We start from the raw sequence: 57,414 nt of genomic DNA, 5'->3' as shown, positions 1-57,414 counted from the left end.
CCGGGGGCGGCGGTTGGCGGCCAGGTCCTCGGCCCAGCCGAAGAGCACGACCGCGACACCGGTCAGGACGAACGTGACCGCGAGCGTCACCGGCATCTCTGCGCGGCCCAGGTCGTCGAGGGCCAGGTAGGTGAGCACCGGCCAGAGCGCGGCGATGGCCAGGTTGTGCCACAGGTAGACGGTGACCGCGCGGGCGTTGAGCAGGGTGACCGCCCGGTCCAGCAGCCGGAACCGGGAAAGCCAGGCCATGTCCGGCTGGAAGCGGAGCACCACCAGCACGAACGCGAGCGACCAGAGCGCCTGCGACTCGGAGACGTCGTTCAGGTCCCAGGGATCCGCGCCCTGATGGCCGCGCTGCCAGTACAGCGCCAGCCCGCCGAGCGCGGCGGCGATGGCGAGCACGGCGCCGGGGCTGAGCCGGCCCAGCCTGCCGTCGCGGTGGGTGAACCCGGCGATCCAGCAAGCGCCGTACGTGACCAGGTCCCAGAGGACCACGTCGGCGGTCTCCGGCAGCTCGAAGCCGGTCTTGTCGAGCAGCACGATCGCCCCGATCGGCGCGATGACCAGCAGCCAGCCGGCCCCGGCCATCCGCCGGTACAGGAACCAGAGCACGGGGGAGAGCAGGACGAACCAGACGTACGCCCGGATGTACCAGAGCGGCTCCCAGGCGTCGATGCCCGTCTCGCTGCCCGGCGGATCGCTCAGCGGCAGGACCCAGAAGACCAGCTGCCACGGCGTGAACGGGTGCGTGCCGTCCTGTTCGCGGGCCCAGCCCAGGCCGATCATCGCGGGTACCGCGAGGACGCCGAGCAGCCAGAGCGGTGGCAGGACGCGGCGCAGCCGGGAGGTGACCACCTGACCCGCCGCGCGCCTGCTCAGCGATGCCGCCGTCAGCGAACCGGCGAGCGCGAACATGACACCCATGGCCGGGAACACGATCGACAGCCAGGGCCAGCCGAAGAGGTGATAGACGATCACCCGGACGATGGCGGCGGCACGAAGCAGGTCCAGGTATCGATTACGCACCGCGAAACCGTAGCGATGGGGAACATGCCGCGGGGACCGCCGCCAGGACCGCAGAGAGGGCCTGAGCGGGTTACCCCGGTCGGGGGAAGAAACGCGGTTCGCGGTGCGATTGTGCGACGCGTGTGTCTCGCTCCACGTCGAATCGGCGCAGCTCAGCGCGTACCCATGAAGGTTTTTCTGGAAAAGGGTGACCGAACGCGGCCCGGCGGCGAAGTGACCGGCCCGGATCCGCACCGTTGGTCAACTGACGAGAGCGCCGTGGAAGGGCCGCGGCGCGTGGATCGACGGGAAAGACCGGGTATGCGGAAACCTCTGGTTGTGCTCTGTGCGGCTGCCGCGGCGCTTGCCGCGGGTGGTGTCGCCGCCAACGCGCTCGCGCAGGAGACGCCGAGCTCTTCCGAAATAGTCGACTTCTCCTATTATGAGGGGGAAGAGGACCTCCTCGGCCCGTTCCCGGAGATTCCGGAGCCGGTTGCTCAACGGCCAAGGATCGTCAGGACCCCGTCGGAAGAGCCCACGACGCCGCCGCCCGTGGTCGTGGAGAAGCCCCGGCCGCGTGCGGAGCCACAACTGCGGGTCCGGCAGGCACCCGGCTTCGCGCGGCCCGCCGCCGTCGCTGCCCCGGCGGCCGACCCCCTCGCCGCCGCCCGCACCGCGGTCACCACGGCCTCGATCTCCGCCAGCCCCGCCGCGCCGGTGCAGCAGCAGGTCCTGGCCCTGGTCAACCGCAACCGCCGCGACCACGGCTGCGGCACGATCGCGGTGGACCGGCGGCTGATCGACGCGGCCAACCGGCACGCGGCGGACATGGCCCGGCGCGGCTACTTCGACCACGAGGACCCGCGCGGTGACCGGGCCGGCAGCCGGGTCGCGCGGGCCGGTTACGACTGGAAGCGCTACGGCGAGAACATCGCCCGTGGCCAGAACACCCCCTACGAGGTGGTGACCGACTGGATGAACAGCCCCGAGCACCGGGAGAACATCCTCGACTGCCGCCTCGACGAGATGGGTGTCGGGCTCGCCTTCGACGACGATGACACTCCGTACTGGGTTCAGGACTTCGCTACGCCGCGTTGATCATGAACTGACTCCCCGGAGCGGTTTTCGCCTCAAGCACACGACTGGGATGCCGATGGCATCCCAGTTTCATGTCAGCGTCCTTCCCGCCACGTCACAGGTGGGGCCGCTGTGCTTCGATGTGCGGACACCACTCCTGGGGAGGATGTGATTTGTCAGTGAGACGGGTTACCGCCCGGCTCACCGGCGCCGTGTTGTCGGTGTTGGTGGGCGGCGGTCTCGGGGCGTTCGCGCTGTCACCGGCCGGCGCCGGTGCCGCGGTGCGCAGTGCTCCGGTGACCGCCTCTGTGGCCACCACCGTGGTCACCAAGGCGGCTGCCGCGTCGTGCGCGACCGGCAAGTACCAGAAGCAGGTCGAGGGTTACCTCAAACAACTGGGCGGATACGGGACGGTTACGGTCGACGGCAAACAGTCCGCCGCCGACTGCGCCGCGATCGTGAAGTTCCAGAAGCGGTTCGGCATCTCGCCGGCCAAGGGCCTGGCGGGCCCGACGACCTACGACGTCGCCAAGCGTTTGGCGTCGACGAAGACGGCGGCCTGCAAGGCGAAGAAGAGCGGCGTCACCTTCTGCGTCAACCTGACGCTGCAGACCACCTGGGTGATGAAGAACGGCAAGGTGCTGGTCAAGCCGACGGTCACGCGGACCGGTTACAAGGGTTACCGGACCCCGGCGGGCACCTTCAAGATCAACAAGCGGACGAAGAAGGAGTGGTCCGACCCGTACGAGGTGTGGCTGCCGTACTGGCAGCGCTTCATCGGCGGGCGCGGTTTCCACCAGACCACCACCTACCTCCACGACAAGTGGCGGGGTTCGCACGGTTGCGTCAACCTGCTCGCGCAGGATGCGAAGAAGTACTACAGCATCGGCAAGATCGGCATGACGGTGAAGGTCATCGGGCGCCGGCCCGGAACCTGATGTGACAGGCCGCTCCCGCGACGCGGGGGCGGCCTGTTCGTTTCCGACCGGCATAGAGTGACCTCTGTGTCTCACCCCCGTTCCCGGACCGCGATCGTCGCCGCCGGTCTCGTGGTGCTGTTTCCCATGACGGCGGCCTCCTGCGACGACGAGGACTCCGGGGTCCGCCTCGGCACGGCGACGGTCGGCTCGGTCGACGAGATCGTGGAGGCGCCCGGCTCGGTGACCGCCCGGACCGCGGCGACGATGACAGCGCCCGCCTCCGGCACGCTCACCGACCTCCTCGTCGGTCCCGGTGACAGGGTCGCCAAGGGCGACGTGCTGGCGGTCATCCACTCTCCCGAGCTCGAGCGCCGCCGCGACTCGGCGCAGGAGGCCCTCGACCAGGCGCCCTCGGGCGGTGGCGGTGCGCCTCCCGGCGCGGAGGGTTTCACCCTGGTCCGGCAGCGCACCGACGATCAGGCGACCGAGGCGTTCGACGAGGCGCAGAAGGCGGTCGACCAGATCGCCGACCCCGCGGTCAAGGAGGCGCTGCGGCGTCAGCTGGACGCGGCCAGGGTGCAATATGCGGCGGCGTCCGCGGCTGCCGGAGCCGCGGTGCGATCGGTGCAACGCGGCGTGGCGTCACTCGGCCAGGCGGTCGGCGCACTCTCCGAGGCGCAAAGGCTTCAGGCACAGCAAGCGTACGAGCTTGCCGACGCGGCCGTCGACGCGCTGACCCTTCGAGCGCCGGTCGCCGGGGTTGTGCAGCTGGGTGGTTCCTCGGGCGCCACGTCCACCGGCTCGCTCTCCGATCTGCTCGGTGGCTCTGCTCCTTCCGGGCAAATACCGCAAGGCGGTGTCGACTCCGCAATTCCGGAGGGCGGTTACGTCGCTGCGGGCACCCCGGTCGTCACCGTTGTCGACACCAGTCATCTCGGGCTGGCCGCTGAAGTGGACGAGACTGACATTCTTCTTGTATCGACTGGCGTGAAGGCGACCGTGGAACTCGACGCCGCACCCGGCGCCAGCTATCCGGCCACCGTCCGCGCCGCCGACCTGCTGCCGACCACCTCGGCCCGGGGCGGCATCTCCTACAAGGTGCGGCTCGACCTGGGTGAGGGCACGTTTCCGGAGAGCGGTGAGGCGGCACCCCGGCCCCGGCCCGGGATGAGCGCGGTGATCCGGCTCAGCGTGCGGCAGGCCGCGGACGCGGTCACCGTCCCGGCGTCGGCCGTGGTCAGCAGGGGCGGCCAGGACACCGTCTGGGTGGTCCGGGACGGCCGCTACCAGGCCGCCGGCGTGACCCTGGGCGTACAGGGCGAGGACACCGTGCAGGTGGTCTCCGGTGTCGCCGCGGGGCAGCAGATCGTCGTCGGCGGCGCGGACCGGGTCGAGGCCGGCGCCGAGGCACGATGAGCGTCCCCGCGATCGTCGCGACCGGCGTGTCGAGGACGTACGACCTGGACGGGCTCACCGTGCCCGCGCTGCGCGGCGTCTCGCTCACCGTGGAGCCCGGCGACTACGTGGCGGTGGTCGGCACCTCGGGTTCCGGCAAGTCGACGCTCATGCACCTGCTCGGCGGGCTGGACCGCCCGACCGGCGGCACACTGCTGATCGGCGGCCGGGACGTGGCGCGGCTCAGCCCCAACGAACTCGCCGAACTCCGCAACACCACGATCGGATTCGTCTTCCAGTCCTTCCACCTGCTCGCCCGGACCACGGCACGGGACAACGTCGGGCTGCCGCTGGTGTACCGCGGGGCCGGCCGCCGCGAACGCCGCGAGCGGGCCACCGCGATGCTGGAACGGGTGGGGCTGTCGCATCGCATGGACCACCGGCCCAACCAGCTCTCCGGTGGCGAGCAGCAGCGGGTGGCGATCGCGCGTGCCCTGGTGACCGGGCCGTCGGTGCTGCTCGCCGACGAACCCACCGGGAACCTGGACTCGGCCACCGGGCAGGCTGTGCTCGCGCTGCTGGAGTCCCTGAACGCCGACGGTGTCGCGGTCGTCCTGGTCACCCATGACAAGGATGTGGCGGCGCGGGCGCGCCGTCAGATCGTCATGAAGGACGGTTTGATCGTGTCATGAGGCCTGCATCGTGAGATTCGCTGAAGCCTGGCGGGTCGCCCTCGACGCGCTGCGCGCCAACCGGCTGCGCAGCATCCTCACCATGCTCGGCGTGGTCATCGGGGTGGCCGCGGTGGTCGCCCTCGTCGCCATCGGCACCGGCACCAAGGAGCAGATCGAACGGCAGGTCGAGGGCCTCGGCTCCAACCTGCTGATCGTCGTTCCCGGCCGCCTGACCGCGGGCGCGGCGCCGACTTCGTCGCCGCTGACGCTGGACGACGTGGACGCGGTCACGCGGGTGGTCGGCGACCGGACGCGCGTCGCGGTCACGATCAGTTCGGGAGAGACGGTACGTGCCGGAGCACGCTCGGGTTTCGCCAGCATGCAGGGGGTGCTCGAGACGACACCGGACGTCTTCGTGCGGCGGCTGGACCGGGGCGCGTACCTGACCCGCACCGACGTGAGCACCGGCCGGCGCGTCGCGGTCCTCGGCGCGGGGCTGGCCGGCACGCTCTTCGGCGAACGGGACCCGATCGGCCGGCAGATCACCATCGGTGGTGTCCGGTTCCGGGTGATCGGGACGTTCGAGAAGCTCGGGCAGAGCCTCGGGGTGGACCGGGACGGGGAGGTGCACGTACCGGTCACCGCCGCGCAGCGCCTGCTCGGCACCGAGCGCATCGACGGGCTGGCCATCCGCGCGCCCGACCGCGACGAGATCGACCGTCTCGGCGCCGACGTGGTCGCGACCCTCACCGAGCGCCACCCGGACACCGACTTCAGCGCGGTCACCCAGGAGCAGATCCTCGGGGTGCTCGGCGACATCCTGGGCGTACTGACCGGGGTCCTGGCCGCCATCGCCGGGATCAGCCTGCTCGTCGGCGGCGTCGGCGTCTCCAACATCATGCTCGTCTCGGTACGCGAACGCACCAGGGAGATCGGCCTGCGCAAGGCGGTCGGAGCGCGACACCGCGACATAGGCCTGCAATTCCTGCTCGAAGCGGTTTTGCTGACCACCACCGGGGGAGTACTCGGCATGGTGCTCGGCGGAACAGCCGCGCTGCTGGTGGACCGGCTCAGCCCGGTGCCGGCCGCACTCACGTGGTGGTCGATGGCGCTCGCCTTCGGCGTGTCCGCGGCGGTCGGCATCATCTTCGGCGTGGTACCGGCGCAACGGGCCGGACGACTCGACCCGGTGGTCGCGCTGCGCACCGAGTAGTCCCAACCGCTCAGGTGTTCGCGCGCGGTACCGAAATAGGTGTGGCGAACCAGGAGGAGAAGAACGTTGCGGCTCCGGATACGCGACCCGCACGGCGCTGCCCGTGCCGTCGCCTACCTGATGCTCGTCGCCGCCGTGTACCTCCTCGTCACCGGCGTCCTGCTCAAGCTCGGCGATCCGGTCGTCGAACTGGCCGCCCTCGGCGTGGTCTCCGTCGCCTTCCTCCTGGTCGGCCTGATCTGCCTGCGCACACCGGAGAAACTGCCGCGGCTGTTCTGGCTGTCCGTGCCGTTCGTGTCCGCCGGCGTGGTGACCGGCCTGAACCTGGCCACCCGGGACACCAGCACCGGGGCCCAGCTCTTCTATCTGTGGCCGCTGCTCTACGCCGCCTCGTTCCTCAGCCGTGTGATGATCTCCGCCACGGTCGCCGCCATCTCCGCCGGCCACGCGCTGCTCGCCTTCTCGTTCATGGACGGCCTGCACGCCTTCAACGACTGGAGCGCCCTCACCGTGGCCATGTCGATGGTCGCGTTCGTGGTGGCCGCACTGGTCGAGCGCAACGACCGCCTCCGCGACGTCCTCGAGGTCCAGGCCACCCAGGACGCGCTGACCGGCGCCGCGAACCGCCGCGCCTTCGACGACCGCCTGGCCGGCACCGCCGACGAAGCCGCGCACGGCGGCCGCCCGCTGGCCCTCGTCATGATCGACGTCGACCACTTCAAGAGCATCAACGACACCTGGGGCCATGCCACCGGCGACCGTGCGCTGCGAACGGTCGCCGAAGCCCTCCGCGACTCCGCCTCCGGCAACGACCACCTGGTGGCCCGCCTCGGCGGCGACGAGTTCGCGGTGCTGCTGCGCGCCGGGCCGTACGAGGCCATCCGCTACGCCGAACAGGCCCGCACCCTCGTCGAGGCAGCGCGTGACCTGCCGTGCGGCCCGCCTCGCCTGAGCATCGGCGTGGCGGTCGTCCCGGACCACGCGACCGGCGCCGAGGATCTCCAGCGGGTTGCTGACGCCGCCCTCTACCGGGCCAAGGCGGGCGGCCGGGGCCGCAGCGTCCTGGCCGGCGACGCGGTCGCGCTCAACTGAGCCGCTGCCGGGGCTGCACCACAGGTTGTTCGGCGGTCGCCTCGTCGAGAGCGCCCGGCTCACCCTCGTCGGTGGCCCGCTCACTGAGCAGCCCCAGGATCTCCGCGGCCTTCCGCGGATACGGCCCCCACCCGTCGCGCAGCACGTGGATGTAGACCGACTCGAGACAGACCCCGATCCGCTCCGCCAGGTCGGTGTCCTCCGGCGAACCCAGCCGGATCGCCCGCGCGAAGTGGTCCAGCGCCTCCATGTGCCGCCCCTGGTCGAAGCAGCTGCGCCCGGCGTTCTCGTGCACCACGCTACGCACCGCGGGAGACACCTCCGCATCGACCGCCCGCTGGAAGAGCCGATCGGCCTCCAGGAAGTCCCCGCGGAGCCGCAGCACATGCGCCAGCTCCGCCTGCGCGATTACCATCGACTGCAGATCGTGCGCCGACTCCGCGTGAGCCAGCGCCAGCCGGCTCGCCGCCGCGGCCATCCCGAGCTCACCGAGCAGCCGGTAGACCTCCGCCCGCACACTCAGCAACCCGGCCCTGACGATGTTGTCGGCCTCATCCGCGAGCGGCCCGTCGAGCCGCTCCCCGAGAGCCCGCAACGCGTCCCGGTCATCCACGACCTCACGCAGCGTGGCCCCGTCCAGCCGCCACCGGATGGCGGACAGATCCGCCGCCGTCAGCGGCAGATGCGGCGCCAGCTCCGGCCCGGCCGGCGGCTCGTCCTCACCCTGCTCCGCCTGTTTTTGTTGCTCTTCGCCCTGTTCTGTACCACTTTGGTGGGCATCGTCCGGCTGCGCCGCATCCTGTTGGGCCGCGCCTTCCCGCATCTCAGCCGGCGCCGGTGCCGCGTGCGCAGGTTCGTCCTCGACCGGCCCGTCCTCGACCGGCCCGTCCGCAGCCTGCGTCGGCTCAGCGTCCTCCGGCTCCGGATTCTTGCTGGCGAACCAGCCCCGCCCCAGAGCCGTATCCGTGTACCGCCGAGGCTCCTGATCCGGCCCCGACAACGCCAGCTTCGCGATCGGCCGCAGGTTGTGCCAGGTTCCGTCCGCATCCATGTAGGGCGCGTCGTCCCGCTGCTCACTCCGAGCGGAGCTGTCCTCGGCCGGGGCACCGGGCCGGGGCGTCTCCCACGGACTGCGAACCGCCTCGGCCTGCTGGCTCTCACCATCCGCCTGCTGACCACCGCGATGCTGCCCAGGCTGCGACGGCGGCCGCTGCCCCGGCGTCAGAATCGACCGGGCACCCGCCCGGGCCCCCGCACCGCTGGTAGGAGCGACACTAGCCCCCGCGGCACTTGCCCCCTCCGCGGTCTTGACACTCTCGGAGCCCGCCGGCGCGTCCTGCCCGCTCCCGGCCCCTCCAACCGGCCCCATCGCACCGGGCGAAACCGTCGCACCGGGCGAAACGGGCGCGCTGGGCGGAACCATCCCGCCGGCCGGAACCATCCCTCGCTGATCCGGCACGCTCGGCGGAGTAGGCGCCGCCCAGGCGTGCTCCACACCCGCTCCAGGCTGCCCACCGGAAGTCTGCGGGGCACTCTGCCCCATCGCCGCCTGCTGCTCGTTCCAGACAGACTCGGCATGCCGAACACTCGAAGACCCACCCGAAACCGGCCGCACCACCACCGGCGGAGGCCCAGCCCAAGCACCTTGCGCCGAACCGGCCGCACCAGGCCCGCTCGGCCCTTGCGGCCCGGCAGTCCCCGGTCCCTGCGGCGCAACGGCCGCCGGTCCCTGCGGCCCGACCGCAACCGGGCCCTGCGGCCCAGCGGCTCCCGGGCCCTGCGGCCCAGCGGCTCCCGGGCCCTGCGGCCCAGCGGCTCCCGGGCCCTGCGGCCCAGCGGCTCCCGGACCCTGCGGCCCAGCGGCTCCCGGACCCTGTGGCCCGACCGCAACCGGGCCCTGCGGCGCGACAGCGGCCGCACCCTGCACTCCGCCCGGAACCGCACGCTGCGTCTCACCCGCGGCCGGCTGCTCCTCACGACGCGGAGCCGGCGGCCAAGCGCTCTCCGGCTGCGCCACCGGAACCGGCCGCCCCGCACCCTGCTCCGGCGTACCCGCGGGAGGCCAAGCCGCAGCCGGCGAGACCGGCCGCATCCCAGCAGGCGGCTGCGCGTTGTCATCCGGAACCATCGCCCACGGCCCGTCCCCCTCGGACAGGAACACGTGCGCAGTCCGAGGCGTCCGCCGCGAACGCTGCTGCGGAACGTCAGCCCCACTCCGCCCGGCCTCACCCGAATACGGAATCGCCCCGGATTCCGAAGGCGCCGGCATCGTGGGCCGCCCAGCAGCCCCGCCCGAATACGGAATCGTCCCCGACTCCGAAGGCGCCGGCATCGTAGGCCGCCCAGCACCCCCACCCGCATACCCGGCAGCCTGCGGGGGAGCCGCATACCCGGCAGGCGACTGCGGCCGCGCGTCAGCAACCGCCGGTCCCTGCCCCGCCGCATATCCCGCGGGCGACTGAGGCCGAATCTCCCGAGACCCCGTCCCAGGCTCGACCGGCCGCCCATCCCGCGCAGCCTCAGCCGGCACCTGTGCCGCAGCCGCAGCCGCCCCTGTCACCCGAGCAGGCGGCACCGGCGAAGGCGCCGCGACAACACGCGGCGTGACCGGTGGGTCAGCCTTGATCACGCGAGGTTGCGGCGGCGGAGCAGACCGGCTCACCACCTTCGGGGGTACGGGAGGATCAGCCCGCCGAACAACCCGTGGCCCCTCACCCGCCCCCGAAGCCGAACCACCACTACGCCCGTCCCCGGCCCCCTCAACCACCGGAGCCTCAACCCCAGCCACGGGCCGCCCATCAGCCCCGACAACGGGTCGTCCATCGGCCCCGACAACGGGTCGTCCGTCGGCCCCGACAACCGGCCGTCCGTCGGCCCCAACCGCGGGTCGTCCGTCGGCCCCGACAACAGGGCGTCCGTCCGTGCCAACTACGGGTCGTCCGTCGGCCGCGACAACCGGCCGTCCGTCCGCACCAATGACTGGCCGTCCGCCGGCCCCGACAACGGGTCGTCCGTCGGCTCCGACAGCCGGGCGTCCGTCCGCGCCGACGATCGGCCGTCCGTCTGCGCCAACCGCGGGTCGTCCTTCGGCACCGACGACTGGTCGTCCGTCCGCGCCGACAACCGGGCGTCCGTCCGCACCGACAACTGGGCGTCCGTCCGCACCGACAGCCGCGCGGCCCTCCACAACCGCCCGGCCCTCCGCGGCCACAGGCGCCCGCCCGGCGCGTTCCTCCGCAACCGGCCGTAGTTCCCGCTCCGTGGAGCCGTCCTCCGGCACCCGCCCGGCGCGCTCCTCCGAGCCCACCGGCGGCACCTGCGGCCGCTCCTCCACGCTCGCCCGGCCGGCGACACGCTTGTCCCGGACGTCACCCTGGTCGCGATCCCGGTCCACCGCACCGGAACGCCGCGCCAGATCCTGCTCGCCCTCCCGGCGAACCCGCTCGTCCTCCCAGGCGCGGGCGGCCACCTCCCGTCCCGCGCCGCGCTGGTCGCGTTCCGGGTCCGGGAATCCGCGGCCGTCCTCCCGATAGGGGTCGTAGAACTCGCCGGGCACCTGCGCACGCGCCGCCACCGAACGGTCGTCACGACGCGGCCGGCGTCCGCCCGGCGGCCGGATCGGGCCGAAGTCCTCGTCCTCCCGGGCCGGGCCACGGCCGCGGGCGGCACGGTCGTCGTCGTATCTCGCGTACGTCTCGCTCTGATCCTCGGCGAAGGCAGGTCCTCGGCGCGCGTCGCGGCCCCGGCGGCGGTCCTGGCTCGCGCCCCACCGCTCGCCCGGCTCCTCCCAGTATTCATCCGAACGCAGCTCGATGGTCCGCCCGCTCGGCGGCACGCGGCGGTCGTCATCGTCCCAGTCGTCCTGGCGCGCCGCAGCCGGTCGCCGCTCGTCCCGGCGCACGTCCTCGCGGCGCGGATCCTGGTCCCTGCGTGGGTCGGCGTCGCGGCGTGTGGACCGGCGGTCGTCCTCCCGGCGCTCCGCCGGGCGCCGGCCGCGCTGATCCTCGTCCCACCGGCCGTCGTGGAGATCCTCGCGCCGTGCCGCGTCGTCCCGGTAGCGCTGCGAGTCGTACCGGGAGGACCGCCCGTCACCGCGCCGTGACCCGGAGCTGCGCCGCAGGTCGGGGCGGGCCGCCGGGTCGACGATCGGGAAGTCGGGTTTGTCGAAGTCGACGCCGAGTTCGGGGCGGTTGAAGTCGATGTCGTCGAAGTCGTCGCCGGCCAGGTTCTCGACCGACGTGTCGATCGGCACGAAGTCGGGGTCGTCCAGCCAGCTGGGTCGCTGCGAGTCGAAGGCGGTGGCCTTGCGCCGGCGGACCGTATCGGACTCGGGCTCGCCGCCGCGGCGGCGCGTGGGTATCACGGGGTCCGGGGCGGTACGCCGCTCGAAGTGCTTCTCCTGCACCACGGCGTGCTGAGGCATGAACGAGTACTCGCTGTACTCGTCGTCCCAGTACTCGTCGTCCTCGAAGCTCATGAGGCGGCCCCGAACCGGCTGGGGGTGTACCCACTGCCCCGTCGCCGCATCCGTACCACCATCCTCACCCCTGCTTCCACCTCGAGCACCGGTGCCCGCCCCTCGCGCTCCCGATCGATCCCTGCCACCTGGTGGATGTGGAAGGTTAATCACGGATTTGCGCCCTGCGCCACCGCCCTGCGGAGCCCTGCCGTCGAGCTTGCGGGATGCCCGCCAGCCCCGACCCTCCCGGCGCCGCAGCCCGCCGACAGTGGTCGATCACCCCGGTATACGTCCGGCGGGTGTCCCCGGTTCAATGCCGTACGCAGTGACAATGCCGGGGATCCGACAGCACCGGGCAGGGTGCCGGGCGGGGCCGTGCGATCAACGAGAGTCGTTCGACCCAGGTGACGGGCCGGATGCCGACTTAAGAACGTTTTAAGCTTCTCTTCAGGAACCTGACAACTAGCGAGTGACCCTGAACGTGTGACGCCCGGGCGTGTCGAAGGCCACTGCGGGGAAAAACGGATCATGGGGTGAACGTCTGTCACGTTTGTTGTGCGCCCCGGTTCCACATACCGGGAACGCCCCGGATCCACGGACCCACGAACTCCCCGGCACGCGGCCGCCGCCCCCCAGTACCAGCGGCCGCACGCGCCCGAGACGATCCGCGGGGGACGACGCCCCCGATGATCCACCGCGGACGGCAGTTTGTGGCGCGGAGCCGGGACGAGGGACGGCGGCGGGATGCACCTCCCGCCGCCGTTCATCTCGCCCGGAACGCGGAGGCCGGAGAACGGCCGTGGACGAACGAACCATCACGCGCCGCCCGGTGCGGTGGCCGACGCCCACCCGGCTGCCTGCTTGGAGTGCGGTGCCTGCTTGGAGTGCGGTGCCTGCTTGGAGTGCGGTGCCTGCTTGGAGTGCGGTGCCCGCTTGGAGTGCGGTGCCCGCTTGGAGTGCGGTGCCAACACGCCTCGCGGAGGCCGGCGCATGGGTCAGAGGCGGCCGTCGAGCGTGAAGTGGCCGACTCGGCGGGGGAGGACCAGGCCCTGCTCCGCCACGGCCGTGAGAAGTGCCGACAGTTCGGTCCGGGTCAGTGACGCCGCCTGTGCCCGATCCGGATGCGGCACGCCGAGTGCGGCCGCCGCCTCGATCGCCCGTGATCCGATCGCCGCCTCCACGGCCCACACCCGATGGGCGCACATGGCCGAATGCGCGGACACCGTCAGCTCCCCGTGCAGGCGCAGCAGCCGCCGCAGGTCAGCCGCCAGCTTCTCGATGGGCGGCCCGAGCGGCTGAAGCTCCGCCCGCCGCCGGGCTCGCCGCTCCCGCGCGACCGCCACCCAGCGGGGCCCCAGCCCGGCCACGGCAACGACCGCCACCGGCAGGGCAGCGATGAGCAGGACACGAAAACTCACGGCGCGCTCCTCAGCACGGAGTGCGTGGTTACCTTCCCCGACCTTCCGCCCCGGCCCTACGAACCGTCAACACAGTTTGTGCGACCCGCGAAAGCCGCACCCGTCGTGGTCCCTCCACCGTGGCCATAGCAGCCACCCAGCTCAGCCGGCACAAGTTTTCGGCATTTTCGATCACCCGGCTGACGGCAGCGGCGGTTACCCGGCCGAGTGCGAGGGACACTGGACAGGCGGAGCGCGAGAGGGGCCGGACAGGGCCAAAGAGGGGGGCAGAGCCAGGCGCGGCAGCGCACGGAGGGGCAGCGCAGGGCGCGGCGGAGCACGGAGGGCAGAGCAAGGAGAGCAGCGCAGGGGGCGGGCGGCGCGCAGAGCGCTTTTCGGGTGGGGCTTGGGGAGGGCGAGCGCGTTCGGCGTACCCCTAGAAGGTTTTGCCCTGTCTGTCGCGGGCCCGGAGCCGGACTGAAGGCAGCTCGGGTGCGGGCAACGGGGGTGCTGAGCAACCGGCGACGGTGCCGAAGCGCGACCCGCCCAGCTCGGCCATCCAGTCTGATCGCGCCGCGACGATCTCCTCGTGGCTGCGGCCGACGAAGTTCCACCACATGACCAGGGGTTCGTCGAAGGGTTCGCCGCCGAGGAGGAACAGGCGTGCGGGGCCGGCTGTCTCGACCGTGACCGAGGTGCGGCCGCGGGCCAGATAGAGGAGGGAGCCGGGTTCGAGGGGACTGCCGGCCACGGTGGCGGAGCCGGACATGACGAGGAGGCCGTGTTCGAAGGTGGGTTCGAGGTCGAGGGAGTAGCGGGAGGGGGCGGCGGTCCGGAGCTCGGCGCCTACGAGGGGAGTGTGGACGGTTGCGGGGGAGCGGAGGTCGGCCAGGGACCCGGCGACCACGGTGATGGTCACGGTGCCGTCGGCGAGGGCGGGCAGGATCGGGTGGTGTTCGAAGGTGGCGGGGCCGTGGCGGGCCGCGTCGGGGAGGGCGAGCCAGAGCTGGAGGCCGTGCATGCCCGGTGGGTGGTCGGGCGGGGTGAACTCGGAGTGGGCGATGCCGTTGCCGGACGTCATCAGGTTGAGCTGACCGGGGGAGATCAGTTGGTGGCTGCCGAGGCTGTCGCGGTGTTCGATGACGCCCTCGGCCAGCCAGGTGACGGTCTGCAGGCCGGTGTGCGGGTGCGGCGGGATCTGCATGCCGGGGCGACTGCTGACGTCGTCGGGTCCGAAGTGGTCGACGAAGCACCAGGCGCCGACCATGCGGCGTTCCTTCTGGGGGAGTAGCCGGCGGACCGTGGTCCACCGTCCCAGCGGTACGTCGTGGCCGGGGAGCAGGACGCTGTCGGCGATCTGCGTCATGCCGGTGACTCTATGTCGGTGAGGAGTGCGGCGGAGCCCAGTACACGGGTGATCGAGACCTCGATGGCGACGCGGGACGGGTTGGGGCGGGGAGTGCGGTAGCGCTCGGCGTAACGGCGCACGGCCTCGGCGACCGGTTCCGGTTCGTCGCGGACCGTGGCGACGCCCTCGATCGTGCTCCAGCGGCGGCCGTCGACCTGGCAGATCGCCACCCGCCGGTGCCCGCGGATGTGCCGGACGTGTGCGGAGGAGACGGAGGAGATCACCCGGGCCAGGGCGGAACCCGGGTCGAGGGTGGCGCCGACCGCGACCACGTGCGGGGAGCCGTCGGCGCGCAGTGTGGTGAAGGTGCACAGGTGACGCTCGGTCCAGAACTCGAGCAGCGCCGGTGACGTGATCGGGATCGGGCCGCTCACGCTGCCTCCATTGAAAGGTCGCCGCGGCGCACGGCTGAGGTGAGCGGGATCGGGTTCATGCTGCCTCCGTTGAGAGGTCGCCGCGGTGGACGGCGCGTTGCAGGGCGGCGTGGTCGCTTTCGACCTGGTCGGCGTAGGCGCGGGCGAATCGGCACAGCGACTCGTCCAGTTTGTCGCCGCTGCCCACGTAGCCGGCGATCATCGACGCTCCGCTGGTGCGGGCGTGCGACTTGGCGAGCAGGTATCCGCAGATGCCGGCGTAGTCCGCGAGTGCGCCCGCGTTGATGTCCTCGACGAGGATCGCGCCCTTCATGTCGCGGAACTGGCGTACGTAGAACTGGTGCTCGCCGAGCGTCGTCCAGCCCAGGAGCGGGTCGCTCACCGTCTGCAGGGCCTGCTGGTACTCGACGACCCGCTGGCCCTGGTGGCGGTGCCAGGCGAGGTCGCCGTGCTGATGCCGGGCGATCACCGAGCGGCGCGCCTGCTTGAGCTGGAGGAACACGACGTCGTCGCTGCTGCTGCCCTCGCACAGGGCTACGTAGGCTCGCAGCCCGACCGACCCGACGCCGACCACCTTGTGGGCCACGTCGACGATCCGGTAGCCGCCGAGGATCCGCGACCAGTGCGGCTTGAGCGTGTTCAGGTAGCCGTCCAGTGCCGCGAACAGGCGCTCCCGCTCCTCGTGCGGCAGGCGGGTGATCAGCGGCGGTTCCTCGACGAGGCGGGCGGTTCCGTCGTGACGTTCGGTGAACCGGGGCAGGGCGCGGTCGCTCGTACGGCGCCGTGCCCGCCGGGCCGCCCGTTCGATCTCGTCGCGGAAGCTGGCCTTGCTCGCCGCCGACCGCATCGCCTCCACGTCGAGCTGGTCGAACGAGCGCGCGAGCAGCGGCTGCTCGGCCAGGAACGCGATCTGTTCCCGGTACTGCTCGACGCAGTGCTGCACCGCGTCCCAGCACGCGCTCTCCCGGAACCCGTTCTGCCGTCCCGCCACGTGCACGCTCACGACGAGGCGGCGCAGGTCCCACTCCCACGGCCCGGGGTGCGCCTCGTCGAAGTCGTTGAGGTCGAAGACCAGTTCCCGTTCCGGCGAGGCGTAGAAGCCGAAGTTGCCGAGGTGGGCGTCGCCGCAGATCACCGGTGTGATGCCGGTGTGCGGGAGCCCGGCGAAGTCGTCGGCCATGATGCCGGCCGAGCCGCGGAGGAACGCGTACGGCGAGGCGACCATCCGGCCGATCCGGACCGGAATGAGGTGTTCGAGGCGGCCGATGTGCGAGTCGACCACCTGGCTGACCGGATCGGCGCGATGAGCAGGGGGTTTCCAGTGGGCCATGTCGGAACGGGGGGACCGCTCGCGCAACGATCGACCGATCTCGTACCGTTGCGCCCGGGGGGCGGCGGCGCGGCGCAGCGAGGTGAACCCCTCGTCGTCTACGCTGCCGAAAACGGGGCGGTCGCCGGTTGTTGGTGACGCTTCCATCGGGCCTGAGCGTACGTGTTCGCCGGTACCGCCCGTACAGGGCTTCTGGAATGCACGCTGTTATCGATAACATTCCGGAAACGCTTCAGAATTTACGGACCGGACGAGGTGCGCACGTGGACAAGGTAACCCGTAGCCCGGCGATGACCGATGTCGCCAGGCTGGCCGGTGTTTCGCACCAGACGGTCTCGCGCGTCCTCAACGACCATCCTAACGTCAAGGAGCAGACCCGCATCCGGGTCCGTGCCGCGATCGCCGAGCTCAACTACCGGCCCAACCGCGCGGCCCGAGCACTCGTCACCGGGCGTTCCCAGCTGATCGGGGTCGTCGCGCGGAACAGCACGCTCTACGGCCCGGCGTCGATGCTGACCGAGTTCGAGCAGGCCGCGGCGGACGCCGGTTTCGCCGTGAGCGTCGGCAGCGTCCGCGAACTCGACCGTTCCTCGATCGGTTCGGTCGTGGACCGGCATCTGGATCAGCGGGTCGCCGGTCTGGTCGTCATCGCGAACACCGCCTCGGCCATGGAGGCCCTCGCCGAGATCCCGGGCGACATGCCGGTGGTCTTCATCGACGGGGACCCGGCGAGCGGCCGCCCGGTGGTGACCGTGGACCAGGTGGCCGGCGCCCGGGCGGCGACCCGGCATCTGCTGGACGCCGGGCACCGGACGGTCTGGCACGTCTCCGGCCCCACCGACTGGTTCGACTCGGCCGGCCGTATCCAGGGCTGGCGGCAGACCCTCGAGGAGGCGGGCGCCGAGGTGCCACCCCTGCTCTCCGCCGACTGGTCCGCGGCGGAGGGTTACCGGGCCGGTCAGATGCTCGCGCGGATGCCCGAGGTGACGGCGATCTTCACGGCCAACGACCACCTCGCGCTGGGCATTCTGCGTGCTCTGTACGAACGTGACCGCCGCGTGCCCCATGACGTGAGCGTGGTCGGATTCGACGACGTGCCCGAAGCGGCCTATTTCATCCCGCCGCTGACCACCGTCCGGCAGGCCTTCGGCGACGTGGCCCGGGCCGCGTTGTCCCTGCTCCTGGGCCAGATGCGCGAGGACTTCACCACCGCCGACCACATCGTCGTGCCGCCTCACCTGATCGAACGGGCGAGCGTCGGCCGTCCGGCCTGATCCGTCCCGCGACAGCACTCCGGGGGTTGCCCCCATGTGAATTTCCGTGGGGTTTAGTGTTCACTCGTGAGTGAACAGGTTGACCGGCGCGACCAGTGGCGAGTTAAAGAGCCGTTACCGCGTTGTTGCCGACGGCCGTTGACAGGGCATTTGTTAGCGATAACACTGAGCCGCACCCTGCCGGTGACCCCGACGGAGGTAACCCCCATGAGCGACGAGATCGTCCGGGCGATGTTCGAAAGCGACAGCCGCCCATCGGACGTAAGATCGTAAAAGGGAAGAAACGCCTGCTCACGGGCTGTTCACGAACAAAGGAAAACCCGATGAAACCGCAGATCTGGTTCCTGACCGGAAGCCAGCATCTCTACGGCCCGGAGACCCTGGACCAGGTCGCCGCGCAGTCCGCCGAGATCCAGCGGACCCTGGCCGGGGGTGGTTTGCACGCCGAGATCGTCGGCAAGCCGGTTCTGACCGACTCGGGCGCGATCAAGCGGCTCATGCTGGAGGCGAACGCCGACGACGCCTGCATCGGCGTCGTCGCCTGGATGCACACGTTCTCGCCGGCCAAGATGTGGATCGGTGGGCTGGACGCGCTGCGCAAGCCGCTGCTGCACCTGCACACCCAGCACAACCTGTCGCTGCCGTGGGAGTCCATCGACATGGACTTCATGAACCTGAACCAGGCGGCGCACGGCGACCGGGAGTTCGGCTTCATCCAGGCCCGTCTGGGTGTCCCGCGCAAGGTGGTCGCCGGGCACGCCTCGGACCCGCAGGTCGTCGCGCGGGTCGATGCCTGGGTGCGCGCCGCCGCGGGCCTGCAGCACATGCGCGGGCTCCGGCTGGCACGGTTCGGCGACAACATGCGGGACGTGGCCGTCACCGAGGGTGACAAGGTCGAGGCCGAGCTGCGGTTCGGGGTGTCGGTCAACACGTACGGTGTCAATGATCTTGTAAAGATCGTCGATGACGTCACCGAAGCTGAAATCGACAAGCTGATCAGCGAATACGCCGATATTTATGAAATATCGGACGAGCTGCGCGGCAGCACCGACTCCTTCCGCTACGCGGCGCGGATCGAGGCGGGACTGCGCACCTTCCTCGCGGAGGGCGACTTCGGCGCGTTCACCACGAACTTCGAGGACCTCGGCGGACTGCGCCAGCTCCCCGGACTGGCAGTGCAGCGCCTGATGGCCGACGGCTACGGCTTCGGCGGCGAGGGCGACTGGAAGACTTCGGTCCTTGTCGCCACAGTCAAGGCGATGGGTGCCGGAACGGGGCGAGGCACCTCATTCATGGAGGATTACACCTACCACTTCGGTCCGGGTGAGCCTAAGATCCTCGGCGCACACATGCTGGAGGTCTGCCCCTCCATCGCGTCGGCCCGCCCGCGGGCCGAGATCCACCCGCTGGGTATCGGCGGTCGTGAGGATCCGGTTCGCCTGGTCTTCGACGCCGCGCCCGGTCCCGCCGTGGTCATGGGGATGGCCGACATGGGTGACCGGTTCCGCCTGGTGGCCAACGAGATCGAGGTGATTCCGCCGGACCAGCCGCTTCCCAAACTGCCGGTGGCCCGCGCGGTCTGGAAGCCGGCCCCCTCGCTCTCCACGTCCGCGGAGTGCTGGATCACCGCCGGCGGGCCGCACCACACGGTCCTCACCCAGGCGGTCAACGCGGAAACTTTGCGCGATTTCGCCGAAATGGCGCAAACCGAGCTTCTAATGATCGATAGCCGCACGACCCCGGCCGACTTCGCCGACCGGGTGCGCTGGAACCAGGCGTACTACCGTCTGGCCCGGCCTCTGTAATACCGCTCTCAAAGAGGAGAAACCACGTGAAATACCCCCGCCTCGCAGCGGCATTGACCGCAGCATCGCTGGTCGCGACGATGGCCGCCTGCGGTTCGTCGGAGAAGACCACGGACCAGGAGGCCGCCAGCGGCGACAATGCCGGCGCGCTGGTCGGCATCACCATGCCGACCCGTTCGTCGGAGCGCTGGATCCACGACGGCGACAACCTCAAGTCGCAGCTCGAGGGCCTCGGCTACAAGGTGGACCTCCAGTACGCCGAGAACGACATCCCGACGCAGACCCAGCAGCTGGACAACCAGATCACCAAGGGTGCCAAGCTGCTGATCATCGCGTCGATCGACGGCACCGCGATCACCACCCAGCTGGAGAACGCCGCCGCGAACAAGATCCCGGTCATCGCGTACGACCGGCTGATCCGCAACAGCCCGAACGTGGACTACTACGCCACCTTCGACAACTTCAAGGTCGGCGTGCAGCAGGCCACCTCGCTGCTGACCGGCCTCAAGGTCGTCAACGCCGACGGCAGCGACGCCGGCGCCAAGGGCCCGCTGAACATCGAGCTGTTCGCCGGTTCGCCGGACGACAACAACGCGACCTTCTTCTTCAACGGCGCGATGAGCATCCTGCAGCCGTACATCGACAAGGGCACGATCGTCGTCAAGAGCGGTCAGAAGGACTTCAAGACGGTCGCCACCCTGCGCTGGGACCCGGCCACCGCGCAGAAGCGCATGGAGAACCTGCTGACCTCCACCTACAAGGGGAACGTCAAGGTCGACGGCGTGCTCTCGCCGTACGACGGCATCTCGATCGGTATCCTCTCCGCTCTCAAGTCGAGCGGTTACGGCACCGGCTCGAACCCGTACCCGACCGTGACCGGCCAGGACGCCGAGCTCGCCTCCGTCAAGTCGATCATCGCGGGTGAGCAGTACTCCACCATCTACAAGGACACCCGCCAGCTGGCGAAGACCACCGGTGAGATGGCGGACGCCGTGCTCAAGGGCAGCACCCCGACCACCAACAACACCAAGGACTACGACAACGGCAACAAGGTCGTCCCGTCCATGCTGCTGGAGTCGGTCATCGTCGACAAGAGCAACTACCAGAAGGAACTCGTCGACGGCGGTTACTACACCGCGGACCAGCTGAAGTAATCCGGGCTCCGCGTCCCGCCCGGCCCCAGCGGGCGGGGCGCGGCCTCCAACGGCCCATAGGAGGGTCTGCATGACCGACACGATCCTGCGGATGAGCGGCATCACCAAGACGTTCCCGGGCGTCAAGGCGCTGCAGGACGTCAACCTGGACGTGCGCCGAGGAGAGATCCACTCCATCTGCGGCGAGAACGGGGCCGGCAAGTCGACCCTGATGAAGGTGCTGTCCGGGGTGTACCCGCACGGCACCTACGACGGTGACATCGAGTTCGAGGGCGAAGCCTGCCAGTTCTCCGGTATCCGCGACAGTGAGCACCGCGGCATCGTCATCATCCACCAGGAGCTGGCGCTCGCGCACAATCTTTCCATCGCCGAGAACATCTTTCTCGGCAACGAGCAGGCCAAGCGTGGCTGGATCGACTGGAACAAGACCAACCACCTGGCCGACGAGCTCCTGCGCCGGGTCGGCCTGACGGAGAGCTCGGTGACCCCGGTCGTCGAGCTCGGTGTCGGTAAGCAGCAGCTGGTCGAGATCGCCAAGGCCCTCTCCAAGAAGGTCAAGCTGCTGATCCTCGACGAGCCCACCGCAGCCCTGAACGACGAGGACTCCGAGCACCTGCTCGGCCTGCTGCGCGGTCTGCGTGACGAGGGCATCACCTGCGTGATCATCTCGCACAAGCTGAACGAGGTCATGAGCATCTCGGACCGCGTGACGATCCTGCGCGACGGCAAGACTATCTGGACCGAGGAGACCGCCGACCTCAGCGAGGACAAGATCATCTCGGGCATGGTCGGCCGCGACCTGGAGCACCGGTACCCGGAGCACGAGCCGACCATCGGCGAGGAGGCGCTGCGGATCGAGGACTGGACCGTCTACAGCCCCTCGCAGCCCGACCGCGCCCTGGTCCGCAAGGCCAACATGGTCCTGCGCCGCGGCGAGATCGTGGGCCTGGCCGGCCTGATGGGCGCCGGCCGCACCGAGCTGGCGATGAGCGTCTTCGGCCGCTCGTACGGGGTGAACATCTCCGGCCGCCTGATCAAGGACGGCAAGCAGATCCAGGCACGGACCGTGCGGGAGGCCATCGATCACGGCATCGCGTACGCGACCGAGGACCGCAAGCGTTACGGCCTCAACCTGATCGAGGACATCAAGCGCAACGTGTCGGCCGCCGCGCTCGGCAAGCTCGCCAAGGGCGGCTGGGTCGACGGCAACGAGGAGCACAAGGTCGCCGACGAGTTCCGCGCCAGCATGAACATCAAGGCGCCGAGCGTCGAGGCGATCACCGGCAAGCTCTCCGGCGGCAACCAGCAGAAGGTCGTACTGTCGAAGTGGATCTTCACGGATCCGGACGTGCTGATCCTGGACGAGCCGACGCGGGGTATCGACGTCGGTGCCAAGTACGAGATCTACACGATCATCAACCGCCTCGCCGACGAGGGCAAGGCGATCCTGGTCATCTCCTCCGAGCTGCCCGAACTGCTCGGCATCTGCGACCGTATCTACACGCTCTCGGCCGGCCGGATCACCGGTGAGGTCCCGCGTGCGGAGGCGACGCAGGAGAGCCTGATGACCCTCATGACGAAGGAAGAACAGGAGGTAGCGCCGTGACGGTCGCACCCACCAACGCCGATCTGAGCGTGGGCGGCACGGGGCCGTCCGCGCCGAAGCCCGGCAAGGCCGGATTCACCATGGGCTTCAACCTGAAGCAGAGCGGCATCTACATCGCGTTCGCGCTGATCGTCCTGCTGTTCACGGTGCTGACGGGCGGCGACATGCTCCAGCCGCAGAACATCAGCAACATCATCGTCCAGAACTCGTACATCCTGGTTCTGGCGATCGGCATGATCCTGATCATCATCGCCGGCCACATCGACCTGTCGGTCGGCTCGGTGGTCGCCGCGTGTGGCGCGTTCTCCGCGGTCATGATGGTCAACTGGGACCTGCCCTGGCCGATCGCGGTCGTCGCCACGCTGCTGTTCGGTGCGCTGATCGGTGCCTGGCAGGGCTACTGGGTCGCGTACTTCGGCATTCCCGCCTTCATCGTGACCCTGGCCGGCATGCTGCTGTTCCGCGCGATCACCCTGATGATCCTGGGCAACCAGGGCATCGGCCCGTTCCCGGAGGAGATCCGCACCCTCGCGAACGGCTTCACCAACGGCTTCCTGGGCAACGTCGGTCTCGGCCCGCTGGGCGGCGCCGACCTGTTCAGCATCATCGTCGGCGTGCTCGTCGTGGTGGGCATGGCGTTCGTGCAGCTGCGCGCCCGCGCCGGCCGGATCCGCTACCACCAGGCCGTCGACCCGATGTGGCTGTTCGTCCTGAAGATCGCCGTACCGGCCGTCCTGGTCCTGTTCGTGATCGTGCAGCTGGCCCGCTTCCGTAACCTGCCCTGGGTGCTCGTGCTCCTGGCGCTGCTGGTGGTCGGCTACACCGTGGTCACCAACCGGGCCGTCTTCGGCCGCCAGATCTACGCCGTCGGCGGCAACCTGCAGGCCGCGACGCTCTCCGGCGTCAAGGTCAAGTCGGTCGTCTTCTGGCTGTTCGTCAACATGGGTGTGCTGGCCGCGCTCGCCGGCCTGATCTTCGCGGGCCGCCTCAACCAGGCGAACCCGACCGCCGGCAACTCGTTCGAACTCGACGCCATCGCCGCGGCGTTCATCGGCGGTGCCGCGGTGCAGGGCGGCGTCGGCAAGGTCGTCGGTGCCATCACCGGTGGTCTGATCATGGGTGTCATCAACAACGGCATGAGCCTCATCGGTGCGCAGAGCGAGGAGGTCATGCTCGTCAAGGGCGCCGTCCTGCTCGCCGCGGTCGCCTTCGACGTCTGGTCGAAGCGCCGCACGGCCGCCGCACGCTGATGTGACACGTCGCTGAGACGAGTCGTCCCGGTCCAGGGCCTTGGCGGGACGGCACTGAACGGGGCCGGCTGCGAGTGATCGCCGCCGGCCCCGTTTGTCATACCCGGGAGAGCGCGCGATCGCTGACCGCGCAGTGCATGCCGAACTGCCGGGCGCGCCGGACGGCGAAGTCGGTGAGGCCCGGGCTGTCGGCGTAGTCGAGCGCGTACAGGTCGACCTGGAGCTGGAGCAGCTGCTCGGCGATCTGCGCGTGGAACTCCAGCACGTCCGGCGGCCACGGCGCGTACCCGTCGTCGGTCCAGCGCGCCGAGAACGACTCGAAGAGCACCCCGTCGACCAGCTCCGCGAGCCGCGGCAGCATGCCGAAGCCGCGGTTGGCCAGCAGGTACGCGGGCTTCGCCTCGTTGCGGATCGCCGCGATGAGCGTGAGCAGGTGCGGTACGTCCTCCGGGAACGTCAGCTCGACATTGAGCTGGTCCAGGAACAGCCCGGCGAACCCGGCGTCGAGCGCGGCGCGTGCCTTGCCCACCACGTGCTCCACCCACTGCGGGTGTTCGACGTGCACGTACGCCCCGCCCCAGTCCGGGTTGCGCTCCCGGCGCTGCCACGGAGCGGGTGGTCCCTGGTCCTCGGAGAGGGAGAGGTATCCGAGGGTCTGCGCGCCGCGCCCGGCGAGGTAGCTGAGCTCGGCGGCGTTGTAGAACTCCGGTTGCAGCACCACCCGTGCGTACTCCGCGAGGTCGGCCAGCCGGCCCGCGCCGTAGTAGAACCAGATCGGCGGTCGTTCGGTCACGACGGCCGCCCGTGCTCGCGGTACCAGGCGAACGTCGACCGTACGCCCTCTTCGAGGGTGACGGCCGGCTCGTAACCGGTCAGCCCGCGCAGCCTGCTCAGGTCGGGGCAGCGCCGGTGCACCGAGCCCGGCGGCGCGGGCGAGGGCTCGATCGCGGGGCCGGCCTCGGCCACCCGCAGGACGAGCTTGGCCAGGTCACCGATGTTGGTCTCCTCCCGGTCGTTGCCGATGTGCACGATCTGACCGGCCGCCCCGGGCGCCGCCATCAGGCGCACCATGGCCTCCACGGCGTCGCCGACGTGACAGAACGCCCGGAACTGGTCGGCGCCCGGCACCCGGAACGGGTCCTCGCCGCTCACCGCGCGCAGGGCCATCTCCGGGATGACGTGGTCCGCGCCCATCCGTGGCCCGTACACGTTGTGGAACCGGCCGACCACCGCGTCGAAGCCGCGGGCCCGCGCGGTGTGCAGGAACGCGGCCTCACCGAGGAGCTTGCTCACCGCGTACGCGAACCGCGGCGCCGTGACGTCCGAGACCATCGCCGGGACGTCCTCGGCGGTGGGCACCGCCACCACTCCGGCGTCCACCCCGCCCGCGTAGACCTCGCTGGTGGAGGCGAAGAAGACCCGTTCGCCCGGCGCCACCCAGTCGAGCAGGTGCATCGCCACCAAGGTGTTGACGCGTACGACCCGGGCCGGGTCCTGCTCGACGTTGCGCACCCCGACCACCGCCGCGAGCAGGTATATCTGATCCCACCCGTGCGGCAGGCGGGCGTAGGTGGCCGCGTCGGTCAGGTCCGCGGAGAGCACGCGCACCGACGGGTGGGCGCGCAGCTCGTTCAGGTCGGCGTCCTCGCGGCCCCGGGAGAAGTCGTCGACGACCGTGATCTCGTACCCGTCGGCGACCAGCCGCCGGGCCAGGTGCAGGCCGATGAAGCCGGCGCCGCCCAGCAGCAGGGCCCTCACGCCGCCACCTCCGGCTGAGCGGGCAGATACCCCAGGCCGGCGTAACGGATGCCCGCCGCGCGGATTGCCCGGCCGTCGAGGATCCGCCACGAGTCGAAGATCAGCGCGGGCCGGGCGTCGCCGAGCGCCTCGGGCACGTCGATGACCCGGTAGTCCGGGTGGTCGGTGATCACCAGGATCGCGTCGCTGTCGGTGAACGCCTTGTCCAGGCTGACCGGCTCGCCGCCGTACTGCCGGATGACGTCGGCGCCGACCATCGGGTCGTGCCCGGTCACCGTGATCCCGGCGGCCGAGAAGATCGGCATCATCGCGGCGATCGGCGTGCCGCGCATGTCGTCGGTCGGCGGCCAGCCCTTGTACGCCCAGCCGAGCACCGCGAGCCGCGTCCCCCGGGTCTCGCCGCGGGCCTCACCCATCAGCCGGACGATCGTCTCCGCCACGTGCGCCGGCAGGAACTCGTTGAGCTCCCGCGCCCGGCCCACCAGGAACGGCCGGTAGTCGCCGGCGCTGTCGAGCATGATGTACGGGTCCTTGGACAGGCACCCGCCGCCGACGTACCCGGGCTTCGACAGGTCGGGCCGCGGGTAGTCCACGTTGGCCGCACGGAGGACCTCGAGCGGATCGAGGCCGTGCTGCTCGGCGATCAGCGCCACCTCGTTGCCGAACGAGTAGATCAGGTCGGTGTGGCAGTTGTTGGAGAGCTTGACCAGCTCGGCCGCCTCCAGGCTGGACACCTCGACGACGATCTGGGCCAGCTCCGCGAAGAACTCGACGGCCGCGCGCCGGGACGCCTCGTCCAGGCCGCCGATCACCTGCGGCAGTTCGACCAGTTCGCGCAGGGCCTGACCCTGGATGGTGCGCTCGGGCGCCATCACGAGCCTGACGTCGTCACCCCAGGCGGCCCGCAACTCCGGCAGGACGACCTTGCGGCTCGTCCCGACCGGCACGGTGCTGCGGACCACCACCAGCGTGCCGGGACGGCACGTCGCCGCGACGCTGCGGGCCGCCGCCGCGAGGTTGGCCAGGTTCGGCCGGTGAGTCGCCTCGTCGACCGGCGTGGACACGCTGATCACCGCGACGTCGACGGTGTCGTGGGGCAGTTCCGCGGCGACGTGGATCCGGCTGCCCACGCAGGCCTTGAAGATGTCCTCCACGCCGGGCTCGAAGATGTGCGACCGCCCCTGCGACAGGGTCTCGATGACACGCGGGGACACGTCGGCGCCGTGCACGGTGAATCCCTTGTCGGCGAGCGCGGCGGTGAGCGTGAGCCCGACGTAACCGAGGCCGACGACCCCGATCGTCATAGGCATGTGGTTCTCCTTCCGGACGGTGGTGCCGTGACGCTCACGCGCACGGCGGGGCGGTGCGGTCGAGGTCGACCACGGTGACGGTCCCGGTGAACCTCTCGGCCCGGTACCGCGCGCAGGCGGCGCGGACGGGAGCGGGCCGGGTGGCGTAGTCGACGGCGAGCACGAACTTGCCGGCGTCGCGCAGCGCCCTGGTCTCGGCGAGGTTCTCGGCGCAGTAGTCGGCGGTGCACCGCTCGTCGGTGGCCTCGAAGAACAGCTCCTCCATGCCGATGCCGTCGACCGCAGCCGTGTAGCCGCGCTGGTGGCGCAGCTCGGGGGAGTTCTGCGGGACGATCAGAAAGCCGGGACGGCGGTCCTTGGCATAGCCGCTTATCCGTACGATCAAATCTGTCATCGCCCGCGCGAGCCCGTCGCGGTCCCGGCCCTGCGCGGCGCTCAGGTCGAGCTGCTCGTAGGCGAGCGGTGTGTCGAGGTAGACGCCGTCGAACCCGGCTCGCAGCGCCTGGTCCAAACGGGGCCGCACGACGAGGTCCCACCAGCGCGGATCCCAGTAGCGCACGAAGTGCTCCTCGGGCCACTCCGGCCACCTGTTCGCGATCAGCTCGGTGGCGTCACGCCGGAGCATCGGGTACTCCGGCCGGAAGTCCTCGATGCTGCCGATCTCGAAATAGGCCAGGACCCGCTTGCCGGTGGCCTTGACCCGCGCGATCTCGGCGGCGGAGAACCAGCTTTCGTACGCGTCCCGCGCGAGATCGATCACGACGAGCTGGTACGGCCCGGCGGCGAGCTCGTCGAGCCGGCCGTCCGGGTAGTTCTGCAGCTGGTACGCCCAGGAGTCGATCGCGTCCGGTTCATCCGGTTCCTCGGGACGCGCGGGCAGGAGCGCCACCGCCAGCGCCAGCACCACGACTGCCGAGACGACCAGCGCGCCGATCCGGACCGGGCTCACCCCGGCGCCCCCGCGGCCCAGATGTCCTTGATCGAGGTGGCCAGGTCCACCGCCGGAACCCATCCCAGCTCGGCCTCGGCGCGGCCGATGTCGGCCTGGATCCAGTCCACGGCCGCCGAGCGCTGCGGCCCGGTGCCGTGCTCACGGACCTCGCCGTCGAATCCGGCCTGCTCGGCCAGCAGCTTCACCGCCGCGCGCACGGTCACCGCGTTACCGCTGCCGGCGTTGTAGACCGGGCTCGGCAGGCTCGGCGCCAGCACCACCGACCGGAGCAGGGCGGCCAGGTCCCGCACGTCGACGAAGTCCCGGTACGCGCCCAGCGGCCCGAGGACGATCTCCGACAACCTGAGCTGTACCGCCTCCCGCAGCCGAAGCTGTGCCCGGCCCAGCACGTTCTCGGCGGACTGGCCGGGACCGATCGGGTTGAACACCCGCACGGACACCGCGTCGACCCGGCCGCCGGCGGCGGCGAGCGCGTACAGGGACGTGCCGGCCAGGTGGCTGATCCCGTACGCGCTGATCGGCGCGGTCGGGCCGGTCTCGGTGACCGCGTGGCCGTGCGGGACCACGCCGTACTCGCCGGCCGATCCCAGCCGCACCAGCCGGGCGTCCGGTGCGGCCGCCTCGACCGCGTCCAGCAGTTTCGCCGCTACCAGGGTGTTCGCCCGGATCAGCTCCTCGTTGGTGCCGCCGAGCCGGCCGATGCAGCAGATCACCGCGTCCGGGGCGATCTCCCGCAGCAGCGCGATCAGGCTGTCCCGGTCGCCCTCGACCAGGTCGTACCGGTCCCGGCCGGGACTGATCAGCTCGCTCACCGCCGGATCCCGCTCCAGCGCGGCGCGCACGTGCGCCCCGATGAATCCGGACGAGCCGAACAGCAACACTCGAGACGTCATACGGGTTCCTCCTGCCGTTGACGGAACAGAACGGGCCTGAGCTCGGCCAGCCTGCGGTTGGCCTCGTCGTAGTCCTCGGGCCTGCCGATGTCGAGCCAGAACCCGGTGAACGGGTAGGTGTCCGGGTTCTCGCCGCGGGCCAGCAGGTCCAGCACCAGCTGGTCGAAGCCGAACGGCCGGCCCGGCTGGTAGGGCGCGAGGGTCCGCCGGGACATCCCGTAGACGCCCATGCTGACCTGGTAGCGCAGGGTGGGTTTCTCCCTGAAGCCGACGATTCGGGCCGACTCGACGTCGAGCACCCCGAAGTCGACCCGGTGGGTGCGTTCGGCGATTGCCACGGTCAGGCCGGAGCGGGCGAGCTCGTGCCGGTGCAGCAGGTCGCTGTAGTCCAGGTCGGTCAGCACGTCGCCGTTCATCACCAGGAAGTGCTCGGGCAACCGCTCGCGGATGGCGAACAGCGGGCCGACCGTGGACAGCGGCCGGTCCTCCTCGACGTAGTCGACGCGCAGCCCCCACCGCCGGCCGTCTCCGACGAACGCGCGGATCAGCGCGCCGAGGTGGTTGATGGCCAGCGTCACCGACCGGAAGCCGCAGCCGGCCAGCTGATCCAGGACGATCTCCAGGATCGCGTGGTTGTCGCCGATCGGCATGAGCGGCTTGGGCAGCGTGGTGGTGTACGGCCGCAGCCGCACCCCCTTACCGCCGGCGAGTATCACCGCGTGCATAGCAGATCTACCTCCCCAGGTCGGGACTACCGGTAGTGCCGTGCCTGGCTCACGATCGGGGCCAGGCCGAGCAGGAAGAGGGCCTGCAGCGCCACGACGCTGCCGAGATAGAGCGCTGTGTCGGCCGGGACAGAGTCCGGCGGGCCCAGGAGCGGGCTGACGCCGAGCAGGGCACCGGCGCCCACATGTATGGCGATCGCGGCCAGCAGCGACACGCACAACAGGCCGTACCGTTCGAAGCCCGCGAGCAGGAACGCCGCGAGATACGCACCGCCGAGCACGACGTGCGCCGCGGTCATCAGGACACCGCCCGCGGTGAGCCGCCCGGTCGCGGCGAACCAGGCGAGAAGCGCGGCCGCCGGCACCGCGGTCACCGCCAGGCAGGCCACCGTGTCGCGGGCGATCAGCCGCCACACCGCGGAGCGGAACTCCTCGGGGCGCCCGATGCTGCGGGTCAGCGCCATGACCAGGCCGCGGAACCGCTCCGCCCGCCACTCGACGAAACCCATCACCACGATCAGCGGCGCGGCCGCGACCACCACGTCGAAGTTGCTGAGCAGGTACGGAGCCTGCGCGTGCAGCAGCAGTGCCGCGGAGCACAGCCCGTAGAGGGCCACCCCGGCCAGACCGGACAGGTGGGCCCGCAGGATCGGGCCGCCGCCCGGTTCGCCCGGTTCACCGCGGCCCTGGGTCGCCCGCAGCGCCACGGCGAACGCCGCGAACACCCCGGCCACCGCGACGCCGGCCGCCGCCGGTTGCCACTGCTCGCCGAGAACCAGGTAGGCGCAGCCGGCCAGGACCGCGGGGAGCATGGTCGCGGCCAGCCGTCCCTCCTGGCGATAGAAGACCAGCACGGTGCCGGCCATCTGGTAGGCCAGCTGACCCGCGGTCAGCAGGATCAGCTCGGGGCCGCCGCCCGCCAGCCACACCACCGCGGCGCCGGCTGCCGCACCCGCGGGTGGTGCGAGCAGCGTGGCGCGGGCCAGCAGGACGGCGGTCGCCCGGGGCCGGTGCGCGCCGAGCAGCTTGTAGCCGGCGTAGGCGGCGGTGCCGGAATACATCCAGCCCAGGCCGCCGGCGAGGGCCAGCGCGAGTACGAGGGAACGCTGCCCGAGCATCGCCAGCACGGCCGGGAACACCGCGCTCGGCAGGGCGTAAAGCGGTCCGTGCAGCAGTACGCGTGCCCGCTCCCGCCGGCCGCGCCCGGGGCCGGCGGGTGGCGGCTCGTCGGGCACGTGCGGCCCGAGCCGCCGGAAGACCTCGTCGGACAGGGCGAAGACGTCGGTGAACCCGTACTCGACCCGGGCGATGCGGTCCGTGCAGCCGTCCGTCTCCAGCGCGGCGGCGACCTGCAGCCCGTCGACGGCCCGGCGCAGCCGCGGGCGCATCCGGTCGACGAGCTCGTCGAGCGGATCCGTGGAGATCTGTGGCAGCACCACCGGGTGGAGCGTCGGCGCGGGATGCTCGCCGGCCGCGAAGCGTGGCCCGGCCGGGTGCTGCCGCGGCACCTCGACCCGCACGGTCTCCTCGGTGTCCGCGCCCGGCCCGCCCGCGCTCATCGGAGGACCCCGTTGTTCCCGGAGCCGTCGCGCAGGTGCCGCGGGGGCGGCCCGGTGGTCAGCGGTGTCGCGAGTCCCTCGTAGACGTTGCGGTACATCTGCAGCGACTGGCGCAAGGTGAAGTGATCGAGCACCCGCTGCCGCGCCGCGACACCGAGCCGGCGCCGTCGTTCGTCGTCGCGGAGCAGGTCGAGGCAGGCCCGCGCCACGGCGGCGTGGTCGCGCGGCGCCACCACGATCCCGGTGTCGCCGACCGCCTCGGCCACGCCGCCGACGTTGGTGCAGACCGTGGGCCGGCCGCACGCCATGGCCTCCACCACGGTGTACGGGAAGCCCTCCGAGATGCTGGTCAGGGCGACCACGTTGCCGGCGTGGTAGGCGTCGACGGCGTTGCCGATCCGGCCCTCCAGCACCGCGGCGCCGGTCAGCCCGAGCTCGCCGATCAGCTGCGTGCACGACTCGTGATAGAACCGGTTGACCGCCGGGGTGCCCCCGAAGATCCGCAGCCGTGCCGCGGGCATCTCCGCCCGCACCAGGGCGAACGCGCGGATCAGTGTGTGCAGGTCCTTCAACGGGTCGATGCGGCCCATGAAGGCGATCGTCGGCGTCTCCGGCTCGCCCAGGGCCGGCGGGAAGTCGGACGGCTCGACCCCGTTGTACATGGTCCACATGCGCTCCGGTTCGGCGCCGTTCTGCAGCTGCCAGCGCCGGTTGTAGGCCGAGTGCGGCGCCAGCACGTCGGACATCAGGTAGGCGGCGCCGGCCAGCGACCGGAAGAAACTCAGCACGAGTACGCGCACCGCGTGCGACGCGTCCTCCTCGAGGTAGGACATGTAGCGCTCGCGCAGGTAGATGCCGTGCTCGCTCATCACCGCCGGGGTGCCGTGGCGCCACTTGGCGGTCATCGCGACCAGGGTGGAGAGCCCGTTCATCGAGCAGTGCACGATGTCGGCCTCGACCACCGGGGCGCTCAGGGGCCGCAGCATGTGCTCGATCAGCCACGTGGCCTGAAGCGCGTCGGCCAGCGCGGGTGCCGGCCCGGTCTCGTCGACGCGTAGCTCACGCCAGGCGTCGAGCATCATGCCGAGCGCCTGGTTGGACATCAGGGCGGCGCCGAGGTCACCACCGCCGGCCGCGTACTCGTGAAACCCGCGCAGCGCGAGCAGGAACAGACCACGATCCTCCGGGGCGGTGGTGCCCAGCGGCGTCACCAGCGCCCGGAGGAACACCTCGTACGACTCGACGAACGCGGTGCCCGGCCGGTGCCGGCCACCGCGGGGGCGGTAGTCCTCGGGACCACCGCCCCACAGCGGGATGGAGCGCACCCGGTGGAGGTTCGCCGGCACCGGGAAGACCGGCTCCTCGCTGCCGTCGACGGTCAGGGCGACGACCTCCCAGCGATAGTCCGGCATGCCGCGGATGAGCTGCTCACACCAGATGCTGACGCCCCCCATGGCGAACGGGTACGTCCCCTCCGACACCAGCGCGATGCGCACCTGCTGCTCGCCTTCGCCGGCTCGCCGCTCAGGCCCGCGGCGCCGCGGTCAGTGTCACCGGAGTGTTCGCCGTGAGCGTCACGGGCGCCGTGACGTCGGTGCCGTAGGTGGTCGCGCCCGCCGCCTGCACGCCGCCGACCTGGACGGTCCCGGCCAGCGACGACGTGACCGTGACCGTGCCGGCCGAGCGGTCGTACACCACGTCGGCCCCGGCGGAGAGCTGGGCGAAGTGGGCGGTGCGCGCGGCGGTGTACGCGCCGATCTCCGACCACGGCGAGTTGAGCAGCGGCACCGAGTAGTACGTCGTGTACTTGGCCGTGACGCGCTCCACCCAGTCGTGGACCAGCGACCGGCCGCCGCCGTAGTCGTGGACGTTGGCGATGTGGAACGTGTGCGAGTTGATCGCGCCCGCGGACACGTGCTGCAGGGCGATGTCCGCCTCGTAGTCGAGGATCTGCTCGTAGGTCCGGTTGCTCGGCCAGTACGGGAACTTGCCGTTCGGCCCGTAGAAGGAGTTGTAGAACGCGGTCTCCTCCTCCGGGGTGGTGACGAAGTACGCGATGTTCGTCGGCCAGTCCGGCACCACCGAGATACTGGGTTCGAGGGGATGCACCGTGCCGGTGTTCAGGTGCGCGGGCTTGTGGCTGGCGAACGACATGTTGCCGTGCAGGTACCGCACGCCCAGGTCCTCGGCGGCCTGGAGCAGGGCGGGGTTGGACCCGGCGAGACCGTGGTCGACCGGCACGCCGGTGTCGTCGTCCGGGTCGACCGTGTAGACGCCGAGCCCTGAGTACTCCGGGGTCTTGAGGACGTCGTCCGGCGCACCGAGGCCGATCGCGTTGCCCGCCGCCCGGTTCTGCAGGATCTCGGCGTGGCTGGTGGCGTAGTCGGTGTGGTTGAGCTCCGGATGGTTGAGCGTGTGATTGACCCACCGGAAGTTCCCGGCGAGGCACTTGCTGGTCGCGGTCAGCTCGTTCGGCCCGCCGTTCGGGCTGCACTGGTTGCCGGCGAACGGGTCGATGTCGGCGCCGTTGAACGCCAGGTTGTACGTGAAGCCGGCCGCCGCGGGGTACGCGGTACGCAGGGCGGCCTGCTGGTTGTCGAGGTTCACCATCTCGCGCGCGGAGACCCGGTACCCGGGGTCGTACTCGATGTGCCCGTCGGGGTAGTAGTGGTCGGCGCTGTTGAACCAGTCGTCGACGTCGACGTTGAGGTGGTGCCGCTGCTCGCCGAGGAACAGGCCCCTGCTCGCCCACCGGAACAGGCCGTAGACCAACAGGTCGGACTGGAGCAGGTACTGGTTCAGGGTGAACGTCAGGGCGATCCGCTCCCGGCCGTCGACCGAGGTGGTGAGCACGCCGAGCACGTCGCTGCCGCTGGTGACGATCGGTGCGGCGGCACAGCCCGGCGCGATCGTCGTGCGGTAGACGTAGGACTGGATCACCGGGACGGTGACGTCCGCCCGGAGGTAGTCGAAGACACCCGCGCCGGCCGGGGCGAGCCCGATGTTCAGCGGGGTGTCGCCGACCGGGGTCTCACCCACCGAGCGCAGGCAGTGGTCCTCCGGCCAGGTGCCGTAGCTGGTGTACAGCGCTGCCTGGCGGACACCGAAGTTGCGCTCGTACGCCCAGAGGATGTTCCACTCCGCGCTGTCCAGCCCGCTGAGCCACGCGCCGCCGGACGCGTACACCAGCATGCTGTTGGTCAGCAGGACGGCGTTGTACCGGCCGGTCCCGTCGGCCCGCACGAGCGTGTCGACCGTGACCGGGGTGTCGGCGGTGTAGAGCACGTCGTACGCGGCGCCGACGCGGTCGAGCGTGGCCTTCCAGGTGGGCACGCCGAAGTCCTCGGCGTCGGTGGCCACGACCAGCGCCCGCAGTGCCACCCGGTCGTTGGCGGCGGCTGCCACGGACGGGGCGGACCTGGACGTGCTCGCGACCTTGACGGGGACCCGGCCGGTCCGCCGTGGCAGCGCACCGGGGCGTTCCGCCCGGGGGCGGGCCACCTCGCCGTAGCCGGGCACCTGGGGCGCGGTGACACCTGGCCGCTCGGGCCGGGACGGCTGCGCTCCGGCCGGAGCCGGGGACGCCATGACCAGCAGGCCGGAACAGAACGCGGCGATCAACGTACGCGTGACGAGGGCAGGACTCATCGGGCGACCTCCACGACGAGGCAAACGAAGGGAGCGGCGCCGCGCGGAGACTGACGGCCGGTCTCAGTCGTTCGGAAGGGATGGGCCGTCGGCGAGTCTAAGCAAAATTTAAGGAATTTCCGCCCATCGATCCGCTGCATTTATTAGGAGATCGACAACCGTTGACGCCCGGGGCGGCCGGTGCTAACAAACCGGTTCAGAAACAATTTGATCGTGCGAGTGGGCGCGGTCGGGTGGCCCTGACATGCCATTTTTGTGCCACGTCGTTGACGCGCGCGTAACAAGCGTGACGTGGGCGTGGCGGCCCGGATTTCCTCCACTTTGGAGGCGAAGAGCGCGGAAGGGTCGATCTGCGAGGATTACCGATATGTGAACAAATCACCCTGAGTATGACCGGAAAGCGATCAAGCGATAACCAAGCGTATGAAGCAGGGGGGAGGTGGTGCTCCTCCGAATGGTCTGAGGAATCCCCCGTGGATGCGTGGGCCAAACCTCGTCCGAACGGCCAGACAATCTGGCATCATCGGACCGGTTGACATTTTTACACCATTGAAGTATCTAAATGCAGAATGGAAGATCAGCGAGCGACCGCGAGGCCGAATGACGACGGTTTCACGCCGGGGAAGACCTCGGTGAGAGAGCCGATTCCGCACCGTTTCTGCAGGACCTCGCCGATGACCGAGCGGTAGTCGGTGGTGACCGCCAGGTCGCCCGCGACCAGGTCCGCCGGAGCGAGACCCGGCCAGTCGCCGTAGACCTTGCCGCCCCGCACGCCGCCGCCCAGCAGCATCATGGCGTTGCCGTGGCCGTGATCGGCACCGCGCGAGCCGTTCTCCGCGACCCGGCGCCCGAACTCGCTGATCGTCAGCACGGTCACGCTCTTCATGGTGTCCGGCCCGAGATCGGTGACGAAGGCGTTCAGCGCCTGGGCTAATTCGGTCAGGTTGTCGTGCATCCGCTGGCCCTGGACTGCGGTACCGAGCCCCTCGTGCATGTCCCAGTCGCCGCAGTCGACCGCGGCGGTCACCAGCCCGGCCTTCGACTTGATCAGACGTGCCACGTCTCGCAGCGCGCCGGCCAGGTCGGTCTCCGGGTATACGGCGCCGTTGGCCACCGGCAGCGTCGCGGCCTTGACCTTCGAAGTGGCGGCCAGAGCCCGGTCGGCGGCCTGCGCCGGCGCGGACAGGTGGGCGGGCGCGTCGGCGTACATGGCACGCAGCGCGGCGGCCATCGGGCGCTTGCCGTCACCGGCCAGCGTCACGTCGTCGATCGCGTTCATCGAGACGTCCCCGGAGGGCCCGGAGAAGATCCGTGCGGGCATCGCCTTACCGAGCGACACCCCGGCCAGCGGGCCGCCGGCGCCGGTCAGGCCGAGCATGCGGTCCAGCCAGCCGGTGCGGATCGACGAGCCCGGCGCGGCGTTCTCCATCGCCTCCATCGCGGCGAAGTGCGAACGCGTCGGGTCGACCTGGCCCACCGCGTGCACGGCGGCCAGCCGGCCGGCCGTCCAGTGCGGCAGCAGCGGCGCGAGCGCGGGGTGCAGGCCGAACATGCCGTCCCCGGCGATCACCTGGTTCTTCGGCACGCCGATCGCCGGTCGTGCCTTGTAGTAGTGCGTGTCGCCGATCGGCGCGAACGCGGAGAGCCCGTCGAAGCCCCCGCGCAGCGAGACGACGACGAGGGTGTCACCGGTGTACGCGCCGGCGGCGTAGGCGAGCTTGGTGCTGAGGGTGGCGCCTGCGAGCCCGGCGCACGCGCCGGCGAGGACGGTCCTGCGGTCCATGATCACCTCAACTGGAACGAGGGCGAGTCGAGGACAAGGGCGATCAGGTACGGCGTGGCGCCGCTGAGCGACTTGTCCTTCGCGGTCAGAGGACTGGTCGGCAGCTTTTCCGCGACGCTGAGCACGGCGGCCGTGTGCGCGGCCGGCAGCTTGGCGCCGATCAGGCGGGTGGCGAGCGCGTCGATGAGCGCTCCGTACGTCGCCGGCAGCACCGGGACCAGGGACTTCAGCAGGTCGGCGGGGCGGGTGAGCTGCTTGGGGTACCACCCGGCGGCCAGGTTCAGGTGCAGGTTGCAGCGCATCAGGAACGCCGACGGCGAGGCCCAGACGGCGGCGACGTCCGGGAAACCGTTGGGCGGGCTCCAGCGGAACGGGGCGTTCCCGGCGTCGACGAGGTTGTTGTAGAGCGCGTCGAGCGACTTCACGCCGTCCGCGTCGGGTCCCAGCCCGAGCGCGCGGACGGTCGCGACCAGGTCCTCGAACGGGGTCCGGGTCTTCTGGCCGATCGAGGCGGCGAACTCGGGCGAGGTGAACAGCGCGCGCAGCACCGGCACGATCGCGGTGTCGTTGTCCAGGTAGACCTTGACCAGCTTGGTGACCAGCGACTGCGGCGCCTCGTCGGCGACGAACCGCAGGCACAGCTTGCGGGCGACGCGCTCGGCGGTGGCCCGGTGCCGGGCGAGGTGGTCGATGAAGGCCAGCGCGGCGGCCTCACCACCGGTGCTCGCGTTGGCGTGCTGGAAACCGAGGATGCTGACCGAGCCGGTGGCGTGCTTGGCCGCGTCGTACGCGTACCCCCCGGCCTTGTTCACCGTCATGCCGGTGAGCAGCCTCGCCGCGGCGAGCACGTCCGCCTCGCTGTAGATCATGCCGACGGTGTGCAGCTCCATCAGCTCGCGGGCGTAGTTCTCGTTGGGGTGCGCCTTGGTCGACGAGCGCTGATCAAGATAGGTCAGCATGGCCGGGTGCCGGGCGCTGTCCTTGAGCATGTCGGCGAACTTGCCGAACGCGTGCTTGCGGATGACCTTCACGTCGTAGTCGGCGCGGGTGTCCCAGACGCCGCTGGACGGCGCCGCGATGTGCAGGTGGTTGGCCCAGAAGGCGACCGACGACTCGAACAGCTGCCGGTTGCTCCACGCGGCCCGCGCGATCGCGGCGCGGCCCAGCTGGCCGAACGCCTCGTAGGAGTGCTTGGACAGCTTGGCGCGGACGGTCTCGCCGGACGCGCCGGCCAGCGGCAGGCGGGCCAGGACCCTGTCGCAGACGGCGTCGTCGATCTTCGCCGGGGCGAACTGGCGGTCGAGCCAGCCGTTCACGCCCAGCTTGCGGGCCTCGGCCAGGGACTCGGGGGTGGGTCCGAAGGTGGCACGGCGCAGGAGGTGCGCGATCGGGTCGTTGCCCAGCAGGTCGGTGGTGCGGGGGGCCGCGGCGGCCGGCTCGGCGAGCGCGAGCCCGGTGGCGGCGAGGGCGACGGTGGCAACGGATCCGGCGAGCAGAGTGCGTCGGGTCATGCACTCCGGTTCGGCCCGTCCGGCGGGAGCCCGCGCCGCTGCAACCGTGACTAACGATCCCGCAATCCGCTCGCACCCGTGTCCCCGGCGGGCACTCGGACGTACTCTCAAACCCGTGGATCAGGCAGAAACCGTACTCACTCCGGCGTCCTGGGTCGTGGTTGGACTCGACAACGGCGGCACCTGCAACAACGCCACCGTCCTCGACGCGACCGGGCAGTTCCTCGTCAACAACCTCGTGGAGAACCCGAGCAAGGTTCTGGACGGCCCGGAGTCGGCCGTCGAGTCCCTCGCCGCCGCGTTCCGCGACATCCTCGAGCTGACCAGGACACCGCTGTCGCTGGTTCGCGCGGTCGGCCTGGACACTCCCGGACCGGCCAGCGCGCACGGGGTGATCTCGTCGAAGGGTGCCACCAACTTCAACCAGGTCTCCTGGCACGGATTCGACATCCGCGGGGCCCTGGAGGCCCGGCTCGGCCTGCCCGTGGTCTACAACAACGACGCCAACGCCGCCGCGCTGTACGCGCACCACCGGCACTTCGGCGCCGCCGCCCTGGAGAAGTCGTCGGTCTCCGCGATCGTCGGCACCGGCCTCGGCGGCGGTGTGGTGGAGAAGGGCAAGGTGATCCGCGGCGCCGCCGGGATGGCCGGCGAACTGGGGCACGTCCAGATCCCGCTGCACGGCGTCCTCGAGGACGACCAGCCGGTGCCGGCGTGCAACTGCGGCTTCCTCGGCGACGTGGAGGCGATCGCCTCGCTCACCGGGATCAAGAACAACCTGCTGCCGTACTGGCTGACCCGCTTCCCGGACCACCCGCTCGCGTCCGAGCCGGTCGGCAAGGCCGCCAAGCTGCTGCGCGGGTACGGCGAGAAGGAGGACCCGCTCGCCCTCGCGGTCTTCGGCCAGCAGGCGAGGGCGATCGGCAAGCTGTTCACCATCGCCGCCAACTTCACCGACCCGGACGCCTACTTCCTGGGCGGGGGCGTGGTGGAGGCGGCGCCGCACTTCCGCCAGTGGTTCCTCAACACCGTCCGGGAGAGCACCCAGCTGCGCGACGAGCAGGCACGCGCGGCGACCTTCGCCCTGGTGCCCGACCTGGACATGGCCGGGGCCCGGGGAGCGGCGGTCGCCGCACTGGACGCGGTGACCGCTAGTCCTCTTTGAGTGCCGCGGTGACGTCGGGGAACATCGGCAGGTAATCGCTGAGCCCGAGGGTGTCGAACAGGCGCCGCAGGAAACCGGACGGAGCGGCCAGACGGACCCAGCCGCCTCGTTCGGTCGCCCGGCCGTGCGCGGTGACCAGCACGCCCACGCCCATCGAGTCGCAGAAGTCGAGGCCGGAGACGTCCACCACGACGCGCGGGGCGGGACGCTCGACGAGGCGGCCGAGATTGGCCTTGAGGGCGGGCGCGGTGTCGATGTCGAGGGATCCGCGCAGGACGAGGACGGCCGTGTTCGGTGGGTGGTGAGCGACCGATACCTGCATAGGCGTGTGTCTTTCCCTGGGAGCGGGGCGGGCTTGCAACCACCCTATGCGAGCCCGCCCAGCCACGCAGGAATCGTGAGGCTACGTCGCGTTCCGCCATTTCCGGCCGTGGCGGCCGATCAGGCGATCGGCGTCGGTCGGGCCCCAGGACGCGGCCTCGTACGTCGGGATCGGCGAGTTGTCCCGCTGCCAGTGCTCGATGATCGGGTCGACGATCCGCCAGCACTGCTCCACCTCGTCGCTGCGGATGAACAGCGACGCGTCCCCGATCAGCGCATCGAGCAGCAGCCGCTCGTACGCCTCCGGCGACTCCTCGGCGAACGTCTGGTCGTAGGAGAACTCCATGCTGGCCGTGCGCACCCGGAACGAATGGCCCGGCACCTTGGCACCGAAGCGCAGCGAGATGCCCTCGTTCGGCTGGATCCGCAGGATCAGCGCGTCCGCGTCGAGCTCGGTGAGCTGGTCGTCCGGGATCGGCAGGTGCGGCGGCCGCTGGAACTGCAGGGCCACCTCGGTGACCCGGGCCGGAAGCCGCTTACCGGTACGCACGTAGAACGGCACGCCCGCCCACCGCCAGTTGTCCACGTTCAGCCGCATCGCCGCGTACGTCTCGGTGCGCGACAGCGGGTCGACGCCGACCTCCTCGCGATACCCGGCCATCAGCTCCTCCCGGGTGCCGCCCCGGGTGTACTGCCCGCGCACCGCGGCGTCGGCGATGTCCCGGTCGGTGGGCAGCCGGATCGCCTGGAGCAGCTTCACCTTCTCGTTGCGCAGGCCCTCCGACCCGAACGAGGCGGGCGGCTCCATCAGCGCCAGGGCGAGCACCTGGAGCACGTGGTTCTGCACGATGTCGCGCATCGCGCCGGCGTTCTCGTAGAAGCCGCCGCGGGTGCCGACCCCCAGCGTCTCGGCGACCGTGATCTGCACGTGGTCGACCCACGAGCGGTCCCAGATGGGCTGGAAGATCGAGTTGGCGAACCGCAGGGCGAGCACGTTCTGGACGGTGTCCTTGCCCAGGTAGTGGTCGATGCGGAAGACCTGCGGCTCGTCGAACGCGCCGTGCACGACCGCGTCCAGCTCGCGCGCGGTGGCCAGGTCCCGCCCGTACGGCTTCTCGATGACCAGCCGGGAGAACGAGCCCTCCCGGGGCTGGTTGAGCCCGGCGCCGGCCAGGCCGTTGATCACCGGCTCGAAGGCGCCGGCCGGGGTGGAGAGGTAGAACAGCCGGTTTCCGGACGTGCCACGCTGCGCGTCCAGCTCGTCGAGGGTCTCGGCGAGCCGTTTGTAGGTTTCGGGGTCGTCGTAACCGCCGGCGACGTACCGCACCCCGCCCAGCAACTGTCGCTTGCTGGAGAGGCTGCGGCCGCCGAGGGCGCTTTCCGCGAACTGCTCGTCGCTCATGGGCGTCCGCGCGACGCCGACCAGGGCGAACTGATCCGGGAGCCGGTTGTGCCGGGCCAGGCTCTCGACCGCCGGCAGGAGTTTGCGCCGGGTCAGGTCACCGGAGGCGCCGAAGATCACCAGCGTGGCTGGTGGGGCGCTGCGCTCCTGGATGAGCTGAGGTGCGTGGTCCATCTTCTGCGTATCCTCCGACCCTTTCGATGCCGTCCATCCGAACCTTACGCAGCGGGCGCCCCGGAGGGTTCAGTACGTGGTGGCGAACACGGCCGGGCGTACGCGAAAAAAGTGGCAAAATGGGCTCAAAGGTCTGGCAACCGAGGGGGACCCCGTGAAGTACCGGCTCGTGACCCGCAGCGACTTCGACGGCCTCGTGTGCGCCGTGCTGCTGCGTCACCTGGACATGATCGACGCGGACACGATCCTGTTCGTCCACCCCAAGGACGTGCAGGACGGTGCCGTCGACATCACCGACCGGGACATCCTCACCAACCTGCCGTACGATTCCCGCGCCCACCTGGTCTTCGACCACCACCACTCGGAGACGCTGCGCAACGAGGGCGACCGCAGCAACCACATCATCGAGGGCGACGCGCCGTCAGCGGCCCGGGTGATCTACGAGCACTTCGGTGCCAAGACCAGGTTCCCGCAGGTCTCCGACGACCTGATGCGGGCCGTCGACCAGGCCGACTCGGCGGACTACTCGCTGACCGACGTCCTCAGTCCCACCGGCTGGACCCTGCTCAACTTCCTGATGGACAGCCGCACCGGGCTGGGCCGGTTCCGCAACTTCCGGATCTCCAACTATCAGCTGATGATGCAGCTCATCGACGCCTGCATCGAGCTGCAGGACGTGCACGACATCCTGGCGCTGCCGGATGTCGCCGAGCGCGCCCAGCTCTACCACGACTGCTCGGCGCGGTTCGTGGAACAGCTGCACCGGGTCTGCCACCTCGATGGCGACGTGGTGGTCGTGGACCTGCGCGACGAGGACGTCATCGAGGCGGGAAACCGGTTCATGGTGTACGCGCTGTTCCCGGAGGCCCGCGTCTCGATGCACATCATCTGGGGCCGCCAGAAGCTGAACACGGTGTTCGCCTGCGGCAAGTCGATCCTGGACCGCAGCTCGCCGGTGGACATCGGCGAGGTGATGCTGCGGTACGGCGGGGGCGGTCACCTCGCGGCCGGTACCTGCCAGGTCCCGCACGACGAGTCGGACCGGGTGGAGCGCGAGATCATCGACGCGCTGCGTACGGAGCGAGTGGTCCCGGTCTAGGTAGACAGAACGCGCGTTCTGTCTACCTGAAGAAGAAGAGATGTGTGTGCGGGCGGGGAGTCGAACTCCCCGCCCGCACGACGCGCGGATCATGGGCCTTGCCCGGGGCCCCACCCGCCGGTCGTGGTTCAGCGCCCCACGCGCCTGTCCACGACTTCCTCACGCCCACCCGCGTGAGGTCTTCCCTTGCAGGCCCGGCCTGCCTGGGAGTCCTTATCCTTTGAACGCCCACTTGCTGGTGCCGGCCGAGACCGGCTCCTTGTCCTCGTCCTCGCTCTCGGTGGGCTCGGCGGGCGTGTCGCCGGGCTCCTCCTCGGTGGCGCGGTGCCGGTTGCGCCACATCACGAAGCCGGCGCCGAGCAGTGCCAGCGCCGCGACCACCCAGCCGGAGATCGCCGCGAACGACGGGCCGGCGTCCGCGTCGTCCATGATCTTGTTGAACGCCGCCTCCTCGGCCGGCGTCAGCTGGGTGTCACCGGTGGCGGTGGTGTGGTGGCCGCCGACACCCGTGCCGGGCGTCAGCGCCAGCGCGACCGCCTCCTCGGCGGCCTTGGTCCCGTCGGCGTACGTCACGTCGACCGTGAACTTCATCGTGGACAGCAGCGGCAGCGGGCCGGCCGCGATGGCGAGCTCGGTGGACTGGCCGGGCTCCAGCTTCTTGCCCACCGACAGCCAGGTGATCGCGCTGGGCACCTTGGTGACCGGCGACGCGCCGTGGATCGGCTGGATCGCGGTGTTCAGATCACGCCACTCGATCTTCGGGGCCCAGTCGTTCACCGACAGCGGGTAGACCTCGGCGATCGGGGTGTCCACCGGGATTCTCAGCGTCACCTCCTTCACGGAGGTGCTGCCCTCGTTGGGCACGCTGAAGTACAGATTCTCGCCACTGCCCTGCACGGCGCTGGACGGGTTCACCGTCACGTCCGCCGCGGCCGGAGCAGCGGCGGAGAGCACAACGGCAGCGGTCACAGCGGCCAGCACGCCCGCGCGGCGGGCCATCCCCAGATGCCTCACGACATGTAGTTCGGATCACGGGTCCCGATGGTTCAACGAGTTCGCAGAAGTTTTCCTCCGAGGAGATGATGGTCGGATGCGCGACGTTCCGATCGACGGTGACATGATCCGGCTGGGCCAGTTCCTCAAACTGGCCGACCTCATCGAGACCGGGGGAGAGGGCAAGATCCTCATCACCTCCGGCGACGTGAGCGTGAACGGTGAGGTGGACACCCGGCGGGGCCGTCAGCTGCACCCCGGCGACGTCGTGGAGGTCCTCGGGCGCCGCGCCCGCGTGGTTCCGTGACACGGTGACACCTTCGGCGGGAAAGTCGGAGATGGTCGGAACCGGCTGGCGGGCCCGCTCGTCGTACCGTTCATGACCCGAACCCGCGGCCTTGTGATCGCCGCCGCAACCATCCCCATGCTGCTGGGCGCGTGCGCCCAGCCCGGCACCACACCCGTTGCCGGCGCTGCGGACCCCGTGACCGAGAGCGCCTCTCAGGACACCACCGCCGTGATCCGCGTCGAGTATCGCGGCGGTTTCGTCCCGCCCGACTTCCTGCTCGGCCGGCTGCCGATGGTCTCGGTCTACGCCGACGGCCGGGTGATCACCGACGGGCCGGTGCCGCTGATCGCGCCCGGGCCCGCGCTGCCCAACCTGCAGGTGCAGCAGGTCGGGCCGGCCGTGGTCGAGGAGCTGACCAGGGAAGCCCTGGAGGCGGGCGTCAAGACCGGTTACGACTTCGGCTCGCCCGGTGTCGCGGACGTGCCCAGCACCCGGGTCACCGTGGTCACGGCCGAGGGGACGCAGGTCGCCGAGGCGGTGGCGCTCAGCGTGGCACAGGCCGACGACCCGGCGCTGAGCGCCGAGCAGAAGGCGGCCCGCAAGAAGCTGGCGAAGTTCGTCGACCGGCTCACCGCGCTCCCGACCGCCGAGGGCATGGCGAAGCCGGCGGCGTACGTGCCGGAGGAGGTGGCCGCGCTCGCGTCGCCGTGGACCGACCCCGGTGACGGCCTGGCCGGCAAGCCCGTCGCGTGGCCCGGCCCCGCGCTGCCCGGCGAGGCGCTGAACGCGAGCACCGGCACGCACTGCGTCACGGCCACCGGTGCGCAGAAGGACGCGGTGTGGGCGGCCGCCGAGAAGGCCAACCAGCAGACGCCGTGGGAGTCCGCGGGAAAGCAGTGGCGTGTCCTGTTCCGCCCGCTGCTGCCCGACGAGTCCGGCTGTGACTCGCTGCGGAGCGCCGGATGACCCCGTTCGACGACCCGTTCGACTTCGGCCCGGACGCCGGGGGCTCGGGAGGCGGGCCGGAGCAGCCCGTCCCGGCCCGGCCACTCTGCCGTCTGCGCGGCACCGGCTGGCGCGCCCGGCTGCGCAGACGTGGTGATTCGTCACGGTAAGAGGCGGGACGCCCGCCCCGGCACGGGGAACACGGGACGGGCGTCGCACCATCGTGCATCCACGCTGGTCAGACCGGAAGTGCCTGATTGGAGCGTCGGTATTGGACGAGTAGCCGCAACCGACCGGCCACCCAGCGTATTGACCAAGATCGCAGAACGCGGATAGCGTCGTTCACCTGGGAAAACAGCTCGGGGGCGCCGTTGATCAGCCAGGACGACTTCATCTGGTTCACCCGGCAGGCCGCCCGCGTCTATCAGGTCGACGAGGACGCGATCGAGGCGGCCGCCGCCCGTCTCGGTGCCCCTGACCAGCGACGTCACGCCCGGGAGATCTGTGAGCTGCACATCGCGCTGATCAACGTGGCCGCGGCGCACCAGTGGTGCCGGGCGGGCTGCGAGACCTGCCAGGCCATCCGCGAGGCGATCACGGTGGCGATGGCGGTGTTGCGTACGGAGGTGGACAGCCAGTTCCGGCTGATGTACGACAGCCCGGCCCGCGGTGTGGCGGTGCCCGAGGCGCCGTCCTGGTCCGAGACCCGCGCGGGTGCGGTCTACCGGTCCGAGTCGAGCTGAGGGCCCGCCCCGGACTCGGCGCGGGCCCTTCGCAGACCGTGGGTCAGTGGACCTGGAGCAGGTCCACCACGAAGATCAGGGTCTCGTTCGGCTTGATGGCACCGGCGGCGCCGCGCGCGCCGTACCCCAGGTGCGGCGGGATGACCAGCCGGCGGCGGCCGCCGACCTTCATGCCGGCCACGCCCTGGTCCCAGCCGGCGATGACCTGCTGGCCGCCCACCCGGAAGCCGAACGGCTCGCCCCGGTTGTAGGAGGCGTCGAACTCCTTGCCGGTGGACTGGGCGACACCCACGTAGTGCACGCTGACGTACTCGCCGGATTTCGCCTCCTGGCCGTCACCCTCGACGATGTCCTCGATCAGCAGTTCGCTGGCGGGCGCGTCGGGAATCGGGCCGACGTCGGGCTTGCTCATGGTTCCTCCAGTGTTCTTGCCTGACCCGGCCATGCAATCACAGCTACGTGGCCGCTGAACGAGCGGTGCCGCAAGTACGTACCCACGGGTGGCCGGGAAACTCCCGGCCGACTCGTCGCCGTGCCCGGGAGATCTGATGTTCGTCCGCCGCCTCGCTGTCGTGGGCCTTCTCGCCGCCGTATCCGTGCCCGCCGTCCCCAGGGCGGCGCTCGCCCATGGCGCCCCGACGACGCCGATCAGCCGGTCCGCGGCGTGCGCGGGCAACGGGACCGAGCGGGGGGAGGCCGCCTGCAAGGCGGCGCTCAAGGCGACAGACAACTTCCTGGGGGCGTACGACAACATCCGGCTGGCCGGGGTGAACGGCAACGACAAGGCGCGGGTGCCGGACGGGAAGCTGTGCAGCGCGGGGATCGAGGCGTACCGAGGTCTGGACCTGGCCCGGGACGACTTCCCGGCGACCGACGTCAAGTCGGGGCAGCGGCTCTCCGTGTCGTACCGGGGGACCATTCCGCACCAGGGCAGGTTCCGCATCTATCTCACCCGTTCGGGCTACTCCGCGGCGAAGAAGCTCACCTGGGACGACCTGGGTTCGAAGCCGCTCGCCGAGATCACCGACCCGCCGCTGCAGGGCGGGTCGTACCGGATGAAGGTGACGCTGCCGCAGCGGACCGGGCGGCACATGCTCTATGTGGTGTGGGAGACGACCAGCACGCCGGACACCTACTACTCCTGCTCCGACCTGGTCTTCCCGGCAGCCGCGAAGCTGAAGCCGAAACCCTCGTCGGCCGCCCCGGTCGTCACGAAGAAGGCCGCGCCCGCACCCTCCTCGGAGGCCCCGGCCGTGGAGACCACTACGGAGACGGCCGACGCCGTCCTCACCTCCGCCGACAAGCCGGCCGCCGACGACGGGATGGTCAATCTCGGACACTGGCTGATTTTGGGAGCGCTCACAGCGGCCGCCCTGGTCATCGCCGGTGCCGGGGTGTCGCGCCTGCGGCGGCGCCGCGGCCACTGAGCCGTTTTCAAACTTTTGTTTGAACCGCGCGACAGTGGATCTCGTACTGACGGGCGTCGACGATGCAACGCCAGTCCGGCCCCCAACAGACGACGAAAGGCCAAGCATGAGTCGTGTTCGTTACCGCGCCCAGGGACGTCAGTGGCTGTCCCGCCGCAAGGTGCTCGCCCTCGCCGCAACCGGCGTCGGCGTCTCGGCGGTCTCGGTCGCCGGGCTCAGCCTGGCCGGCGAGAACGAGTCCGCCTCGGGCGACGGTTCACCGCTCGTGATCTCGATCCGTGACGCCAAGAAGGGCACGATCGACGTCTTCTCCGGAGAGAAGTTGAAGACGATCACCGACAAGAAGCTCGTCGCGAGCCTGATCAAGGCCGCCGGCCGCTGACCTCGTAGGAGAACACGACAATGTCTTCACACCGCGAAGCACCGGAGATCAGCAAGGACCCGGTTGCCGACAGCTCCGACCTGTACGCCTTCGTCAGCCCCGACGACCCGGACACGGTCACGCTGATCGCCAACTACGTGCCGTTGCAGATCCCGGCGAGCGGCCCGAACTTCTTCGAGTTCGGCGACGACGTGCTGTACGAGATCCACGTCGACGCCAACGGCGACGCCCGCCCGGACGTCACCTACCAGTTCCGGTTCCGCACCGAACTGCGCAACGACAAGACGTTCCTCTACAACACCGGCCCGATCGAGTCGCTGGACAGCGAGAACTGGAACCGCCGTCAGTTCTTCTCGGTGACCAAGGTCGACGGGCACGGCAAGAGCACCGTGCTGGCGAAGAACCTGCCCTGCCCGCCGTGCAACGTCGGCCCGCTCTCGATTCCCGACTACGAGAAGCTGGCCGCCGACGCCGTGCACAAGCTGAAGACCGGTGAGAAGGTCTTCGCCGGGCAGCGCGCCGACGCCTTCTTCGTCGACCTGGGCGCCATCTTCGACCTGGGCACACTGCGCCCGTTCCAGGACAAGCACCTGGTCGGACAGAACCTGTTCAACTACGCCGGCAAGGCGGTCAACGCCACCGACAAGACGAACGTGCACAGCATCGCCATCCAGGTCCCGCTGCACATGGTCCGGCGCGAGGGCAAGAAGCGGGTCCGCGGGCGTGACGCCGGCGCCGTCATCGGCGTCTGGACCTCCGCGAGCCGCCGCCAGGTCGAGGTCCGCAAGGGCGACGGCAAGTCCGGCGACGTGGTGGTCGGCCCTCAGGTCCAGGTCTCCCGGCTCGGCAACCCGCTGTTCAACGAGGTCATCGTGCCGATGGCGGAGAAGGACAGGTGGAACAGCCTGCCGCCGAGCGAGGACAAGCGGTTCGCCGAGTTCGTCGCCACGCCCGAACTGGGCGCGCTGCTGCCGGTGCTCTACCCGGGCCTGTTCGACAACCTGGACGCGCTCAACAAGACCAAGGAGCCCCGGGCGGACCTGCTCGCGATCCTGCTCACCGGCATCCCGGACGGGCTGATCGACGGCTTCCAGAACAACACCGGTGAGCTGCAGGCCGACATGCTGCGCCTCAACACGGCGATCCCGCCGGCCGAGAAGGAGAACAAGTTCGGTGTGGTCGGTGGCGACCTGGCCGGCTTCCCGAACGGACGCCGGATCGCCGACGACGTCGTCTCGATCTCGCTGCGGGCCATTGCCGGTGCCACGGTGCCGCTGGTCAACGCGGACTTCGAGCCGGACGCCGCGGCCGCCCTGGTCGAGCAGGGACTCAGCATCAAGGACTCCAGCGCCAAGCTGCTGAAGAAGTTCCCGTTCCTGGGAACCCCGTTCGACGGTTTCGGGAACCCGTCATGACCCACGCGCACAGCCACGGGCACGGGCACCACCATCACCACCACACTCTCGCCCCTTCCGGGCAGGGCACGGTGATGCTGAACATCGGCGGGACGATCGGTGCGCTGATCATCCACACCGACGGTCAATGGCACGGTCACGAGATCGAGGTGAGCCCGGTGGGCGCGCCCGCGGATCGTACGCATGCCGCGGTCCGTGCCCGTTATGTCCGAGGCGGGGTCACCTTCTGTGTGGTCCTGGACGCGCTCCCGGAGGGCCGCTACCTGCTCTGGCAGGACGCCGCGGAGCCGTTGTCCGAGGTGGATGTCCGTGGCGGTGCCGTCACGGAGTTCACGTGGCCGGTCGATGCCGTACCCGGACGAGGTCTCGTTTCGGTTTAGTCTGAACGCCATGGCAGGCGGCTTGAGCCGTAGCCCGGCGGCGCCGGGCACGGACGTCCCGGTCCACGTCGGACTGCGCACCACCGACGTGGAGCAGGCTCGGGCCTTCTGCCGGAAGATGTACTACGGCCCCCTGCGGATCGAGCCGGTCGGCGACCCTCGGCGCTTCCACTTCAGCGCCGACGTGGTCCTGCTCGGCCCGATCACGCTGGGCGAGGTCGGGTACGGGACGGACATCCGTGTCTCCATCAGCGCCCTGGAGACGTCGTACCACGTGCTGGTCCCGCTGACCGGCATGCTCACGTCCCGGCACCGCGGCGCGGTCGTCCTCGCGGACCCGACACGCGCCGTGGTCTACCGGCCCACCGGCGACATCGAGCTGGAGTGGCCGGGTACGTGCCGCCTGCTGAGCGTGAAGGTGGAACGGGCGGCCCTGGAGCGCGAACTCGACGCCGCCCTCGACCAGCGGGTGGTGTCGCCGCTGCCGCTCGGCGCCAGTTTCGACCTGGTCGACGGGCCCGGCCGGACGTGGGCCGCGCTGGTCCGGCTGCTGCTGGCCGAGTTGCGCGGGCCGGACGGGCTGGCCAGTCAGCCGCGGATGGCGGCGCGGTGGCGGGACATGGTGGTGAGCGGCCTCGCGTTGACGGTCGAGCACCCGTACGGTGAAGAGCCCTTGGGCCTGCAAGGCCCGCACCGCCCGCGGACGGTGAAGCGGGCGCTGGACGTGATGCACGCGGAACCGTGGCGGCAGTACACGGTCGGCGATCTGGCGGACGTGGCGGGCGTGGGCGTGCGGGTCCTGCAGGAGTCGTTCCGCCAGCACGTCGGCATGCCGCCGCTGACCTACCTGCGGCGGCTGCGCCTCGACCACGTCCACGCCGAGCTGTCCCGCGCCGATCCGGGCCGCGCGAGCGTCAGCGAGGTCGCCTACCGCTGGGGCTTCACCCACCTGGGCCGTTTCGCCGGCGCCTACCGGGCACGCTTCGGTGTCTCCCCGTCGGACACCCTCCGTGGCCGCGACTGATCTAGGCGGGCATCGCGATCCGGGCCGCCACCCCGGCCCGGCACACCGCCGAATCCGCCCCCTTGACCTCCAGGAACCCGACAACCGCATCCATCACCCGGCGCTCGATGAGCCGCCGGTGCTTGGATATGTCCGGATAGATTGAGGCATCCACCTCGACGACCGGGATCTCCCGCACCGCGACCCTCGCCCCGTGGTCCAGCCCGAGTCGCAGCCCCCGCTCCCGGGTGAACGGCCGCTTGTCCGGAAACCCCGTGTCCACCAGCGCCCGCACCAGATTCACCGGCGCCCGCACCGTCATCCCCGGCACCAGCAGCACCGCATCCCCGAGGGCGCGGAACCATGACCGCAGCCCCGCCCCCTCCGGAAGGTCCACGATCCGGTATCCCGCCGGGCAGGGGAGCAGCGCCGTGGTCGTCAGCTCCAGATACAGCGCCCCCGCCTGCACCGCCGCATGGATGTGCACCGTCGTCACCACCTCACCGCCCCACGACGCCACCTGGCAGGCGAGATGGTGCCGGGCGGGCGACGTCGGCCGCCGGATGATGTCGGCGACCAGGCCGGGCGGGGTGATCGGGTCGAGGTTGCCGACCTCGGTGCCGGCGAGATGGACGCGGTCGGTCACCGTCATGCCGGCGATCGTCTGGTCGGTGCGGGTGCCGGGCCCGCCGACCAGCGCGCCGAGGTGCCATTGCAGGTGGGCGACGAGTTCGGCGGCGTCGAACGGCGGGTCGGTGCCGAGCGGCTGGGCGAGTCCCCAGGTGTCGACGACGCGGCCGGCACCGACGAAAGGGTTGTGGCCGGCGTGGACGGCCGTGTTCCCGTACTGAAGAAGGTCTATTTCTCTCAGGCGCTGATTCTGCGCGAGCGAGGCGGTGGTGCGGCCGGGACGGAACTGGTCCAGCTGGGTCTGCCGCCACAGGCACCAGGCGGCGGCGCACACGAGGAGGGCGAGCAGGAGCAGCAGGCCACTGACGTCGAGGGCCTGCGGGAGGGTGGAGACCACGGCGGCGAAGGCGGCGGCAACGAGGGTGGCGACGATCAAGGACTTGGGCGTACGCGTGACGACGGCGTGGAACACGACGGCGACGGTGGCCGCGTACAGGACGGCGACCGGCGCGACGAGCAGCGTGCCCAGGACGAGCGCCGTGACCGCGACGTCCCTGATCAGCGACGCGTCCCGGGCGCGCAGGCAGTGCGCGAGGACCGGCGTGAGGGAGAACCCGTGTGACAGCGCGACGGCCCGCCCCGGCCGGTGATAGACCTCGCGCAGGGCGGTGTCACGGAAGTCCTCGTCGAGGTAGGCGCCCGCGCAGAGGTGCCGCGTTGCCGCGCTCGGGTCATCCGGAAAGGGCGGCGCAAGGACCATTCTGGTTCCCCCGACGTCGCAGGTGACGGCGCGCTCAGCCTAGAAACACGCAGAGGTGATGGTCAATGCCCCGACCGGCTTACAACTCGACCTTCTGCCCCTTGCCGATCACCACGATGCCGTTGTCGCTGACCGTGTAGAGCTTGCGGTCGCGATCCAGGTCGACGCCGATCTGCGCGCCCTCCGGGATGACCACGTTCTTGTCGATGATCGCGTTGCGGACGACCGAGCGGCGGCCCACCGAGACGCCCTCCATGATCACCGCGCCGTCGACGTGCGCCCACGAGTTGACCCGCACGTTCGGTGAGATGACCGAGCGTTCCACCAGTGCGCCGGAGACCACCACGCCGGGGGAGATCATCGAGTCGATGGCGCGGCCCTGGCGGTCGTCGTACCCGTGGACGAACTTGGCGGGCGGCCAGGAGCCGTAGTTGGTGAAGATGGGCCAGTCGTGGTTGTAGAGGTTGAAGATCGGCAGGGTGGCGATCAGGTCCAGGTGCGCCTCGTAGAACGAGTCGAGCGTCCCCACGTCGCGCCAGTAACCACGGTCCCGGTCGGTGCTGCCGGGCACGTCGTTGTCGCGGAAGTCGTAGACGTTGGCCTCGCCGCGCTCGACCAGCATCGGGATGATGTTGCCGCCCATGTCGTGCTTGCTGTCCGGGTTCTGCGCGTCGACGGAGACCGCCTCGCACAGCGCCCGCGTCGTGAACACGTAGTTGCCCATCGAGGCGTAGACCTCGTCGGGGGAGTCGGCCAGCCCGACGGCGTCGCGGGGCTTCTCGCGGAAGGCCTGGATCTTCTTGCCGTCCGGGCCGACCTCGATGACGCCGAACTGGTCGGCGAGCGAGAGCGGCTGGCGGATGCCGGCGACGGTCACCGCGGCGCCCGAGGCGATGTGGTCGTTGACCATCTGCTTCGGGTCCATGCGGTAGATGTGGTCGGCGCCGAAGACGATCACGTAGTCCGGCGACTCGTCGTTGATCAGGTTGAGGCTCTGGTAGATGGCGTCGGCGGAACCGGCGAACCAGCGCGGGCCGAGCCGCTGCTGCGCCGGCACCGGGGTGACGTAGTTGCCCAGCAGCGTGGACATCCGCCAGGTCTTGGAGATGTGGCGGTCGAGCGAGTGCGACTTGTACTGCGTCAGGACAACGATCTTGAGGTATCCGGCGTTGGCGAGGTTCGACAGCACGAAGTCGATCATGCGATAGATGCCGCCGAATGGAACACCGGGCTTGGCCCGGTCCGCTGTCAAGGGCATCAGGCGCTTGCCTTCTCCACCAGCCAGAACGATCGCAAGCACCTTGACAGCCATGGGAAGGACGCTAATGTTCCGGCCGCCCGTTCGCCACCCGAAAGGGCCGTTCGAAATATCTTGCGCTTGCTGCAAAGAGCTTCCCGGGCGGGTGTTCGTCGATGGGGTGCGATGCGGCCGCCGACGGGTGGCTTCCCGGCGCGGGCGGCTATCCTGCGAACCGTGACCGCTTCGGGAACTTCGCTGCTCCGCGTCGATCTGCTCACCCGGGAGTACCCGCCGGAGGTGTACGGCGGAGCCGGCGTGCACCTTGAATACCTCACGCGTGACCTGCGGAATCTCGCCGAGGTGCGGGTTCACTGCTTCGGTGCCGAGCGCGACGAGCCGGGCGTCACGGCGTACCCCGAGCCCGCTGAGCTCGCCGGCGCGAACGCCGCCCTGCGCACCATGGGGGTGAACCTGGCGATGGCGTCCGGCTGTGCCGGCTCCGGTGTCGTGCACAGCCACACGTGGTACGCGAACTTCGCCGGTCACACCGCCAAACTCCTGCACGGCGTGCCGCACGTGGTGACCACCCACAGCCTGGAGCCGCTGCGCCCGTGGAAGGCCGAGCAGCTCGGCGGCGGGTACGCGCTCTCCTCGTTCTGCGAGCGGACCGCGATCGAGAACGCCGACGCGATCGTCGCCGTCTCCGGTGGGATGCGCCGCGACGTGCTCAAGGCGTACCCGTCGGTCGACCCCGACCGGATCCACGTCGTCTACAACGGCATCGACACCGAGCTGTACACGCCCGACCACGAGACCGCCGTCGTCGACCGGCTCGGCATCGACCGCAACCGGCCCAGCGTGGTGTTCGTCGGGCGGATCACCCGCCAGAAAGGCCTGCCGTACCTGATGCGGGCCTGCCACGACCTGCCCGCCGAGACGCAGATCATCCTGCTCGCCGGTGCGCCGGACACCCCCGAGATCGCCGACGAGGTCGCCGCTCTGGCCCGCGACCTGCGCGCGGCCCGCGACCCCGAGGGCGTGATCTGGGTGCAGGAGATGCTGCCCAAGCACGAGGTCATCCAGGTGCTCACGCACGCCACGGTCTTCGTCTGCCCCTCGGTCTACGAGCCGATGGGCATCGTCAACCTCGAGGCGATGGCCTGCGAGACCGCGGTGGTCGCCACCGCCACCGGCGGCATCCCCGAGGTGGTCGCGGACGGTGAGACCGGCCTGCTGGTGCCGATCGAGCAGGTCGACGACGGCACGGGCACGCCCGTGCACCCGGAGAGGTTCGTCGCCGACCTGGCCGCCACGCTGACCCGCGTGCTGCGCGACCCCCAGCTCGCCGAGCAGATGGGTAAGGCCGGCCGCCGCCGCGCCGTGGAGAAGTTCAGCTGGTCCCGGATCGCCGAGGACACCATGGACGTCTACCGGTCGGTGCTGTGAATCTTCCCCGCAAGCCACCCGTCCAGGTGGCACTGCTGCTGGCCGTGGTCCTGTTCGCGGTCGCGGTGCTCGGTGTCGGCCTGCTCCGCGCCGCCCTCTTCGAGCCCGCCGCGGTCAGCACGACAGCGGTTCCCGGTGTCGCGGCACCGGCACCGACGGCCACCGGCAAGTGCGGTGAACAGCCGGTACGCGCCGCCCGCGAGCTGCGCGGGATGTGGCTGACCACGGTCTACAACATCGACTTCCCGAGCAAGCCGGGCCTGTCCCAGGCGCAGGTACGCGACGAGTACCTCAAATGGGCCGATCTGGCGGTCGCGCAGCGGCACAACGCGATCTTCGTGCACGTACGGCCGAGCGGCGACGCGTTCTGGCCGTCGAAGTACGCGCCCTGGTCGAACTGGCTGACCGGCAGACTCGACGGCACCGACCCGGGCTGGGACCCGATGGCGTTCATGGTGGAGGAGGCCCACAAACGCAACCTTGAGTTCCACGCGTGGTTCAACCCGTACCGTGGAACGCAGCCGGCCCCGACCGGAGCCGGCGCCGATCTCACCAAGCTCGCGCCGAATCACCCCCTGCGCTCGCACCCGGAGTGGCGCATCGCCTATCCGACCGGCAAGACCGGGCGCCTCTATTTCGACCCGGGCAACCCCGAGGCGCGGCGCTTCGTCGAGGACGCCATGCTGGAGGCGGTCCAGAAGTACGACGTCGACGGCGTCCATTTCGACGACTTCTTCTACCCCTATCCGGAGAAGGGCGAGGACTTCCCCGACCAGGCGTCCTACGCGAAACACGGTGCCGGCAGGTCGCGGGCGGACTGGCGCCGGGAGAACGTGAACACCCTGGTCCGCGAGATGCACCAGCGGATCCAGCAGGTCAAGCCGTGGGTCAAGTTCGGCATCAGCCCGTTCGGCATCTGGCGCAACGGCGGCGAGGGCTCCGACACGAAGGGCCTGGAGAGCTACAGCGCCATCTACGCCGACACCCGCAGGTGGGTCCGCGAGCGGTGGCTCGACTACATCGTCCCCCAGCTGTACTGGACGATCGGTTTCGAGAAGGCCGACTACGCCAAGGTCCTGCCGTGGTGGACCCGGACCGTCAAGGACAGCGGCGTGCAGCTCTACATCGGCATGGCCGACTACCGCGTCGGTGAGAAGGGCGACTGGAGCGATCCCGCTCAGCTCGACCGCCAGATGCGGCTCAACGACGAGGCCGGTGTCCAGGGCCAGGTCCACTTCAGCGCCAAGCAGATCCGTGCCGACCGTCTCGGCTCGGTCACCCGGTACCGCGCGGCCCATTACGCCTCGCCCGCGCTCCTGCCACGGATGGCCCGCCTTCCGGCCGCACCACCCGCGGCGCCACGCATCACCGGAGCCTCCCGGGCCGCGGACGGGTCACTCTCCCTGCGGACGGCTGCGGGTGGCCGGGCCACGAGCTGGGCTCTTTATCGTACGGGCAAGAGCACCGCCGACCTCGTCGCCACCGGCCGCTCCGGCGCTCCGGTGATCGACCCGAAACCTCCCACCGGCCCCGTCACCTACTGCCTGAGCGGCCTCGACCGGTCCGCCAACGAGGGCCCGGTGAGCGCACCGTTCACCCTCGCCTCCTGACCCGTCGATGTGATCACGGCCGATACGATCGGCGGAGTGTCCACTGAGCCTGTTCTCTACCGCCACACCCTGCGCCTACTGCGCCTGTCACTGATCCTGTTCGCGCTGGTCGCCGTGCTGGCGCTGGTGGTGCTCTCGCCGATCGGCATGCAGTGGGTGGCCGACGGCCGCACCGACTGGTCGCAGCTGTCCGACATCGGCCAGGCCTACGGCGGCATCTCCGCGATCCTGTCCACCCTCGCGATCCTCGGCGTGGCCGTCTCCCTGATCCTGCAGAACCGCCAGGTCCGCGCCGAACAGCTGCTGACCCTGCGCAACCGTCAGCTGGAGATCATCAAGCTCTCCATGGAGATGCCCCACCTGGTCCTGCGCGACCCCCTGCGCGACGACGCCACCGTCATCCTCGACTCCCACTCCAACCTCTGGATGCAGCAGTGGCACCTGATGTGGGACCTCAACCTCATCGACGACGCCGAACTGCGCAACCTCACCACCGACCTCTTCCTCGACGAACGCCGCCAGGCCTGGTGGGACCGCTTCGGCTCCGGCTGGGACGGCGGCACCCGCCTCTCCAACAAACTGACCTTCTCCACCGTCGTAACCCAGGGCCTCGCAGCGGCCCGCCACCGCCTCGCCGAACTCCAGCCCCCCGACGAGCCGGAAGACTGACTCTCGCGTCAGGTGACGGAGCAGTTGCTTCCTCGTTCGGTGCAGTTGTCGACGACGCGCCATCCCCACTGGCTGCAGACCGCCAGGACGTCCTGCCGAGGAGCGGTGGCGCGCTCACCCGGGCAGATGGTGCATCCGCGCTCCCACGGGGTCACGTCGGTGAAGCTGCAGGCGGTGCTGTGCTTGTTGTTGCTCAGCAGGACCCGGATGGTGCGCTCCTGCTCGCGCTCGGCACGGTCGTGGGCGACCCAGATGGCCCGGTGGGCAGGTGAACGTGAGCCGTGGTGCGGCGCGCTCATCAGTCCCGTCAGTTGCCACGGCGTCCGGCCTGACCTGCCGCTCACGTCGGCGTCCTGGCCGTTGGAGTCGCTCCAGATGATGGCCCCGCTTGCCGGCGCGGACGGATCGGGTGGGACGAACGGAACCAGAGCTCTGCGGTTCTGCACGGTGAGCAGGGCGACGTACAGCAGGAGCCGCGGCGAGGACCGGGTCACTGCCGGCGGGCGTACCGGCCGGGCGTTGACGAATGTCAGCCGACCCGGCGCGCCCGACGTCTCCCAGGGCTGGCGCCGCGCGGCCGTGGGGGACTCGATGTCGACCGAGAACCAGTGAACGGCGCTGCCCAGGGCGCGGGCACCGTCGACGACGTCGCTGATGACCCGCGCTCGGTCCACCACACGGGTGGCGATCTCCTCCGGCTCACCCGACCAATCCGGCGAATCATCGGAAAAGTGCTCGACCATGTCCCTGTCGCCGCGCACGGCTTCCGCCACTGAGGCGGCTATGCGTGACCAGTCGTCGGCGTCTCTGGCCCCGGCGCCGGACACCGACAGGCCCGGCGGCTCCGGCTCGTCCGTCGAAAGCAGTTCCGGCACAGGCTGTTCCGGCGCTGAGGTTGTCAGCCGGCCCTCAAGAACCGCGGAGCGGAATTCCTGCTCCTGCGCCGGGTCGGCGTCGCCGTCGACGGCTTCCAGCGCGTCGATGAGGTAGGACCAGTCGGCGGGAAGCCAGAATTGCGGTGCGTGCGCCCGGCGCCCGAGAGCGCCGATGAGCCGAGGCGCACCGGCGATGTGGTCGTTGTCGTCGTGGGTGAGCACCACGACGTCGGGCTCGGCTGCCGCGAGTCTCGCGGCGAAGCCCGACGCCGCCGCCCCGGTGTCGATCACGGCGCAGAAGTCCCGTGGGCGGGGTTCTCCCGGCATCTCGTCGACCGAGCGCCGGAGCAGAAAGCTTTCCCCCGGGTACCTGAGCCGCGTGCGGCCGAGGGCGGTCAGCTCGATCATTGTGGTGCTCCCTAGCCGGTGACCTTGCCGTCGGTGACCTCGAGGTGGCGGTTGGTCTCGACCGCCTCCAGCATGCGGCGGTCGTGCGTAACCAGCAGCAGCGTCCCTGTGTAACCGCTCAGCGCCGACTCCAGCTGCTCGATCGCCGGCAGGTCCAGATGGTTCGTCGGCTCGTCCAGGACCAGCAGGTTCACTCCGCGCGCCTGCAACAGCGCCAGCGCCGCCCGGGTCCGCTCGCCCGGTGACAGCGACTCCGCCGGGCGCAGCACGTGGGCCGCCCGGAGGCCGAACTTCGCGAGCAGTGTGCGCACATCGGCGTCGGACAGGGCGGGCACCGCCTCGCCGAACGCCGCCGCCAGGGGGTCGGGGCCGAGGAACAGGCCGCGTGCCTGGTCCACCTCGCCGACCACGACGCCCGGGCCGAGGTGCTGGGAGCCGTGGTCGAGGGGGAGGCGGCCGAGCAGGG

52 protein-coding genes (2 of these 52 running past the window's edge) are annotated in these 57,414 nt (G+C 70.4%); 25 read left to right on the top strand and 27 right to left on the bottom strand.

Annotated features, from left to right (window positions below):
* Positions 1-1,026 carry the 5' portion of an acyltransferase gene (locus tag AB0M02_RS29660; RefSeq protein ID WP_364232617.1) on the bottom strand. Its footprint begins 333 nt before the window's first position, so 1,026 of the gene's 1,359 nt are visible here — the first part of the coding sequence; it begins with the start codon at positions 1,024-1,026; the stop codon falls past the left edge of the window.
* Positions 1,027-1,326: 300 nt separating this feature from the next.
* Between AB0M02_RS29660 and AB0M02_RS29655 the strand changes: the two genes are divergently transcribed.
* The 6 genes from AB0M02_RS29655 to AB0M02_RS29630 all read left to right on the top strand — a co-directional run bounded on the left by AB0M02_RS29655 (position 1,327) and on the right by AB0M02_RS29630 (position 7,376).
* Positions 1,327-2,103 carry a CAP domain-containing protein gene (locus AB0M02_RS29655; RefSeq protein ID WP_364232614.1) on the top strand — a complete coding sequence of 259 codons (777 nt, stop codon included), beginning with the start codon at positions 1,327-1,329 and terminating at the stop codon, positions 2,101-2,103.
* Positions 2,104-2,297: 194 nt separating this feature from the next.
* Positions 2,298-3,020 carry a L,D-transpeptidase family protein gene (locus AB0M02_RS29650; protein ID WP_364232758.1) on the top strand — a complete coding sequence of 241 codons (723 nt, stop codon included), beginning with the start codon at positions 2,298-2,300 and terminating at the stop codon, positions 3,018-3,020.
* Positions 3,021-3,086: 66 nt separating this feature from the next.
* Positions 3,087-4,418 (top strand): HlyD family efflux transporter periplasmic adaptor subunit, encoded by a 1,332-nt coding sequence (locus AB0M02_RS29645; protein WP_364232612.1) that lies wholly within the window; start codon positions 3,087-3,089, stop codon positions 4,416-4,418.
* Positions 4,415-5,089 (top strand): ABC transporter ATP-binding protein, encoded by a 675-nt coding sequence (locus AB0M02_RS29640; protein ID WP_364232610.1) that lies wholly within the window; start codon positions 4,415-4,417, stop codon positions 5,087-5,089. The genes AB0M02_RS29645 and AB0M02_RS29640 overlap by 4 nt, the downstream gene beginning before the upstream one ends.
* Before the next feature lie 10 nt (positions 5,090-5,099).
* The gene (locus AB0M02_RS29635; RefSeq protein ID WP_364232608.1) at positions 5,100-6,284 is read left to right on the top strand and encodes an ABC transporter permease; all 1,185 of its coding nucleotides are present in this window, start codon (positions 5,100-5,102) and stop codon (positions 6,282-6,284) included.
* Positions 6,285-6,350: 66 nt separating this feature from the next.
* Positions 6,351-7,376 carry a GGDEF domain-containing protein gene (locus tag AB0M02_RS29630; protein WP_364232606.1) on the top strand — a complete coding sequence of 342 codons (1,026 nt, stop codon included), beginning with the start codon at positions 6,351-6,353 and terminating at the stop codon, positions 7,374-7,376.
* On the opposite strand, the gene AB0M02_RS29625 is transcribed toward AB0M02_RS29630, so the two are convergent.
* The 7 genes from AB0M02_RS29625 to AB0M02_RS29595 all read right to left on the bottom strand — a co-directional run bounded on the left by AB0M02_RS29625 (position 7,369) and on the right by AB0M02_RS29595 (position 16,344).
* Positions 7,369-8,427 (bottom strand): tetratricopeptide repeat protein, encoded by a 1,059-nt coding sequence (locus AB0M02_RS29625; protein WP_364232604.1) that lies wholly within the window; start codon positions 8,425-8,427, stop codon positions 7,369-7,371. The genes AB0M02_RS29630 and AB0M02_RS29625 overlap by 8 nt on opposite strands.
* A 1,877-nt stretch (positions 8,428-10,304) precedes the next feature.
* On the bottom strand, positions 10,305-10,523 hold the full coding sequence (locus AB0M02_RS29620) for a hypothetical protein (RefSeq protein ID WP_364232602.1): 219 nt from the start codon (positions 10,521-10,523) through the stop codon (positions 10,305-10,307).
* 2,127 nt (positions 10,524-12,650) lie between these two features.
* A complete protein-coding gene (locus AB0M02_RS29615) occupies positions 12,651-12,827 on the bottom strand; it encodes a hypothetical protein (RefSeq protein WP_364232600.1) in 177 nt (58 codons plus the stop codon).
* Positions 12,828-12,830: 3 nt separating this feature from the next.
* The gene (locus tag AB0M02_RS29610; protein ID WP_364232598.1) at positions 12,831-13,253 is read right to left on the bottom strand and encodes a hypothetical protein; all 423 of its coding nucleotides are present in this window, start codon (positions 13,251-13,253) and stop codon (positions 12,831-12,833) included.
* 415 nt (positions 13,254-13,668) lie between these two features.
* Positions 13,669-14,598, bottom strand: coding sequence for a pirin family protein (locus AB0M02_RS29605; RefSeq protein ID WP_364232597.1), 930 nt, complete (start codon positions 14,596-14,598; stop codon positions 13,669-13,671).
* A complete protein-coding gene (locus AB0M02_RS29600) occupies positions 14,595-15,014 on the bottom strand; it encodes a TIGR03618 family F420-dependent PPOX class oxidoreductase (protein WP_364232595.1) in 420 nt (139 codons plus the stop codon). The genes AB0M02_RS29605 and AB0M02_RS29600 overlap by 4 nt, the downstream gene beginning before the upstream one ends.
* A gap of 55 nt (positions 15,015-15,069) precedes the next feature.
* Complete coding sequence (locus AB0M02_RS29595; protein ID WP_364232592.1) at positions 15,070-16,344, bottom strand: DUF2252 domain-containing protein; 1,275 nt, start codon at positions 16,342-16,344, stop codon at positions 15,070-15,072.
* 290 nt (positions 16,345-16,634) lie between these two features.
* Here AB0M02_RS29595 and AB0M02_RS29590 point away from each other — a divergent pair, with 290 nt between their 5' ends.
* The 5 genes from AB0M02_RS29590 to mmsB all read left to right on the top strand — a co-directional run bounded on the left by AB0M02_RS29590 (position 16,635) and on the right by mmsB (position 23,433).
* Positions 16,635-17,618, top strand: coding sequence for a LacI family DNA-binding transcriptional regulator (locus tag AB0M02_RS29590; RefSeq protein WP_364232756.1), 984 nt, complete (start codon positions 16,635-16,637; stop codon positions 17,616-17,618).
* 323 nt (positions 17,619-17,941) lie between these two features.
* Complete coding sequence (araA, locus tag AB0M02_RS29585) at positions 17,942-19,423, top strand: L-arabinose isomerase (RefSeq protein WP_364232591.1); 1,482 nt, start codon at positions 17,942-17,944, stop codon at positions 19,421-19,423.
* Between the two features lie 26 nt (positions 19,424-19,449).
* Entirely contained in the window at positions 19,450-20,577 is a 1,128-nt protein-coding gene (gene chvE / locus AB0M02_RS29580; protein WP_364232589.1) for a multiple monosaccharide ABC transporter substrate-binding protein, read from the top strand.
* Positions 20,578-20,647: 70 nt separating this feature from the next.
* Entirely contained in the window at positions 20,648-22,183 is a 1,536-nt protein-coding gene (mmsA, locus tag AB0M02_RS29575) for a multiple monosaccharide ABC transporter ATP-binding protein (RefSeq protein ID WP_364232588.1), read from the top strand.
* Entirely contained in the window at positions 22,180-23,433 is a 1,254-nt protein-coding gene (mmsB, locus tag AB0M02_RS29570) for a multiple monosaccharide ABC transporter permease (RefSeq protein ID WP_364232586.1), read from the top strand. The genes mmsA and mmsB overlap by 4 nt, the downstream gene beginning before the upstream one ends.
* Positions 23,434-23,530: 97 nt before the next feature.
* Here the strand turns inward: mmsB and AB0M02_RS29565 are convergent, their stop codons facing one another.
* From AB0M02_RS29565 to AB0M02_RS29515, 11 genes are all read right to left on the bottom strand, one after another.
* The gene (locus AB0M02_RS29565; protein WP_364232584.1) at positions 23,531-24,226 is read right to left on the bottom strand and encodes a hypothetical protein; all 696 of its coding nucleotides are present in this window, start codon (positions 24,224-24,226) and stop codon (positions 23,531-23,533) included.
* Positions 24,223-25,191: an NAD-dependent epimerase/dehydratase family protein gene (locus AB0M02_RS29560; protein ID WP_364232582.1), complete on the bottom strand. Its 969-nt coding sequence runs from the start codon at positions 25,189-25,191 to the stop codon at positions 24,223-24,225. The genes AB0M02_RS29565 and AB0M02_RS29560 overlap by 4 nt, the downstream gene beginning before the upstream one ends.
* The gene (locus tag AB0M02_RS29555) at positions 25,188-26,501 is read right to left on the bottom strand and encodes a nucleotide sugar dehydrogenase (protein WP_364232580.1); all 1,314 of its coding nucleotides are present in this window, start codon (positions 26,499-26,501) and stop codon (positions 25,188-25,190) included. The genes AB0M02_RS29560 and AB0M02_RS29555 overlap by 4 nt, the downstream gene beginning before the upstream one ends.
* A gap of 34 nt (positions 26,502-26,535) precedes the next feature.
* Positions 26,536-27,450 (bottom strand): endo alpha-1,4 polygalactosaminidase, encoded by a 915-nt coding sequence (locus AB0M02_RS29550; RefSeq protein WP_364232578.1) that lies wholly within the window; start codon positions 27,448-27,450, stop codon positions 26,536-26,538.
* Positions 27,447-28,346, bottom strand: a complete 900-nt coding sequence (locus tag AB0M02_RS29545; protein WP_364232575.1) for an NAD(P)-dependent oxidoreductase — start codon at positions 28,344-28,346, stop codon at positions 27,447-27,449. The genes AB0M02_RS29550 and AB0M02_RS29545 overlap by 4 nt, the downstream gene beginning before the upstream one ends.
* Positions 28,343-29,071, bottom strand: a complete 729-nt coding sequence (locus AB0M02_RS29540; protein ID WP_364232573.1) for a sugar phosphate nucleotidyltransferase — start codon at positions 29,069-29,071, stop codon at positions 28,343-28,345. The genes AB0M02_RS29545 and AB0M02_RS29540 overlap by 4 nt, the downstream gene beginning before the upstream one ends.
* Positions 29,072-29,097: 26 nt before the next feature.
* Positions 29,098-30,630, bottom strand: a complete 1,533-nt coding sequence (locus AB0M02_RS29535) for a hypothetical protein (RefSeq protein ID WP_364232570.1) — start codon at positions 30,628-30,630, stop codon at positions 29,098-29,100.
* Complete coding sequence (pelF, locus tag AB0M02_RS29530; RefSeq protein ID WP_364232567.1) at positions 30,627-32,126, bottom strand: GT4 family glycosyltransferase PelF; 1,500 nt, start codon at positions 32,124-32,126, stop codon at positions 30,627-30,629. The genes AB0M02_RS29535 and pelF overlap by 4 nt, the downstream gene beginning before the upstream one ends.
* A gap of 28 nt (positions 32,127-32,154) precedes the next feature.
* Positions 32,155-34,278, bottom strand: coding sequence for a hypothetical protein (locus AB0M02_RS29525; RefSeq protein WP_364232565.1), 2,124 nt, complete (start codon positions 34,276-34,278; stop codon positions 32,155-32,157).
* Positions 34,279-34,855: 577 nt separating this feature from the next.
* The gene (locus AB0M02_RS29520) at positions 34,856-36,061 is read right to left on the bottom strand and encodes a DUF1501 domain-containing protein (RefSeq protein ID WP_364232562.1); all 1,206 of its coding nucleotides are present in this window, start codon (positions 36,059-36,061) and stop codon (positions 34,856-34,858) included.
* Positions 36,062-36,063: 2 nt separating this feature from the next.
* Positions 36,064-37,572 (bottom strand): DUF1800 domain-containing protein, encoded by a 1,509-nt coding sequence (locus AB0M02_RS29515; protein WP_364232560.1) that lies wholly within the window; start codon positions 37,570-37,572, stop codon positions 36,064-36,066.
* Positions 37,573-37,687: 115 nt separating this feature from the next.
* On the opposite strand from AB0M02_RS29515, the gene AB0M02_RS29510 reads away from it, so the two are divergent.
* Positions 37,688-38,737, top strand: coding sequence for an ROK family protein (locus AB0M02_RS29510; RefSeq protein WP_364232558.1), 1,050 nt, complete (start codon positions 37,688-37,690; stop codon positions 38,735-38,737).
* Here the strand turns inward: AB0M02_RS29510 and AB0M02_RS29505 are convergent.
* Together AB0M02_RS29505 and zwf are read right to left on the bottom strand one after the other, a co-directional pair.
* Positions 38,724-39,059 (bottom strand): STAS domain-containing protein, encoded by a 336-nt coding sequence (locus AB0M02_RS29505; RefSeq protein WP_364232555.1) that lies wholly within the window; start codon positions 39,057-39,059, stop codon positions 38,724-38,726. The two genes, AB0M02_RS29510 and AB0M02_RS29505, sit on opposite strands and share 14 nt — an antisense overlap.
* An 81-nt stretch (positions 39,060-39,140) precedes the next feature.
* On the bottom strand, positions 39,141-40,634 hold the full coding sequence (gene zwf / locus AB0M02_RS29500) for a glucose-6-phosphate dehydrogenase (RefSeq protein ID WP_364232553.1): 1,494 nt from the start codon (positions 40,632-40,634) through the stop codon (positions 39,141-39,143).
* Positions 40,635-40,788: 154 nt separating this feature from the next.
* Here zwf and AB0M02_RS29495 point away from each other — a divergent pair, with 154 nt between their 5' ends.
* On the top strand, positions 40,789-41,733 hold the full coding sequence (locus AB0M02_RS29495; protein WP_364232552.1) for an exopolyphosphatase: 945 nt from the start codon (positions 40,789-40,791) through the stop codon (positions 41,731-41,733).
* 213 nt (positions 41,734-41,946) lie between these two features.
* Here the strand turns inward: AB0M02_RS29495 and AB0M02_RS29490 are convergent, their stop codons facing one another.
* A complete protein-coding gene (locus tag AB0M02_RS29490) occupies positions 41,947-42,747 on the bottom strand; it encodes a DUF1775 domain-containing protein (protein ID WP_364232550.1) in 801 nt (266 codons plus the stop codon).
* 76 nt (positions 42,748-42,823) lie between these two features.
* Between AB0M02_RS29490 and AB0M02_RS29485 the strand changes: the two genes are divergently transcribed.
* The 4 genes from AB0M02_RS29485 to AB0M02_RS29470 all read left to right on the top strand — a co-directional run bounded on the left by AB0M02_RS29485 (position 42,824) and on the right by AB0M02_RS29470 (position 44,703).
* Positions 42,824-43,033: an RNA-binding S4 domain-containing protein gene (locus AB0M02_RS29485; protein ID WP_364232548.1), complete on the top strand. Its 210-nt coding sequence runs from the start codon at positions 42,824-42,826 to the stop codon at positions 43,031-43,033.
* A 72-nt stretch (positions 43,034-43,105) separates the two neighbouring features.
* Positions 43,106-43,981, top strand: a complete 876-nt coding sequence (locus tag AB0M02_RS29480) for a hypothetical protein (protein ID WP_364232546.1) — start codon at positions 43,106-43,108, stop codon at positions 43,979-43,981.
* A complete protein-coding gene (locus AB0M02_RS29475) occupies positions 43,978-44,130 on the top strand; it encodes a hypothetical protein (RefSeq protein ID WP_364232544.1) in 153 nt (50 codons plus the stop codon). Before AB0M02_RS29480 ends, AB0M02_RS29475 begins: the two co-directional genes overlap by 4 nt.
* A 201-nt stretch (positions 44,131-44,331) precedes the next feature.
* Positions 44,332-44,703 (top strand): hypothetical protein, encoded by a 372-nt coding sequence (locus AB0M02_RS29470; RefSeq protein ID WP_364232541.1) that lies wholly within the window; start codon positions 44,332-44,334, stop codon positions 44,701-44,703.
* A 43-nt stretch (positions 44,704-44,746) separates the two neighbouring features.
* Here AB0M02_RS29470 and AB0M02_RS29465 read toward each other — a convergent pair whose 3' ends face one another.
* Positions 44,747-45,115 carry an FKBP-type peptidyl-prolyl cis-trans isomerase gene (locus tag AB0M02_RS29465; RefSeq protein ID WP_364232540.1) on the bottom strand — a complete coding sequence of 123 codons (369 nt, stop codon included), beginning with the start codon at positions 45,113-45,115 and terminating at the stop codon, positions 44,747-44,749.
* 136 nt (positions 45,116-45,251) lie between these two features.
* On the opposite strand from AB0M02_RS29465, the gene AB0M02_RS29460 reads away from it, so the two are divergent.
* The 5 genes from AB0M02_RS29460 to AB0M02_RS29440 all read left to right on the top strand — a co-directional run bounded on the left by AB0M02_RS29460 (position 45,252) and on the right by AB0M02_RS29440 (position 49,331).
* The gene (locus AB0M02_RS29460; protein ID WP_364232537.1) at positions 45,252-46,130 is read left to right on the top strand and encodes a lytic polysaccharide monooxygenase; all 879 of its coding nucleotides are present in this window, start codon (positions 45,252-45,254) and stop codon (positions 46,128-46,130) included.
* 106 nt (positions 46,131-46,236) lie between these two features.
* A complete protein-coding gene (locus tag AB0M02_RS29455; protein ID WP_364232535.1) occupies positions 46,237-46,512 on the top strand; it encodes a hypothetical protein in 276 nt (91 codons plus the stop codon).
* A gap of 20 nt (positions 46,513-46,532) precedes the next feature.
* The gene (locus AB0M02_RS29450) at positions 46,533-47,927 is read left to right on the top strand and encodes a DUF4331 domain-containing protein (protein ID WP_364232532.1); all 1,395 of its coding nucleotides are present in this window, start codon (positions 46,533-46,535) and stop codon (positions 47,925-47,927) included.
* Entirely contained in the window at positions 47,924-48,307 is a 384-nt protein-coding gene (locus AB0M02_RS29445) for a phospholipase (protein ID WP_364232529.1), read from the top strand. Before AB0M02_RS29450 ends, AB0M02_RS29445 begins: the two co-directional genes overlap by 4 nt.
* A 10-nt stretch (positions 48,308-48,317) precedes the next feature.
* The gene (locus AB0M02_RS29440; protein WP_364232526.1) at positions 48,318-49,331 is read left to right on the top strand and encodes an AraC family transcriptional regulator; all 1,014 of its coding nucleotides are present in this window, start codon (positions 48,318-48,320) and stop codon (positions 49,329-49,331) included.
* Between the two features lies 1 nt (position 49,332).
* On the opposite strand, the gene AB0M02_RS29435 is transcribed toward AB0M02_RS29440, so the two are convergent.
* A complete protein-coding gene (locus tag AB0M02_RS29435) occupies positions 49,333-50,700 on the bottom strand; it encodes a hypothetical protein (RefSeq protein ID WP_364232523.1) in 1,368 nt (455 codons plus the stop codon).
* 79 nt (positions 50,701-50,779) lie between these two features.
* Positions 50,780-52,012, bottom strand: a complete 1,233-nt coding sequence (glgC, locus tag AB0M02_RS29430) for a glucose-1-phosphate adenylyltransferase (RefSeq protein WP_364232522.1) — start codon at positions 52,010-52,012, stop codon at positions 50,780-50,782.
* A 162-nt stretch (positions 52,013-52,174) separates the two neighbouring features.
* Here glgC and glgA point away from each other — a divergent pair, with 162 nt between their 5' ends.
* Genes glgA through AB0M02_RS29415 form a run of 3 tightly spaced genes read left to right on the top strand, consistent with a single transcriptional unit; the run spans position 52,175 to position 55,665 of the window.
* Entirely contained in the window at positions 52,175-53,386 is a 1,212-nt protein-coding gene (glgA, locus tag AB0M02_RS29425; RefSeq protein ID WP_364232520.1) for a glycogen synthase, read from the top strand.
* Positions 53,383-54,996, top strand: coding sequence for a family 10 glycosylhydrolase (locus AB0M02_RS29420; RefSeq protein WP_364232518.1), 1,614 nt, complete (start codon positions 53,383-53,385; stop codon positions 54,994-54,996). The genes glgA and AB0M02_RS29420 overlap by 4 nt, the downstream gene beginning before the upstream one ends.
* Before the next feature lie 36 nt (positions 54,997-55,032).
* A complete protein-coding gene (locus AB0M02_RS29415; RefSeq protein WP_364232516.1) occupies positions 55,033-55,665 on the top strand; it encodes a DUF6082 family protein in 633 nt (210 codons plus the stop codon).
* A gap of 8 nt (positions 55,666-55,673) precedes the next feature.
* On the opposite strand, the gene AB0M02_RS29410 is transcribed toward AB0M02_RS29415, so the two are convergent.
* Both AB0M02_RS29410 and AB0M02_RS29405 read right to left on the bottom strand, forming a co-directional pair.
* The gene (locus AB0M02_RS29410; protein WP_364232514.1) at positions 55,674-56,948 is read right to left on the bottom strand and encodes an MBL fold metallo-hydrolase; all 1,275 of its coding nucleotides are present in this window, start codon (positions 56,946-56,948) and stop codon (positions 55,674-55,676) included.
* A gap of 11 nt (positions 56,949-56,959) precedes the next feature.
* Positions 56,960-57,414, bottom strand: partial view of an ABC-F family ATP-binding cassette domain-containing protein gene (locus tag AB0M02_RS29405; protein WP_364232512.1) — the final stretch only. 1,180 nt of this gene lie beyond the right edge of the window; the window shows 455 of its 1,635 coding nt (coding positions 1,181-1,635); its start codon lies beyond the right edge, outside the window; it ends in the stop codon at positions 56,960-56,962.

The organism is Actinoplanes sp. NPDC051861 (assembly GCF_040681145.1).
Classification (GTDB): domain Bacteria; phylum Actinomycetota; class Actinomycetes; order Mycobacteriales; family Micromonosporaceae; genus Actinoplanes.
This window is presented reverse-complemented; position numbering and strand designations above follow the sequence as displayed.

Bases quoted from the DNA above. Each gene is read 5' to 3' on its own strand.
- AB0M02_RS29655 (WP_364232614.1), top strand. From the start codon at position 1,327: ATGCGGAAACCTCTGGTTGTGCTCTGTGCGGCTGCCGCGGCGCTTGCC.
- AB0M02_RS29640 (WP_364232610.1), top strand. From the start codon at position 4,415: ATGAGCGTCCCCGCGATCGTCGCGACCGGCGTGTCGAGGACGTACGAC.
- AB0M02_RS29625 (WP_364232604.1), bottom strand. From the start codon at position 8,427: ATGGATGCGGACGGAACCTGGCACAACCTGCGGCCGATCGCGAAGCTG.
- AB0M02_RS29615 (WP_364232600.1), bottom strand. From the start codon at position 12,827: ATGCGCCGGCCTCCGCGAGGCGTGTTGGCACCGCACTCCAAGCGGGCA.
- AB0M02_RS29605 (WP_364232597.1), bottom strand. From the start codon at position 14,598: ATGACGCAGATCGCCGACAGCGTCCTGCTCCCCGGCCACGACGTACCG.
- AB0M02_RS29595 (WP_364232592.1), bottom strand. From the start codon at position 16,344: ATGGCCCACTGGAAACCCCCTGCTCATCGCGCCGATCCGGTCAGCCAG.
- AB0M02_RS29590 (WP_364232756.1), top strand. From the start codon at position 16,635: ATGACCGATGTCGCCAGGCTGGCCGGTGTTTCGCACCAGACGGTCTCG.
- araA (WP_364232591.1), top strand. From the start codon at position 17,942: ATGAAACCGCAGATCTGGTTCCTGACCGGAAGCCAGCATCTCTACGGC.
- mmsA (WP_364232588.1), top strand. From the start codon at position 20,648: ATGACCGACACGATCCTGCGGATGAGCGGCATCACCAAGACGTTCCCG.
- AB0M02_RS29555 (WP_364232580.1), bottom strand. From the start codon at position 26,501: ATGCCTATGACGATCGGGGTCGTCGGCCTCGGTTACGTCGGGCTCACG.
- AB0M02_RS29545 (WP_364232575.1), bottom strand. From the start codon at position 28,346: ATGACGTCTCGAGTGTTGCTGTTCGGCTCGTCCGGATTCATCGGGGCG.
- AB0M02_RS29540 (WP_364232573.1), bottom strand. From the start codon at position 29,071: ATGCACGCGGTGATACTCGCCGGCGGTAAGGGGGTGCGGCTGCGGCCG.
- AB0M02_RS29535 (WP_364232570.1), bottom strand. From the start codon at position 30,630: ATGAGCGCGGGCGGGCCGGGCGCGGACACCGAGGAGACCGTGCGGGTC.
- AB0M02_RS29525 (WP_364232565.1), bottom strand. From the start codon at position 34,278: ATGAGTCCTGCCCTCGTCACGCGTACGTTGATCGCCGCGTTCTGTTCC.
- AB0M02_RS29520 (WP_364232562.1), bottom strand. From the start codon at position 36,061: ATGGACCGCAGGACCGTCCTCGCCGGCGCGTGCGCCGGGCTCGCAGGC.
- AB0M02_RS29515 (WP_364232560.1), bottom strand. From the start codon at position 37,572: ATGACCCGACGCACTCTGCTCGCCGGATCCGTTGCCACCGTCGCCCTC.
- AB0M02_RS29505 (WP_364232555.1), bottom strand. From the start codon at position 39,059: ATGCAGGTATCGGTCGCTCACCACCCACCGAACACGGCCGTCCTCGTC.
- zwf (WP_364232553.1), bottom strand. From the start codon at position 40,634: ATGGACCACGCACCTCAGCTCATCCAGGAGCGCAGCGCCCCACCAGCC.
- AB0M02_RS29485 (WP_364232548.1), top strand. From the start codon at position 42,824: ATGCGCGACGTTCCGATCGACGGTGACATGATCCGGCTGGGCCAGTTC.
- AB0M02_RS29480 (WP_364232546.1), top strand. From the start codon at position 43,106: ATGACCCGAACCCGCGGCCTTGTGATCGCCGCCGCAACCATCCCCATG.
- AB0M02_RS29475 (WP_364232544.1), top strand. From the start codon at position 43,978: ATGACCCCGTTCGACGACCCGTTCGACTTCGGCCCGGACGCCGGGGGC.
- AB0M02_RS29465 (WP_364232540.1), bottom strand. From the start codon at position 45,115: ATGAGCAAGCCCGACGTCGGCCCGATTCCCGACGCGCCCGCCAGCGAA.
- AB0M02_RS29460 (WP_364232537.1), top strand. From the start codon at position 45,252: ATGTTCGTCCGCCGCCTCGCTGTCGTGGGCCTTCTCGCCGCCGTATCC.
- AB0M02_RS29455 (WP_364232535.1), top strand. From the start codon at position 46,237: ATGAGTCGTGTTCGTTACCGCGCCCAGGGACGTCAGTGGCTGTCCCGC.
- AB0M02_RS29450 (WP_364232532.1), top strand. From the start codon at position 46,533: ATGTCTTCACACCGCGAAGCACCGGAGATCAGCAAGGACCCGGTTGCC.
- AB0M02_RS29445 (WP_364232529.1), top strand. From the start codon at position 47,924: ATGACCCACGCGCACAGCCACGGGCACGGGCACCACCATCACCACCAC.
- AB0M02_RS29440 (WP_364232526.1), top strand. From the start codon at position 48,318: ATGGCAGGCGGCTTGAGCCGTAGCCCGGCGGCGCCGGGCACGGACGTC.
- AB0M02_RS29435 (WP_364232523.1), bottom strand. From the start codon at position 50,700: ATGGTCCTTGCGCCGCCCTTTCCGGATGACCCGAGCGCGGCAACGCGG.
- glgC (WP_364232522.1), bottom strand. From the start codon at position 52,012: ATGGCTGTCAAGGTGCTTGCGATCGTTCTGGCTGGTGGAGAAGGCAAG.
- AB0M02_RS29410 (WP_364232514.1), bottom strand. From the start codon at position 56,948: ATGATCGAGCTGACCGCCCTCGGCCGCACGCGGCTCAGGTACCCGGGG.